Source organism: Mesorhizobium sp. 113-3-3, from assembly GCF_016756495.1.
Lineage (GTDB): Bacteria > Pseudomonadota > Alphaproteobacteria > Rhizobiales > Rhizobiaceae > Mesorhizobium.
Genome location: NZ_AP023243.1, coordinates 3,265,592 through 3,320,376 on the forward strand (window position 1 = coordinate 3,265,592; position 54,785 = coordinate 3,320,376).

Sequence of the window (54,785 nt, forward strand, 5' to 3'; positions counted from 1 at the left end):
GAAGATGAAGCAGAAGGAGATCGCCGCGTCGCCGCCATTGTTGGCCGGGAAGAAGTCGCGCGGCATGTGCGCCATGAAATAGGCGATCGCCATTTCGCCGGCCAGCAGGAACGCGACGGGCCGCGTGAACAGGCCGAGAGCCAGCAGGATGCCGCCCGCGAATTCGAGGATGCCGGCCGCCGTCGTCAGCCCGGTGAGGGTATGGGGCTGGGCGCTGAAGGGGAAGTTGAACAGTTTCTGGCTGCCATGCTCGATGAATTGCAGCGCGGTCATGATGCGCAGCACGCCGAGCGCCTGCGGTCGGTATCGGGAGAGGCTTTCGAAAAGCTTCATCTGAACTCCATTTTCACCCTCCCGGTCCGGCCATAGATTGTTGCCCGGCGATGGACCATTCACTTCCCAGGGCGCGCCATCAACAATCGGTGATTGGAAATGTTCTCCAGTTTGACCTTTGATATCGTTCTCGTCAGGGTTGCATCTATATCGCTATGGTTGTATTGGTATGAGCAGTCTAAATCTGTGGGTTCCCTTGCCATGAAAAAAGTTGTCGTCAGCCTATTCGCCCTCGTTGCAGGCACCAGCTTGGCCATGGCCGAGGACGCCGGTTGCGAGGCCTTCAAATGGCCCGTGACGCGGGAGCAGGCGCTGTTTGCCGCAGCGCCGGCAACGCCGGCTGGAGCGGAGCTGGCCGTGGGTGCCGCCGCGGATCTGGCACTGGTTCCGGCCGAGAAAGCCGGTTTCACGCTGCCGCCCGAGCGCGCACCGGCGGAAGGTACGTTCGGCGCCGTCGCCAGTGTGGACGTGCCGGCCGAAGGTGCCATCCAGATCAGCCTGTCGGGCGAGGCCTGGATCGATGTCATCCAGGACGGCAAGGCCATCAAGTCGGCGGGCTACAGCGGTGTGAAAACCTGCCCCGGCATCCGCAAGAGCGTGCGCTTCAAGCTTGCGGCCGGCCCGGCCACTGTCCAGTTCAGTGGCGCGAAAAAGGCCGAGCTGAAGGTCGCGGTGCTGACGCCGGAGTAAGACGGCCAGGCAGAGGGATGCGGCCTTTCACCGGTGGTGCGATGAAAGGCCGTCGCTTCGAGCCTGCGGAGTTGCCGTCAGCGCACCGGCGCCATCAGCGCGAAATGCGCGCCTTGCGGGTCCTGGCACTGCACGATCCAGCTGCCGCCGGGAACCTCCATCGGTCCCATCAGGATCTTGCCGCCATTGTCGGTGACGCGCTTTGCCGCCGCGTCGATGCCGGTGACGTTGAAATAGAACTGCCAGACCGGGACCGGAATCTGCTGCGGCTTGTTCATGATGCCACCGCCGGATTCGGGGCCGGCGGTAAACGTCTGGTAGGTGCCCATCGGGCCCATGTCGAAATCGCCGGCATTGGCCCAGCCGAACTGGCCGGAATAGAAGTCGAACGCGGCCTTCCAGTCGCTGGTGTAAAGCTCGTGCCAGCCGATATGGCCGGGCGTACTGGCCGGCACAACGGGCTGGTCGGGGCGGTTGGGTTGCAGGAACATGAAGGTCGCGCCTTGCGGGTCGGCGACGACGGCGAAGCGGCCGACACCCGGAATGTCGCTGGGTTCACAGTGGACGCCGCCGCCCGCGGCTTTCAGGGATTTCGTCGAGGCGTCCACGTCCTTGGTATGGATATAGCCGAGCCATGCCGGCGGAGCGCCCATCTTCTTGACATCCTCGGGCATGGTCATCAGCCCGCCGACGCCGCGCTCGCCGACATTCATGACGATGTAACGCGGCATGCCGGGCGCCTTGTCGAAGGGCTGCGCCGTCCAGCCGACAACCTTGGTGTAGAAGGCCTCGGCGGCGTCGAGGTCCGAAGTCATCAGCTCGTACCAGAAGAAGGGCATTGGGGATTTCGGCATGGTCGGTCTCCTCACCGTTCAGCATCGATCGTTGTCCGATCCACCGCAGGACGATCCTGGAGGCGGACATCCGACAACCGCCCGCACAATAATGCCTTGTCCATGACATGCGTTCCCCGGTTGCGTATTCCACGTTTTTCGATTTCTGTACGGCAAGGGGGTTGTTCATGCGCCAGATGTCGCTGCCACGCCAGATGTCGCTCACGCCTGAGCTTGTCGCACTGTGCCACAGGGAAGAAGCCGATCCCGGCCCTGACCCGAGCTGGACCGAGCTGACTGACGGGGATTTCCGGACGCTTGCAATACGGCTTTCCGCGGAAGCGGACGAGGGGCCGCTTTGGGTGTTCGCCTACGGCTCGCTGATCTGGAAACCGGAATTCGAATCGGTCGAGCAACGGCTCGCCACGGCCTTCGGCTGGCACCGCTCCTTCTGCCTCGACATGGTGCGCTGGCGCGGCAGCGCCGCACAGCCGGGGCTGATGATGGCGCTCGAACGAGGCGGACGCTGCAACGGGGTGATCTACCGCTTGCCGGAGGGCGAAAAGCCGGCCCAGATCGAAAGGCTGCTGCGGCGCGAGATCAGCGACCATGAGAGCGTCAGTTCGGTCCGCTGGCTGCCGGTGCATACGGCGCAGGGCGGGCTGCGGGCGCTGGGTTTCTGGGTTGGCGTCAAGGGGCGGGGAACGTCGCTCGGCCAACCACTGGACAGAGTGGCCGGCATATTGGCCCGGGCCTGCGGCCATATAGGCTCGGGCGCGGAATATCTCTACAACACGGTCAGCCACCTCGAAGCGTTCGGCATCCATGACCGCAATCTGTGGCGGCTGCAGGAACTGGTGGCGGACGAGGTCCGGGCGCTCCATGGCCGGCCGGCCGGCGAGGACCATCGATCTCGGCAAGAGCAGCCCTCCATAGCATAACATGAGTAAAAAAATCATGTTTTTATCGAGCCTTTTCAGCGACTTGCGCTGAAAATTGACCAATTGATAAAAAAATAAAACGTGCTAGCCTTCCCCAAAACGAAAACATGGGGAACTGACAATGCCAGAAGGCCAGTTCAAGGAAGGTATCGTCGGCGGGCGGCTTGCCGCCGAGCAGTACGCGGATAATTTCTCCGACCTGCATCCGCCGCTCGATCACCATGAGGCGCTGGTCGAATCCGACCGCTGCTATTTCTGCTACGACGCGCCATGCATGAACGCGTGCCCGACCTCGATCGACATTCCGCTGTTCATCCGCCAGATCTCGACCGGCAATCCGATCGGCTCGGCCAAGACCATCTTCGACCAGAACATCCTTGGCGGCATGTGCGCCCGCGTATGCCCGACCGAGACGCTGTGCGAGGAGGTCTGCGTGCGCGAGGTGGCGGAAGGCAAGCCGGTACAGATCGGCCGCCTGCAGCGCTACGCCACCGATGTCGCCATGGCAGAGAACAAGCAGTTCTATGCGCGCCCGGAAGCGACCGGAAAGACGGTCGCCGTGGTCGGCGCCGGCCCGGCCGGCCTTGCCGCCGCGCACCGGCTCGCCCGCCATGGCCATGACGTCACCATACTGGAGGCGCGGCCGAAGGCCGGCGGCCTCAACGAATACGGCATCGCCGCTTACAAGAGCGTCGACAATTTCGCCCAGGCCGAGGTCGACTACGTCACGGCGATCGGCGGCATCGACATCCAGAACGGCAAGGCGCTCGGCCGCGACTACCAGCTCTCCGACCTGATCCGCAACTATGACGCGGTGTTCCTCGGCATGGGGCTTGGCGGCGTCAATGCGCTGCGCGCCGATGGCGAGGATGCCGCCGGCGTCACCAATGCGGTGGAGTTCATCGCCGAATTGCGCCAGGCCAGCGATCTTGCCGGCCTGCCGGTCGGCCGCCGCGTCGTCGTCATCGGCGGCGGCATGACGGCGATCGACGCCGCCGTGCAGTCGAAGCTGCTCGGCGCCGAGGAGGTGACGGTCTGCTACCGGCGTGGCCAGGAGCACATGAACGCCTCCGGGTTCGAACAGGATCTGGCCGCCGCCAACGGCGTCACCATCCGCCATTGGCTGCAGCCGAAGCGGGTGATCGCCGAGGCCGGCAAAGTGTCGGGCATCGAACTCGAATATACGGCGTTGAAGGGCGACAAGCTTGCCGGCACCGGCGAGACCCTGACACTCGTCGCCGACCAGGTGTTCAAGGCCATCGGCCAGAGTTTTGTCCCGGCCGCGCTCAATGGCAGCGGCGCCGCGATCGAACTCGAAGCCGGCCGTATCAAGGTCGATGCGGAAGGGCGCACCTCGCTGGCGAAAGTCTGGGCCGGCGGCGACTGCATCTTTGGCGGCGACGACCTGACGGTTTCGGCGGTCGCGCAGGGGCGCGATGCCGCGGAGAGCATACACAGGAGTCTGACGCAGGGATAAGGATCATGGCGACGGTGGAACCGGGCATCGCCCGTCACTACGACATAGCAGGTCTTGAGCAGCGCATCCTTGCCGCGCTTGCCGACACTGGCGTGGACATTGCTCATTTGCGTGCCGGTGATCTCGAAGCGGTCGACGAATTCCACATTGGCGGCATCGCCGCCACAAAAGAACTGCTTGGCCAGATGGGTTTGAAACCTGGAGCCAGGCTTCTGGACATTGGTTCCGGCGTGGGCGGTCCGGCCCGCTTTGCCGCCAACGATGCCGGCGCCGATGTCACCGGCATCGATCTCACGCAAAGCTATGTCGACATCGCGACCAGCCTGTCGAAGCGCACGGGAATGGCCGACAAGACGCACTTCGTGCAGGGCAGCGCGCTGGACATGCCATTCGCCGGTGCCAGCTTCGACGCCGCCATGATCCTGCATGTCGGCATGAACCTTCCCGACAAGAAAAAACTGATGAGCGAGGCCGCGCGCGTGCTCGAGCCGGGCGGTGTTTTTGCCGTCTACGACGTCATGCGGCTCAAGGTCGGCGCGCTGACCTATCCGCTGCCATGGGCATCGGATGAGAGCATGTCCTTCGTCGCCACGCCCGACGACTATCGCTCGGCCGCCACGGCCGCGGGGTTTTCCGTAATCACTGAGCGGCAGCGCGGCGCTTTCGCCGTCGAATTCTTCGCCGCGATACGCGCCCGGATGGCCGCCGCGCAGGCCGAGGGCAAGAAGCCGCCGCCCGGCGTCGGGCTCGTCATGGGCGAAGACGCCCGCACCAAGATCGCCAATCTCACCGCCGCGCTTGAAGGCGGCATTCTCGCACCCGTCGAACTGCTTCTTCGTCTCGGCTGAAAGGGACCTGTCATGGCAGATATCAGCAACAATTTCGTCGGCATCAAATCGCCAAATCCGTTCTGGCTGGCCTCGGCGCCGCCGACCGACAAGGCCTACAATGTCATCCGCGCCTTCAAGGCAGGGTGGGGCGGCGTGGTGTGGAAGACGCTTGGCGAGGAAGGCCCGCCGGTGGTCAACGTCAACGGTCCGCGCTATGGCGCGATCTGGGGCGCCGACCGGCGCCTGCTCGGCCTCAACAATATCGAGCTGATCACCGACCGCGACCTGCAGACCAATCTGCGCGAGATGAAGCAGGTCAAGATGGATTGGCCCGATCGCGCGCTCATCGCCTCGATCATGGTGCCTTGCGAAGAGGCAAGCTGGAAAGCCATCCTGCCGCTGGTCGAGGAGACCGGCGCCGACGGCATCGAGCTCAATTTCGGCTGCCCGCACGGCATGTCGGAACGCGGCATGGGCGCCGCCGTCGGCCAGGTGCCGGAATATATCGAAATGGTGGTGCGCTGGTGCAAGCAGTATACGCGCATGCCCGTCATCACCAAGCTGACGCCCAACATCACCGACATCCGCAAGCCGGCGCGGGCAGCGCATGCCGGCGGCACCGATGCGGTATCGCTGATCAACACCATCAACTCGATCACCGGCGTCGACCTCGACAGTTTCGCGCCGATGCCGACCATCGACGGCAAGGGCTCGCATGGCGGCTATTGCGGCCCGGCGGTGAAGCCGATCGCAATGAACATGGTGGCCGAGATCGCGCGCGATCCCGAAACGCGCGGCCTGCCGATCTCGGGCATTGGCGGGATCACCACCTGGCGCGACGCCGCCGAATTCCTGGCGCTCGGCGCCGGCAATGTGCAGGTCTGCACGGCGGCGATGACCTACGGCTTCAAGATCGTGCAGGAGATGATCGCCGGTCTGGAAAACTGGATGGACGAGAAGGGTCACCGCTCGCTCGACGACATCATCGGCCGCGCCACGCCCAACGTCACCGACTGGCAGTATCTCAACCTCAACTATGTCGCCAAGGCGCGTATCGACCAGGACGCCTGCATCAAATGCGGCCGCTGCCATATCGCCTGCGAGGACACCTCGCACCAGGCGATCACCAGCATGGTCAATGGCGTCAGGCATTTCGAGGTGATCGAGGCCGAGTGCGTCGGCTGCAATCTCTGCGTCAATGTCTGCCCGGTCGACAATTGCATCACCATGGAGCCGCTGGCCGCGGGTGCCATGGACGAGCGCACCGGCAAGCCGGTGTCGCCGGTCTACGCCAACTGGACCACGCACCCGAACAACCCGATGGCCAAGGTGGCCGCGGAGTAGGGTTTCGTCACGACAAGGGCGCCGAGGGCGCGGCAGCTCCCTTCTCCCCGTCACTATACGGGGAGAAGGTGCCGGCAGGCGGATGAGGGGCAGCGCGACGTTTGAGATGATCTGCCCGCCCGCATTTCATGCGTTCCTGACGATCTGGCGCAAGCGCCCTGTGTGTTGGCACAGGGCGCTTTTGTATGGTCCTAGTCATTAGATCGCAAAGTTGGCGCTGCCCCTCATTGCCCTGCCGGGCATTTCTCCCCGTATAGTGACGGGAGAAAGACGCTGTCATCGCCGATTTCGCCAATCACCGACGTATTCTCGTTTCAAAAGCAGGGGGCTGCACTTTCTTATTGCAGATAAGAATTATCCACGATAAAAGATATCCATGAATAGGAGATTGGCACCATGAAGCTGGGCGAGGGCGTTGAGGCGGCCATCCATTGCGCGGCCACGCTGGCGAGCGTGGAGGGCAACAGCACCATGCCGGGCGCGGCCCTGGCTGAGTGTTTCGGCCTGTCGCCGAGCTATCTGCTGAAGCATCTCAACATGCTGACCGCCGAGCGCATCCTGGAATCGGTGCCGGGCCCGGCGGGCGGCTACCGGCTGGCCCGGCCGGCCGGGCGCATCACCCTACTCGACATCGTGCTGGCGGTCGAAGGGCGGGAGCCGGCGTTTCGCTGCGGCGAAATCCGCCGCAACGGTCCGGTCAAGATCGATGCCTCGGCCTATGTCAAACCCTGCGGCATCAATGCCGCGATGCTGAAAGCTGAGCGCGCCTATCGGACAGCGCTGGCCGAAGTGAAGCTGTCCGATGTTGTGGTGGACTACGCGGCCGAAGGCGATCCGAGATCCTATGCCGCGAGCTGCGCCTTCGTGGCGCGCCACCAGCGGCCGCAGAAATCCAGTTCAACCCCTCCAAAGCAATTGTGAAAGGACAGACCATGAAACAGAGGATGCAATTCTTCGCCAAGGCGCCGGAGATCATGAAGGCGGTGTCGGCGCTCAACAAGGCGGTCGACGAATGCGGGCTGGAGGTCAGCCTGCTGCACCTGATCAAGCTCAGGGCCTCGCAGATCAATGGCTGTTCCTTCTGTGTGGAGATGCATAGCCGCGAAGCGAGGCGTGACGGCGAAACCGAACAGCGGCTCTATCTCGTCGCGGCCTGGAAGGAATCGCCGCTGTTTTCCCCGCGCGAGCGCGCCGCCTTCGCCTGGACCGAAGCGGTGACGCTGATTGCCGACAATGGCGTGTCGGACGAACTCTATGCCCGCACGCTGGAGCATTTCTCGGAAGAGGAACTGGTGAAGCTGTCCGTCGCGCTCGGCATGATCAACACCTGGAACCGGCTGTGCATTCCGTTCCACGCCATTCACCCGATGCCGGCCGCCAAGGCGGCCTGATTTTCCGTCGCCAAGGGAGCGCCGTCGAGGAGGCGGCGCTCAAATTGTTTTCAAAGGGAGCGTTTATGCCTGCCGATTTGCCATCGACCTTGTTGTTTCTCGGCCGTCTGCTGCTTGGCGGCGCCTTCGTCTTCGCCGGCCTGCGTAATGTCCAGAACGCGGCCTTCCTCACCGGGCTGATGGCCGCGCGCGGCGTGCCGCAGGCACGGCTGGCGCTGTGGGCCGGCATAGTGCTCCAGATCATTGCCGGCGCCCTGGTGATGGGCGGGCTATGGGTGGCAATCGCCAGCGCGGTGCTGGTGCTGTTCCTGATCGTCGCCACGCCGATGTTCCACAATTTCTGGGATCATGAGGGCCCGGACCGTGCGGCGCGCATCAACGGCTTCGTCGGCAATGTCGCGCTGAGCGGAGGGTTCCTGACGCTCATCGCGCAGTCGCTCTGAAGGGCGAAGCTAGAGCGGCGAACCGCTCTGGCTCTCTGCTTGACGCAATTCCGGACGGGAAACCGCTCCACACTTTTCCTGGAATTGCTCTAGGCCGCGAACCGCAACCCGCCATCGCAGGTCAGCACCTGGCCGGTCATGAAGCCGTTGGAGACGAGGAAGGCAATCGCCGAGGCGACATCCTCGGCGCGGCCGATGCGACCGACCGGCGTCTTGCCGGCATATTCGGCAAAGACCGCCTGCCGCTGTTCGTCGGGCAAGAAGTCCCACCACGGCGTGTCGATGACGCCGGGCGCCACGACGTTGACGCGCAGCGGCTTCAGTTCGACCGCCAGGATCGGCGCCACGGTCAAGAGCATGCCGTTGATGGCGCCGATGCCGGCCACACCAGGCATCGAGACCTGGGCCGACACCGCCGATATGAAGGTCACCGATCCCGATTTGCTTAGCGTCGGCAAGGCGGCCTGCAGGCAGGACAGTTGCGGCCGCACCTTCTCCTCGACGCCGCTGCCGAGATCGGCAAGGTCGAGCGTCTCGAACGGGCCGAGGCCCTTGCCGCCGCTTGCCGCCAGAACGAGGTGGTCGAACGGACCGAGGCGCTCGAAGAATTGACGCACCTCGTCCGGCTTCGACGCATCGAATGCAGCCTTGTCGGCGGCGCCGCCAAGGCTTTTCCAGGCGCTGTTGAGCCTGTCCTGGTTGCGCCCGGTGATCGTCACCTTCATGCCTGGGCCAAGCAGTTTTCGCGCGGCTGCCAGGCCGATGCCGGACGAGCCGCCGATGATGACTGTGTGTTCGGTTTTGCTGTTCATGAATGCTGTTCCTTGGATTTCGGGGAGGCTGGGCCGATGAGGTCGAGGCTCAGGCTTCGCAATTGCCGTCTTGCCTTGGCGTCGTAAGCCTGGGCATCGGCGCGGGATTCACGCAGCCCGTCGAAATAGAGGCCACTTCGGCCTTCGAGCGCGGGTGAGGCGGCGAGATTGACGATGGCTTCGGCGCCGGTTTCGACAGAGCTCCATGGCGTCACACCGGCCTGCCGGACCATTGTGGTGTTCATGTAGCTCGCCGGATGCAGCGCGTTGACGGTGACGCCGGTGCCTTTCAGTTCCTCCGCCAGATCGACGGTGAACAGGATCTGCGCCAGCTTGCTCTGGCAGTAGGCGCGCACGCCGCTATAGCCATTCGTCAGCATGACGTCGCCGAAGTCGATTGCCTGCTGGCCGGCTGACGCGACGTTGACGATGCGCGCCGGGGCGCTGGCCTTCAGCAGCGGCAGAAGCTCCGAGGTCAGCAGGAAGCCGGCGAGATAGTTGACGGCGAAACGCAGTTCGTAACCATCGGCGCTGATCTGTCGTTTGGCGCCAGCTGTGCCGATGCCGGCATTGTTGATGAGGATGTCGAGCCGGTCCGTTCGGGGACGCACAGCCTCGGCGAGGCGGCGAACCTCCGCCAGCGAGGCGAGGTCGGCGGTGAGGAACTCGGCTCTGCCGCCGGCCGTTTCGATCTCGGCAACGATGGCTTTTCCGCGCGCCGCATCGCGGCCGTGCACCAGCACGCGGGCGCCGGCGGCACCCAGTCGCTGCGCCACGACGCGGCCGACGCCGTCGGTCGAGCCGGTGATGAGGATTGTCTTGTCTTTCAGGTCCATGTCGGGAGCCTCCTGTCTGTTGCTCCAGACGCAAGATGGGACGTCGGACGGATCTCAAACAGTTCAAACTTTATCCTGGTATCGGTACTGCTATAATAGACTTCATGGACGCTCCCTCTCATTCCGCCGAGGACAGCCGCCGACGCGAGCTCGGCGCCTTCCTGCGCTCGCGACGCGAAAGGCTGACGCCTTCGGCGACCGGCATCTCGACCGGTCTCAGGCGCCGCACGCCGGGCCTGCGCCGCGAAGAGGTGGCGATGATCGCCGGTGTCGGCACCACCTGGTACACCTGGCTGGAGCAGGGCAGGGACGTGCGGCCTTCGGTGGAGGTGCTGACCGCGCTCAGCCAGGCGCTGCGCCTGGACGCCGTCGAGAAGCGGCATCTGTTCATACTTGCCGGACGCCAGCAGCCGGAGCGCCGCGTCGCCGCGCCGGAAAAAGCCGATGGTCCCTTGCTGCACATGTTGCAAAGCCTTGTCCTGCAACCCGCCTACGTCGTTGGCCGGCGCTGGGACGTACTCGCCTGGAATGACGCGGCCGTCGCGGTGTTCGGCGACTACGGCCTGCTGGAGGGCGACGCCCGCAACATCGTCCACATGGTGTTCACCAGCCCGCATCACCGCCGTTTGCTGGTCGACTGGGAAGAGCTTGCCCGCGTGGTGCTCGCTTCGTTTCGCGCGGAGAGCGCCAAATATGTCGGTGATCCCGATTTCGACCGGCTGATCGCGCTGATGATGCGCTCAAGCCCCGAGTTCCGTGACTGGTGGCCTTTGCGGGACGTGGCGCGAAGGCTGACCGGGCTGAAGCACGTCCGGCACCCGATTGCGGGTCCGATGACATTCGAGCATATGAGCCTGTCGATCGACGATGGGTCTGACATGAGGCTGGTCGTCTACACGCCGATGGCCGAGCAGAACTCGATCGCCAAGCTGCAGAAACTGCTCGACGACCTTCCGGCCGAGCGGCGCAGCGCCTGAGCCTTCGCGACAGTCAGCCCTTCGGCTTCAGCCCATCCAGGAACAACTGCTCCAAAAACCTCGCCGCGTCCTCGAAGCGGCCGTCGCCGCCGCGGTTCGGCCCGAGCACGGCGCGGACCTGCACGTCGAAATCGGCATAATGCTGCGTCGTTGCCCAGATCGAGAAGATCAGGTGCCAGGGGTCGGTCTTGGCGATCTTGCCGGCGCGCATCCAGCCCTTGATGACGGCGGCCTTCTCGTCGACCAGCGTTTTCAGCTCACCGGCCAGCAGTGGCATGATGCGCGGCGCGCCTTGCAGGATTTCGTTGGCGAACAGCCGGCTCTCGCGCGGGAAATCGCGCGCCATTTCGAGCTTGCGCCTGATGTAGCTCCTGAGTTCGGTCATCGGATCGCCGATGTCGTCGAGTTCGCGCAGCGGCGCCAGCCATGTGTCGAGCAGGCGCTGCATCAACGTCTCGTGAATGTCTTCCTTGCGGCGGAAGTAATAGAGCAGGTTCGGCTTCGACATGCCGGCGGCTTCGGCGATCTGGTCGATGGTCGAGCCACGGAAGCCATGGGTGGAGAACACTTCGAGTGCCGCCTCCAGTATAAGTTCGCGCTTTTCCTGCTGGATGCGGGTGCGGCGAGGGGCTTCCGTGCCGGTGTTCACCGTTGCGAACCCTCATGTTGCCAAATCTCGCGTTCAGAGGCATCTGGACCAATTCTCTGGACCAGTTTTTCCCCGGGCTGTGGAACGCACTTCAGGAGCCGCATTTCCGCTAGTAATCCCTTGACCGCCGACAGGGCGGTGCTAACGTTTGTCCAATCGGTCAAAAATTTGCGTAGCATGAAAACGGCGCAAAGACCAAGCGTTGGACGCACCGAAACAGATTACAAGGGGAAGTCTTGGTCATGTCCAACCGGCTGAAAGTCACGCCGAACGATCTCAGCGCCTTCTGGATGCCGTTCACGGCAAACCGGCAGTTCAAGCAGGCGCCACGCATGTTCGTGTCCGCCAAGGACATGCATTACACCACCAGCGATGGCCGCAAGGTGCTGGACGGCACCGCCGGCCTGTGGTGCGTCAATGCCGGCCACTGCCGTCCGAAGATCACCGAAGCGATCCAGCACCAGGCCGCCGAACTCGACTACGCCCCTGCCTTCCAGATGGGCCATCCCATCGTGTTCGAGTTGGCGAACCGCCTGGTCGACATCGCGCCCAAGGGGATGGACCATGTCTTCTTCACCAATTCCGGTTCGGAATCGGTCGAGACCGCGCTGAAAATGGCGATCGCCTATCACCGCATGAAAGGCGAGGGCGCGCGCACCCGCCTGATCGGCCGCGAGCGCGGCTATCATGGCGTCAATTTCGGCGGCATCTCGGTCGGCGGCATCGTCTCCAACCGCAAGATGTTTGGCACGCTGCTGGGCGGCGTCGACCACATGCCGCACACGCATCTGCCGGAAAAGAACGCTTTCTCGAAAGGCGTGCCGGAATATGGCGCGGAACTCGCCAACGAACTGGAGCGCATCGTTGCCCTGCATGATGCCTCGACCATCGCTGCGGTCATCGTCGAGCCGGTCGCCGGCTCCACCGGCGTCATCCTGCCGCCCAAGGGCTATCTGCAGAAGCTGCGCGAAATCTGCACCAAGCACGGCATCCTGTTGATCTTCGACGAGGTCATCACCGGCTTTGGCCGTCTCGGCGCGCCGTTCGCGGCCGATTATTTCGGCGTCACGCCCGACATCATGACCACCGCCAAGGGCGTCTCCAACGGCGTCATCCCGATGGGCGCTGTGTTCGTGAAGAAGGAAATCCACGACGCCTTCATGACCGGCCCCGAGCACATGATCGAGTTCTTCCACGGCTACACCTATTCGGGCAACCCGATTGCCTGCGCCGCTGCCCTGGGCACGCTCGACACCTACAAGGAAGAGGGCCTGCTCACCCGTGGCGAGGAACTGGCGCCCTATTGGGAGGACGCGCTGCACTCGCTGAAGGGCGAGCCGCATGTCATCGACATCAGGAACATCGGCCTGATTGGCGCGATCGAATTGGCGCCGATCCCCGGCAGCCCGACCAAGCGCGCGTTCTCGGCCTTCGTCAAGGCGTTCGAGCGCGGCGCGCTGATCCGCACCACCGGCGACATCATCGCGCTGTCGCCGCCGCTGATCGTCACCAAGGGCCAGATCAACGAACTGATCGACCATGTGCGTGAAGTGCTGCGGTCGATAGACTAAACTCGCTTTTATCTGGGCGGGTGGCGATGGGAACCGCCACCCGCCCAGATCATGAAATGGAAGGACTTTGAATGGCCGCACCCGGCGAGAATCTGCGAATCAATTCAGACCGTTTGTGGGATTCGCTGATGGAAATGGCGAAGATCGGCCCCGGCATTGCCGGCGGCAACAATCGCCAGACCGTGACCGACGAGGACGGCGAGGGACGGCATCTGTTCAAGCGCTGGTGCGATGATGCCGGGCTCGAAATGGGCGTCGACGAGATGGGCACCATGTTTGCCCGCCGTGAAGGCACCGATCCCAGCCTGCCGCCGGTCTATGTCGGCAGCCATCTCGATACGCAGCCGACCGGCGGCAAATATGATGGCGTGCTTGGCGTTCTCGGCGGGCTGGAGGTGGTGCGTTCGCTCAACGATCTCGGCATCAAGACCAAACATCCCATCGTCGTCACCAACTGGACCAATGAAGAAGGCGCGCGCTTTGCGCCGGCGATGATGGCGTCGGGCGTGTTCGCCGGCGTGCTCGACCAGGCCGACGTCTATGAGCACACGGACAAGAACGGCAAGAAATTCGGCGAGGAACTGGAGCGCATCGGCTGGAAGGGCACCGAGAAGGTCGGCGATCGCAAGATCCACGCTTTCTTCGAACTGCATATCGAGCAGGGGCCGATCCTCGAGGACGAAGACATCGACATCGGCGTGGTCACCCATGGCCAGGGCTTGAAATGGCTGCAGGTGACGCTGACCGGCAAGGAAGCGCATACCGGCTCGACGCCGATGCCCAAGCGCCGCAATGCCGGGCTCGGCATGGCCCGGGTGATCGAACTGGTGCACGAGATCGCCATGGACTACCAGCCCGACGCCGTCGGGGCGGTCGGCCATATGGAAGCCTATCCCAATTCGCGCAACATCATTGCCGGGCGAACCGTCTTCACCGTCGACATCCGGTCGCCGGAGAAGGAAGTGCTCGACGCCATGGATGCGCGTGTCCGCGAAGGCATCGACACGATCTGCGATGCGCTCGACATCAAATACAAGATCGAGCAGGTCGGCCATTTCGATCCGGTGACCTTCGACAAGGGCTGCGTCAAGGCGATTCGCGATGCCGCCGAACGGCTTGGCTACTCTCACCGCAACATCGTCTCCGGCGCCGGCCATGACGCCTGCTGGATCAACCGCGTGGCGCCGACGGCCATGGTGATGTGCCCCTGCGTTGATGGCCTCAGCCACAACGAAGCGGAAGAGATCACCAAGGAATGGGCCTCGGCCGGTGCCGACGTGCTGTTCCACGCGGTTGTGGAGACGGCCGTCATCGTGGAGTGAACTTAGACATCTAGATTCCAAACGCCGCTCACAAAGAAGCGCGAAGAGAACAAGGGAACAAGAAAATGACCAAAGTCATCAAGAACGGCACCGTCGTCACCGCCGACCGCTCGTGGAAGGCGGACGTGCTGTTCAGCCACGGCAAGATCGTCGCCATCGGCTCGGACCTGCACGGCGATCACGAGTATGATGCCACCGGCTGCTATGTCATGCCCGGTGGCATAGACCCGCACACCCATCTCGAAATGCCGTTCATGGGCACCTATTCGGCCGACGATTTCGAATCCGGTACGCGGGCGGCCCTCGCCGGCGGCACGACGATGGTGGTCGATTTCTGCTTGCCGTCGCCGCAGCAATCGCTGCTCGAAGCCCTGCAGATGTGGGACAACAAGACGTCCAAGGCTGCCTGCGACTATTCCTTCCACATGGCCATCACCTGGTGGGGCAAGCAGGTGTTCGACGAGATGGCGACCGTCGTCGACAAGGGCATCACCTCGTTCAAACACTTCATGGCCTACAAGGGCGCGCTGATGGTGGATGACGACGAGATGTACGCGTCGTTCCAGCGCTGCGCCGACCTTGGCGCGCTGCCGCTGGTGCACGCCGAGAATGGCGATGTGGTTGCAGCACTCTCGCAAAAGCTGCTCGCCGCGGGCAACAATGGTCCCGAGGGCCATGCCTATTCGCGGCCGCCGGAAGTGGAAGGCGAGGCCACCAACCGCGCCATCATGATCGCCGACATGGCGGGCGTGCCACTCTATGTCGTGCATGTCTCCTGCGAGCAGAGCCACGAGGCCATCCGCCGGGCGCGGCAGAAGGGCATGCGGGTGTTCGGCGAGCCGCTGATCCAGCACCTGACGCTGGATGAGACCGAGTATTTCAACAAGGACTGGGACCACGCGGCGCGCCGCGTGATGAGCCCGCCCTTCCGCAACAAGCTGCACCAGGATTCGCTATGGGCCGGCCTGCAGGCGGGATCGTTGCAAGTGGTGGCGACCGACCATTGCGCCTTCACCACCAAGCAGAAGCGCAACGGCATCGGCGATTTCACCAAGATCCCAAACGGCACGGGCGGCCTCGAGGACCGCTTGCCAATGCTGTGGACCACGGGCGTCAACACCGGTCGGTTGACGATGAACGAGTTCGTCGCGGTGACCTCGACCAACATCGCAAAAATCCTCAACATGTATCCGAAGAAGGGCGCCATCGTCGAAGGTGCGGATGCCGACATCGTCGTCTGGGATCCGAAGCGCAAGAAGACGATTTCTTCGAAGAAGCAGCAGTCGGTCATCGACTACAATGTCTTCGAGGGCGTCGAGGTGACCGGACTGCCGCGCTTCGTCTTCTCGCGCGGTGAACTGTCGATCGAGGAGGCCGAAGTGAAGACCAAGCCCGGCCACGGCCAGTTCGTCGGGCGCGAGCCGAACGCCGCTGTCAACCGGGCGCTGTCGACGTGGAAAGAGATCACGGCGCCGCGCAAGGTGGAACGCTCAGGCATCCCGGCGACGGGGGTTTGAGCTTGGCGCGTTCCACCGCGCTCATCCTGTTGGTCTTGGCGGCGTTTGTCACTGGCCCGGCAATCGCGGCCGGCGTGCTGGCCGGCTCCTGGGGCAATGATGTCGGCTGTGCCGGCGTGAAGGCCGGTTATCAGGACAGCGATGCCTATATCCTGCTGACCGCCGAAGGCATCGAGACCTATGGCAGTGGCTGCCGGTTCGAACAGCAATTGACATCGGAGCCGGGCACGCAATCGCTGCGTTCGACCTGTTCGGCCGAGGGCGAAGCGGGAACGACGATCGAAACAATTCTGGTCACCAACAAGGGTGCGGATGGCTTCTTCGTCACCATTCCCGGCCTTGAGGAAATGGGGCCGCTGCAATCATGTTCGTGATGTCTTGAGCATTGGGATCTGGGGGATGAGCATGCGCGGTTTTGGTCTGCCTGTTGCGATGGTCGTCGTTTTGGCCGCCGGTCAGGCCTTCGCGGCAGGCATCGACCTGTCGAAGCCCTATGGCGACAAATATGGCTGCATCAACCGCAACGGCCAGGAAGTCGCCGCCGATCAGATGCTGCTCTTGACCGACAAGGAATTGATCACCGCGGCCAGCGCCTGCACCTTCACGAAGACGCAAGCGCAGGCTGACGGATCGCTGGTGGTGACGGCGACATGCGAGGCGGAAGGCGAAGACGGACAGGCGCCGACCAATTTCACCATCAAGCGCAGTGCCAAGAACGCCAAGAAGCTGACGATCGCCGATGCGGACGGCAATGTGATGGGGGAAGTCTCGCGGTGCAAATGACGGCGATCCCGTCGACCTCAGGCGACCAGCGCATCCAGTTCCGGCAGCAGGACGACGCTTTCCTGTTCGTTGGGATCGGTGCGGGCAATGACGGCCGAGGACGGGGCATTGCTCAGATTGGCCGGCAGATGCGGCACGCCGGCCGGGATATAGAAGAGGTCGCCGGCCTTGACGACGATATGGTGCTCGAGCCGGTCGCCATACCAGGTATGGACCTCGCCGGAGAGCACGTAGATCGCCGTTTCGTGGTTCTCGTGCAGATGCGCCTTGGCGCGGGCGCCGGGCGGCATGGTGAGAACATGCATGCAGATACCGGAGGAGCCGACCGACTCGGTGGCGATGCCGGCGAAATAGGTTAAACCCTGCTTGCCTTCATAAGTGCTTTCAGGGCGGATAAGATGACAAGTGGGTTTGGGCGACATCGGGGAACTCCGGGCGTCGATTTGAGTGGGACAGGCTTGGTGGGACTGGGCCAAATGGGACAGGGTAAGTGGAAAACAACATCGCGATAAAAGCAATCGGAATCCGGCCGGCGCCCCTGTGGCGAGAACGGGCAGGCAACGGCCGATGACAGGGATTTCGCCAGCCGTCGTTGCGGCAAGCAAACTTGGCCTTACCTTCCAGACCAATGACGGGCCGGTCCAGGCGCTGTCCAATGTCGACCTGACCATCGGCAAAGGTGAGTTCGTGTCCTTCATCGGGCCGTCGGGCTGCGGCAAGACCACGCTGCTGCGCGTTATCGCCGATTTGGAGAAGCCGACCTCGGGGACGATCTCGGTCAACGGCATGACCGCGGAGCAGGCGCGCGAGAAACGCGCCTATGGCTATGTCTTCCAGGCCGCCGCGCTGTTTCCGTGGCGCACCATCGAACGCAATGTCGCCCTGCCGCTGGAGATCATGGGCCTGTCCAGGGCGGAGCAGGCGGAGCGTATCAAGCGCACGCTCGACCTCGTCAATCTGTCAGGCTTCGAGAAGAAATATCCCTGGCAGCTCTCCGGTGGCATGCAGCAGCGCGCCTCGATCGCCCGCGCGCTGGCCTTCGACGCCGACCTGCTCTTGATGGACGAGCCGTTCGGCGCGCTGGACGAGATCGTGCGCGATCACCTCAACGAGCAATTGCTGCAGCTCTGGGCACGCACCAACAAGACCATCTGCTTCGTCACCCACTCCATCCCGGAAGCGGTGTATCTGTCGACGCGCATCGTCGTCATGTCTCCACGGCCTGGCCGGGTCAGCGACATCATCGAATCGACGCTGCCCAAGGAGCGGCCGCTGGATATCCGCGAAACGCCGGAGTTTTTGGCGATCGCGGCGCGCGTGCGGGATGGGTTGAGGGCAGGGCACAGTTATGATGATTGAGGCGGCCCGCTAGATGGACTCCTTCCGCGACAAGCTCGTTCCCGTAACCTCCATCCTCGCCGGCGTGGTCGTCCTCTGGTACGTCTTCGCCGTCATCCTCAACGCGCCGTTCCAGCGCGATCTCGACACCCGTGCCAACGAAACGCCCGGCGCCGTCGAATTCATCGGCAAGACGCTTGCGCAGCCGAAGCCGACGCTGCCGGCGCCGCACCAGGTGGCGGTGAACTTCTTCGAGAACACGTTCCTGCGGCCCATCAATTCGAACCGCAGCCTCGTCTACAATGCCTGGATAACGCTGTCGTCGACGCTGCTCGGCTTTGCCTTCGGTACCGCGCTCGGCATCATCATCGCCGTCGGCATCGTCCATGTGGCGACGCTCGACCGCAGCCTGATGCCGTGGATCATCGCCTCGCAGACCATCCCCATCCTGGCGGTGGCGCCGATGATCATCGTGGTGCTCGCGGCTATCGGCGTCACCGGCCTGATCCCGAAAGCGATGATCTCGACCTATCTGTCGTTCTTCCCGGTCACCGTCGGCATGGTGAAGGGGCTGCGCTCGCCCGAGATCATGCATCTCGATCTGATGCACACCTATAATGCCAGCCCCTCGCAGACCTTCTGGAAGCTGCGCGTGCCGGCCTCGGTGCCGTTCCTGTTCACCTCCATGAAGGTGGCGGTGGCGGCGAGCCTCGTCGGCGCCATCGTCGGCGAACTGCCGACGGGCGCGGTCGCCGGCATCGGCGCCAAGCTGCTTGCCGGCGCCTACTACAGCCAGTCCATCGACATCTGGTCGGCGCTGGTCGCCGGTTCGATCGTGGCGGCACTGCTGGTCATGGTGGTTGGTATTGCCGGCCGCATCGTCGACCGCGCCATGGGCGGGAGGCCGGCATGAACTGGCTGAAACCTTCCTGGCAAGCCGTGCTGGCGATCGTGCTGTGCCTGATCGCGGTGGCGCTCGGCGCCATGTCGAAGCCGGAAGCAGCAGCTCTTGCGGACCCGGCGGCCAGCATCAACTACCCTTATCTCGGAACCAAGGGCTTGATGCTCTGCCTGGCGATCGTGGCGGCGCTGGTCTCGATGACCAGGATTCCATCGCTTGCGGAAGCCGTCGTGCTGTTCGTCGGCGCCCATCTCGTTGCCTGGCTGCTGATCTCGGGCATTGCCGGGTTCGAAGGCACGGCATTGGCGCCGTACTTCCTGCTGCTCACGGCCGCCTGGCTGCTCGGCTGGCGCTGCGTGGCGGTGCTGTCGGGGCTTCGCCCAATGGCGGGTTCGGCCCGGAACGCGCTGCGCCTGATCATCCCGGCCATCTTCGGCGCCTGGATCCTGATCATCTGGGAAGCGGTGACGCGGGGCGCCGGCATTCCCTTCATCCTGTTGCCGCCGCCCAGCGCCATCGGCGTGCGCATCGTCAGTTCGCTGCCTATACTTGGCGCCGATGTGCGGCAGACCATCTTCAAGGCGGTGCTGTTCGGCTATGTCGTGGGCAGCGGCGCCGGCTTCATCGTTGCCATCCTCGCCGACCGCGTGCCGTTCCTGCGGCGCGGGCTCTTGCCGATCGGCAACATGGTCTCGGCGCTGCCGATCATCGGCGTGGCACCCATCATGGTGATGTGGTTCGGCTTCGACTGGCAGTCCAAGGCGGCGGTCGTCATCATCATGACGTTCTTCCCGATGCTGGTGAACACGGTCGCAGGCCTTGCCGCATCAGGCCATATGGAGCGCGACCTGATGCGCACCTATGCGTCTGGCTACTGGCCGACGCTGATCAAGCTCAGGCTGCCGGCTGCAGCCCCCTTCATCTTCAACGCGCTGAAGATCAACTCGACGCTGGCGCTGATCGGCGCCATCGTCGCCGAGTTCTTCGGCACGCCCGTTGTCGGCATGGGCTTCCGCATCTCGACCGAGGTCGGGCGGATGAACATCGACATGGTCTGGGCCGAAATCGCAGTTGCAGCACTTGCGGGTTCGGTCTTTTATGGCGTGGTCGCTCTTGTCGAAAGAGCCGTCACGTTTTGGCATCCCTCTGTCCGTGGTGGATAGGGGCGGTGGGTTTAAGGGCACTAACTCCAGAGGGTAAAAGAATGAAAAAGCTGATTATTCCCGTTCTGGCCGGCGCAATGTCGCTGGCCGCGTTCCAGGCAATGGCCGCCGACAAGGTGACGTTGCAGCTGAAATGGGTCACCCAGGCGCAGTTTGCCGGCTACTATGTCGCCAAGGCCAAGGGTTTCTATGAGGCCGAAGGCCTCGACGTCGACATCAAGCCGGGCGGCCCGGACATTGCGCCCGAGCAGGTGATCGCCGGCGGCGGCGCCGATGTCATCGTCGACTGGATGGGTGGAGCGCTGGCCGCACGCGAAAAGGGCGTGCCGCTTGTCAACATCGCCCAGCCGTTCAAGAAGGCCGGCATGGAGCTGGTCTGCCCGAAGGACGGCCCGATCAAGACCGAAGCCGACTTCAAAGGCCATACGCTCGGCGTCTGGTTCTTCGGCAACGAATATCCGTTCTATGCCTGGATGAACAAGCTTGGCCTGAAGACCGAAGGTGGTCCGGACGGCGTCACAGTGCTGAAGCAGAGCTTCGACGTGCAGCCGCTGATCCAGAAGCAGGCGGATTGCATCTCGGTCATGACCTACAATGAGTACTGGCAGCTGATCGACGCCGGCTACAAGCCGGAACAGCTCACCGTGTTCAACTACTCGGCGATGGGCAACGACCTGCTCGAGGACGGGCTCTATGCGTCGGAAGACAAGCTCAAGGATCCGGCCTTCGAGGACAAGATGGTGCGTTTCGTGCGCGCGTCGATGAAGGGCTGGAAATACGCCGTCGAGAACAATGACGAAGCCGCGGGCATCGTCATGGACGGCGGCGGCCAGGACGAGAACCACCAGAAGCGGATGATGAGCGAAGTCGCCAAGCTGATCGACAATGCCGACGGCAAGCTCGATCCGGCGACCTATGAGCGCACTGCCAAGGCGCTGCTCGACCAGAAGATCATCACCAAGGAGCCGAAGGGCGCCTACACCACCGCCATCACCGACAAGGCGATCAAGTAAACCTGTTGGGGCGTGGTCCCGAAGGATCATGCTCTGACGTAAATTGGAACGGCGCCCTCAGAGGCGCCGTTCCTTTATGGTGTTCATGACGAAGCTGGTTTCGATCGAGGCGACGCATTTCAGCCGCGCGATCTTTTCCTTGATGAAGCGCTCATATTGTTCGAGGCTGCCGGTCACCACCTTCAGCACATAGTCGCGCGAACCGGTGACGAGGTGGCACTCCAGCACCTCTTCCCAGCCGCGGATCGCCTCCTCGAACATGACGATCTCGTCCTCGTTCTGGCGGCTGAGCCGGATGGTGGCGATGGCGACCATGCTCCAGCCGAAGGCGGCGGGGTCGACCAGCGTGGTGTAGCCCCTGATGACGCCCGTCTCCTCCAGCCGCCGCACGCGCCTCAGGCAAGGCGACGGCGACAGGCCGATGCGCTCGGCAAGCTCATTGTTGGTGATGCGGGCATCGGCCTGCAGTTCCCTGAGAATCCTGAGGTCGAAATCATCGGCTATCTTCTGCTGCAATTTTTATTCCCTTGGGCAGTTTCTTGCTGCCAAGCAGCCATGCTGGGTCGAAAATAGCAAGGACTGGCTGATCGGGATCGCATAAATTGCGGCGCGACATCCCTCGAACGCAGGAAAAGCCATGACCGCGCCACGCCCGTCGAAAACCCATATCGGCAACCACAAGCTCCATCCGGAGACGCTGATGCTGAGCTATGGTTTCGATCCGCAGCTTTCGGAAGGCGCGGTCAAGCCGCCGGTGTTCCTGACATCGACCTTCGTGTTCAAATCGGCGGAAGAGGGGCGCGACTTCTTCGACTACACGTCCGGGCGCAAGGAGCCGCCGAGCGGCACGGCGTCGGGCCTGGTCTATTCGCGTTTCAACCACCCCAACAGCGAGATCGTCGAGGATCGGCTGGCAATCTATGAAGGCACGGATGCCTGCATCCTGTTTTCTTCGGGCATGTCGGCGATCGCCACGACCTTGCTCGCCTATGCCCGTCCGGGCGATGTCATCCTACATTCGCAGCCGCTCTATGGCGGCACCGAGACGCTGTTGACGCGCACGCTGTCCGGCTTCGGTATCGGTGCTGTCGGCTTCGCAGACGGTGTCGATGAGGCGGCGGTGCGGGCGACGGCCGATGCCGCGGTGGCGAAGGGGCGCGTTTCGGTCATCCTGATCGAGACGCCGTCGAACCCGACCAACAGCCTGGTCGATATTGCGTTGATGCGGACGATCGCCGACGAGATCGGCGCCAGCCAAGGTTCGACGCCGATCATCGTCTGCGACAACACGCTGCTCGGCCCGGTGTTCCAGCGGCCGATCGAACACGGCGCCGATGTCTCCGTCTATTCGCTGACCAAATATGTTGGCGGCCATTCCGACCTGATCGCTGGTGCGGCGATGGGCGCCAAGGCGGTCACCAAGCCGATCAAGGCGCTGCGCGGCGCGATCGGTACGCAGCTCGACCCGCATTCCTGCTGGATGCTCGGCCGTTCGCTGGAGACGCTGTCGATCCGCATGGAGCGGGCCAACGACAATGCGCGCCTGGTCGCCGAATTCCTGCGTGACCATGCCAAGGTCGAGAAGGTGCATTATCTGCCGTTCCTGGGCGAGGACACGCCGGCGGGCCGCGCCTATTCGAGGCAATGCAGCGGCGCCGGCTCGACCTTCTCCTTCGACATCAAGGGCGGGGAGAAGGCGGCTTTCGCCTTTCTCAACGCGTTGCAGATCTTCAAGCTGGCGGTGAGCCTCGGCGGCACGGAGTCGCTCGCCAGCCACCCGGCCGCCATGACCCATTCCGGCATTCCCTTCGACGTGCGCCAGCGCATCGGCGTGCTGGAGACCACGGTCAGGCTGTCAATCGGTGTCGAGCATCCCGACGATCTGATCGCCGACCTGACGCAGGCGCTGGCGGCGGTCTGACGGCTCTCTTCTCAAAGCTGGAAGGGGCGGGCGATCGCCCCTTTTTTGTTTTCCCGGTCACAAAACCGTGTTCAGGGAAACATTGCGCCGCCCAGCCGTTGCAGTTGAGGCATGCGCGCTCCGGGGGAGCAGCGACGCATGCCACAGCCAATCGGAGGTTCTTCATGCGCACATATTCTTTCCTGCCGGTGCTTTCGGCGCTGGCCGTTTCGACCGCCTTTCTGCTCGCTTCGCCAGCAATGGCCGAGGTGGTGAAGTACAAGGCGACGCTCGATGGCGGCCAGCAGAGCCCGCCCGTCACCACCAAGGGCAAAGGCACCGCCACGCTCACCTTCGACACCACCAAGAAGAAACTCAGCTGGGACGTCAAATATTCCGGCCTCAGCGGGCCGGCGACGGCAGCGCATATTCACGGCCCGGCGGCGATGGGCGCGAATGCCGCTCCCGTGATCCCGTTCAAAGGCAAGCTCAAGAGCCCGATCAAGGGCTCGGCTACGCTGACGGACGCGCAGGCCGCCGACCTGGCAGCCGGCAACTACTATGTCAACCTCCACACCGCCGCCAACAAGGACGGCGAGATCCGCGGTCAGATCGAGGCCGCGAAGTAGCGCAAACCGCCTGAAAAAGGGGCGGCCGCCCGCCCCTTTTTCTTGAATTATGCCTTGTCGCGGATTTGCGTCATCGTGCGGGTTGGCGTGATCGCTTCGGGATCGAGCCTGATTTCGACGATCGCCGGCTTGCCGCTGGCTCGTGCTCGCTCGAAGGCGGGCCCGAAGTCGGCCGTCTTCTCCACGGTCTCGCCATGGCCGCCATAGGCGCGGGCCAGCGACGCGAAATCGGGGTTCCTGAGATCGGTGGCGACGACGCGGCCGGGATATTCGCGTTCCTGGTGCATGCGGATGGTGCCGTAAATGCCGTTGTTGACGACAATCACGATGATCGGCAGGTCGTACTGCACGGCGGTGGCGAATTCCTGGCCGTTCATCAGGAAACATCCGTCGCCGGCAAAGGCGATCACGGTGCGATCCGGATAAAGCGCCTTGGCGGCGACCGCCGCCGGTGTGCCGTAGCCCATCGAGCCGGAGGTCGGCGCCGCTTGGGTCGCAAAACGGCGGAAGCGGTGGAAACGATGCACCCAGGTGGCGTAGTTGCCGGCGCCGTTGGCGAAGATGGCGTCGTGCGGCAGTTCCTCTTCCAGGTAGTTCATGATCGGACCCATCTGCACGTCGCCCGGGCCTGTCTGCGGCGGCGTCGACCACTCGAGATAGGCGCTATGCGCTTTCGCTGTCTCAGTCGCCCATGTTGGCGTGTCGGTTGGCTTGCGCTTGACAAAGGCCTCGACGAAGGCGGCGGGCGAGGCGTTGATCGCCAGCGTCGGCCGGTAGACCCGGCCGAGCTCGCCGGCGTCGGCGTGGACATGCACCAGCGCCTGGTCGGGATAAGGGCTTTTCAGCAGCGTATAGTCGGAAGAGGGCATCTCGCCCAAGCGCCCGCCGATCAAGAGCACGACGTCGGCCGCCTTGATTTGCGCAGCCAGCCTGGGGTTGATGCCGATGCCGACGTCGCCGGCGTAGTTCGCGTGAAGATGGTCGAACAGCATCTGGCGGCGGAAAGAGCAGCCGACGGGAAGCGACCATGCCTCCGATATGGCGCGCATCCGTGCAACCGCTTCCTCATTCCAGCGTGTGCCGCCGAGGATGACGAAGGGTCGCTTGGCGCCGGCAAGCAGCATTTCCAGCGCATCGAGTTCGGCCCCGCCGGGATAGGTCTCGACCGGCGTGTGGGGAAGGGCTTCCGGCGCCTCGACTTCACTGGTCAGCATGTCTTCGGGCAGCGAGATGACAACCGGTCCAGGGCGGCCTGACGTCGCGACCGCGAAGGCGCGGGTGACGAATTCGGGGATGCGGGAGGCGTCGTCGATCTCGACCACCCATTTGGCGATGTCGCCGAAGAACCTCTTATAGTCAACCTCCTGGAACGCCTCGCGCTCCTTGGCGTGGCTGGCGACCTGGCCGATGAACAGGATGAGCGGCACCGAATCCTGCATGGCGATGTGGATGCCCGCGGATGCGTTGGTGGCGCCGGGGCCGCGGGTGACGAAGCAGATGCCGGGCTGGCCGGTCAGCCGCCCCTGGCAGTCGGCCATCATCGCGGCGCCGCCTTCCTGGCGGCAGACGATGGTGCGGATCGATGAATCGTGCAGCGCGTCTAGCACCGCCAGGTAGGATTCGCCCGGCACGCAGAAGATGCGGTCGGTGCCGTTGGCTTCCAGCGCGTCGACGATCAGTTGTCCACCGGTCTTCATTTCCCGGACCTCTCCAGTTCGGCAAGGATTTCTTGCGTGTGTTCGCCAAGGCGCGGCGAGGGGCGCTCGTAGACCAGGGGCGTGCCCGACATCACCATCGGCGCGCGCACCGAAGGCAGAAGATTGCCATGGCCGTCGTCGAGGTCGAGCCGCATGCCGCGCGCGATGGTCTGCGGGTCGGCGAACATCTGGCCGATCGTGTTGATCGGGCTCGCCGGCACGCTTGCCGCTTCCAGCTTGGCCAGCAGCGGGTCGCGATCGACCGTACTCAGCGCCTCGACAATGCGTTCGCGCAGCTTCACCCGGTTGGCGACCCGGGCCGGATTGGTGGCGAAATCGGGATCGGTCGACAGCGCATCCAATCCGACGGCAGCGCAGAATTTGGCGAACTGACCGTCATTGCCGACCGCCAGGATGATGTGGCCGTCGCGTACCGGCACCACCTCGTAGGGCGCGATGTTCATATGCGCGTTGCCCATTTGCACAGGCGACTTGCCGGAGACGAGATAGTTGAGGTTCTGGTTGCCGAGCGCCGAGATCTGGGTGTCGAACAGCGCCATGTCGATATGCTGGCCTTCGCCGGTCTGGTCGGCGTGCCGCAACGCGGCCTGGATGGCGATGACGGAATAGAGGCCGGTGAAGATGTCGGAGATGGCGACGCCGGCCTTTTGCGGCTCGCGCCCGACCTCGCCGGTGATCGACATCATGCCGGCCATGGCCTGGATGATGAAGTCATAGCCGGCGCGCGGCGCGTATGGCCCATCCTGGCCGAAGCCGGTGATCGAGCAATAGACGAGGCGCGGGTTGATCTTGTGCAGGCTGTCATAGTCGAGCCCGTATTTCTTCAGGCCGCCGAGCTTGAAATTCTCGATCAGCACATCCGATGTGGCGACCAGACGGCGGATGGTTTCCGCACCTTCGGGCGTCGAGAAGTCGATGGCGATGGAGCGCTTGCCGCGATTGCAGGAATGGTAGTAGGCGGCCGACAAGTTCTCGCCGTCATGGCTCATGACGAAGGGCGGACCCCATTTGCGGGTGTCGTCGCCGCCATCGGGGCTTTCGACCTTGATGACGTCGGCGCCGAGATCGGCAAGCAATTGCCCGGCCCATGGCCCGGCAAGGATGCGGGCGAGTTCGACGACGCGGACGCCTTTCAGGGGTGGTTCGGCCATAAGTCACCGTGGTTGCCGCAATCACCGTGATTGCCGCGAAAGCAGAGCCTCTATCAAGCCCGGCACCGGCTGTCACGGCCCTTGCGATGGGCCAACAGGCCGGTTCCAAAGGGATTCGGGGCGCTATTTCAGCACGCCATCGGCCCAGGCGGCGAAATCGTTCATGATGATGTCGCGGTTCACCTCGTTCAGGCTTTCGTGGCGGGTGTCGGCGTAAACCTTTGAAACGAGATTCGAAAAGCCCATCGCGCGCATCCGATTGGCGAGGTGGGTGATGCCCTTGCCATAGTCCGAGGCGGGATCTTTCTCGCCACCGACGATGGCGACGGGAAGGTCGCGCCGGACGCCGGCGAAGGCGGCATCCTTGCCGCCGTTGAGCGCCATCGAGACCACGTCGCGCCACATCGAGACGGAAGCATCCCAGCCGCACAGCGGATCGGCGATGTATTTCGCCACCTCCGCCTCGTCGCGCGACAGCCAGTCGAACAGCGTGCGGTGATTGGGCACCGCCTTGCCCCAGGCCTGGAAGGTGAGTTTCGGCAGCAGGCGGGACGGGACGTCGGAGCCCAGGCGCATCCGCTCCCAGGCGAGGATGCCGAGCGCCACTTGCCCATGCAGGCCTTGTGAAAAATTGCCGTTCCAGATCGCGGCGGCATGGACACGTGGTGAGTGTTCCAAAAGGTAGTTCAGCGCCACCGACGCGCCCATCGAATGACCGAAGAGGATAACCGGCAGGCCTGGGCATTCGCTGGCGATGAGATCGTGGATGGCATCGACATCGGCGATCACCTTGGCCCGGCCATCCCAGTCGGCGAATTTACCGAGCGGCGCGTCGGGCGCCCTGGTCGCGCCGTGACCGCGATGGTCATGGACATAGACGTGGAAGCCGCGCGCGGCGAGGAAATCGGCAAAGCGGGCATAGCGCGCCGCGTGCTCGGCCAGGCCGTGGTTGATCTGGACGACGGCGCGTGGCCGGCCTTCGGCCTGCCTGATGAGGAGATTGAGATCGGCGCCTGTGGGTGAGCGGACCATGCGTTGCTGATTGAAAGGCATGGCCGCCCTCTCTCCCTCATTTTGTCGTTGTTGGTTTTGTTTGCGCTGACGCCGGTTTTGCGTCAATCCACAGCAACTGTTTTTGCGCGACGATCTTTCTTGCCACGGACCAGCAAAATATCGCAATTCTGACATGGAGACAGCTTCAGTCTGTCGCCAACTTGTTCAGCCGGGGATTTCTCATGCGCATTGGTGTCGTTTTCGGATTGGCCATGCTGGCGGCATCGCTGGCCAATGCTGCGCATGCCGACGTCAAGATGAACGGCACCTTCGTTGCCGACGCCGCCTGTCCGGCGACACAGGCCATCAAGAACGGCAAGAACCCCGGCAATGTCTCGACCGATGCCGGACAGAGCTACCAGCTGCTTGCCGGCAACAAGGACGCGCCGACGCATTATCTGATCCTGGTGCCGGGCGCCGATCCGGAGCGCCGCTGGGTGAAGGTCACTTGCGGCCATCTGTCGGGCAGCAATGCCGCGACGGCGCCGGCCGCACCTGGCGGACAAGGCAAGCCCGCCGCGTCGGGAAAACCCGAATATGTCTTCGCCCTGAGCTGGCAGCCGGCTTTCTGCGAGACCAAGTCCAGCAAGACCGAATGCAAGGCGCAGAACCCTGGCGAGTTCGATGCCACCAACTTCACCTTGCATGGGCTGTGGCCGCAGCCGAACGGCAATTTCTATTGCCAGGTGGCGGCCAGCGACAAGGCCAATGACAATCCTGCCCACTGGAAGGATCTGCCGCCGGTCAATCTCGATGCCGGTACGCGCAAGGAGCTCGATCAGGTGATGCCGGGCACGGCCTCCCAGCTCGAACGGCATGAATGGATCAAGCACGGCACCTGCTACGGCAAGAGCCAACAGGAGTACTTTTCCGACGCGCTCGGCCTGATGCGGCAGGTCAACGCCTCGCCGGTGCGCGAACTCTTCGCCAAGACCATTGGCGGCAAGCTGACGGCGGACCAGATCCGTGGCGCCTTCGACACCGCCTTTGGCGCCGGGGCAGGGGATCGCGTGCGGGTGTCCTGCGTCATCGACCCCTCAAACGGCCGGCGGCTGATCGGCGAACTGACGCTCGGCCTTGCCGGCCCGATCGGCCCGAACGCTTCGCTCAAGGACCTGCTACTGGCCTCGGTGCCGACCAACAAGGCTGGTTGCCCGATAGGCACCGTCGACGCGATCGGGTTCCAGTAAGGACCCGCGGCTTTCGACACGCCGTCGACGGCTGTCGCCGGCCCGTGAAGTGATGCTATGCTGTCTCGGCATCATTGAACGGGGGCGGCAATGAATGGCATGACAAGCAGTGCGCTGGCGCGGCTGGCCTTCTGGGCCAAGGGCATGGTTTCGATCAATAATGCCCGGATGGAGTGGCCGGGCTTTTCCTATACCGATAGCGAATGGGCGCGCATGCGCACGCTGTCGCAGCCGATCGGCCCCGGCACCTACCAGCTGTTCACGATCGTCAATGCGGCGATCTTCATCGCTATCGCGGCGCTCGGCATGTTCGGCGTCTTCCTGCCGCTGGCGACGCTGCTGTTCCCGATACCGGCGGAAACCAGCGCGCTGAAGTTCTCGCTGCTGCTCGCCGCCTGCGCCTTCCTCATCATCGGGCTCGGCCTGCCGATCTCGATGCGTCTCTCGGCCATGCTGGTGGGCGGCAAGACGCTGCGCGCGGCGCTGGTCCCCGCATCGGGCGACGAGGCCTTGGCCACAAAAGTCTCCTGGCAGATCAACCGCATCATGCTGATTATGTGCGGCCTGCTGGTGCCGGGAATTCTTTTGTTCATTGCCTACGACATCCAGGCCGGGCCAATCATCACCGCGTTGAAATGGCTGGCAATCGCGCTGATGGCGGTCTCGACGCTGACCGGAATTGCGCGACAGAGAAAATCCTAGATCAGAACTGCGCCGATTTCGTCCAGGCGACGGCGGCGTCCGGCTCATGGCCTCCCGGTTCGCCGACGACGCGGTCGCGCCCGGTCGACTTCGCCTTGTAGAGGCGCTGGTCGGCAAGCGCGAACAGATCGGCAAGGCAGCGCGTCGTTTCGCCGACGGTTGAAACACCGGCGCTGACGGTCAACTCGAGACGGCCGGTGACGGCCGATGCCTTGACCGCGTAGCGGATGCTCTCGCCAAACAGCCTGGCGACGGGATGCGGGCGTGAACTCAGGATGGCGAATTCCTCGCCGCCGATGCGGAACACCTGGTCTTCGGCGCTCGCCACTTCGCGGAGCAGGGCGGCCACCGCTTTCAGCACCTTGTCGCCCTCGGCATGGCCGAAGCGGTCGTTGATGGACTTGAAATGATCGACATCGATGATCAGCAGGCTGAGAGGTCTCGCCGTGCGCAGGCTGACCTCGACGGCGGCTTCACCGTCGGCGTCGAAGCGGCCGCGATGCAGCAGGCCGGTCAGGCCGTCGCGACCGACATGCTCGACCAGCGCTTCATAGCGCTCGCGATAGGTCAGCGTTTCGAAAATGTCGGTCAGGCCACGCGGCAGCGCAATGTCGCGGGCCTCGAACCATTTGAGGTAGGCCACGAGCATGCCGCTGAAGGCCAGCGCCGCCGCCATCTTGGCGAACCAGCCGCCGAAGAAGACGGCGATCGGCGCGCCGGCGACGAAATGCAGCGCGGTGAAGAAGCCCGCCTGGTCGAAGGTCAGCACACAGGCGACGCAGATCAGGATGCGCGCGAACTGCGCCTTGCGCAGGGTACGCCCGAGTCTTTCGTAGAGCAGGATGATCAGGATGGCGTCGATGAACAAAAGCGTCGTGCCCCACACCATCAGCCAGCCCATCTCGTCGATGAAGCCGATGTCTGGCACCTTGCCGTCGGGGAGCGGCGCGATGGCATGCAGGCGCAACAGCAGCACCAGCCCGATCATCAGCGCATTGCCGAGCAGCAGGCCGTAGATGGGCTGGCGCACGGTGGCGGCGTCCTCCTTGATGTAGAGCAGGAGCAGCATCACCAGCTTGCCCGAAAACAGCACAGCCGAGCCCGGTGAGACCAGGCCGAACGGCAGCGCGACATAAAAGACGCTGGCGAGATAGGTTTCCAGGAAATGCATGACGCCGAGCGCGCAGACGAAGACGCCGAGACCAATGCGCTTCCTGAAGCGGAAAAGCGTCACCATGACGCTGAAGTAGACGACCGCCTCGGCAAGGAGCAGGAAACTGTTCAGCAATGCCGTCGATCCGCTTTCTCTACAGGAATCGTGGCCAGCCAGCGATTCCACCCCGATCCTGTTTTGACGCGGAAGGGTTAACCGGAGATTTCAACGCGCCTCGTGACCGTTGGAAAACTCGTCGGTCGGCGCACACTTGTCCGTGTGTTCGGCTTGATCCGGCAAAAGCGATTGCCGTTCGCCGCCGCATCGCCTACATAGCGGCCAACCTCCATTCAAATCGGCAAATCCAGTCAGTTTTTCAGGGAAAGCGCGCGTGGCACGCCAATTCATCTATCACATGTCCGGCCTGTCGAAGGCCTACGGCACCAAGAAGGTGCTCGATAATGTCCATCTGTCCTTCTATCCGGACGCCAAGATCGGCATTCTCGGGCCTAACGGCTCGGGTAAGTCGACGATCCTGCGCATCATGGCCGGGCTCGACAAGGAGTTTCAGGGCGAGGCATGGCTGGCCGAGGGCGCGACCGTTGGCTACCTGGCGCAGGAGCCGCATCTCGACCCCAAAAAGACCGTGATGGAAAACGTCATGGAAGGCGTCGCACGGAAGACGGCCATCATCGAGCGCTACAACGAACTGATGATGAACTATTCCGACGAGACGGCGGACGAGTCCGGCAAGCTGCAGGACGAAATGGACAGGCTCAACCTTTGGGATCTCGAGCAGCAAGTCGAGATGGCGATGGACGCACTACAGTGTCCGCCAGGCGATTCCGAAGTGACCAACCTGTCGGGCGGCGAGCGCCGCCGTGTCGCGCTTTGCCAGCTTCTGCTGCGTCAGCCCGACCTTCTGTTGCTCGACGAACCGACCAACCATCTCGATGCCGAGACCACGGCATGGCTGGAAAAGCACCTGCGCGACTATCCGGGCTCGGTGCTCATCATCACCCACGACCGCTACTTCCTCGACAATGTCACCGGCTGGATCCTCGAACTCGACCGTGGCCGCGGCATTCCCTATGAGGGCAACTACACCAGATATCTCGACGCCAAGGCCAAGCGCCTGATCCAGGAAGGCCGCGAGGATGACGCCCGCCAGAAATCAATCTGGCGCGAGCGCGAATGGATCCAGTCCTCGCCGAAGGCTCGCCAGACCAAGTCGAAGGCGCGTATCAAGGCCTATGAGGAACTGGTCGAGCAGTCGCAGAACCGCAAGCCGACCGACACGCAGATCGTCATCCCTTCGAGCGAGCGCCTCGGCAACGTCGTCATCGAGGTCGAAGGCCTCAACAAGGGTTTTGGCGACGAACTTCTGATCGAGAACCTGTCGTTCCGGCTGCCGCCGGGCGGCATCGTCGGCGTCATCGGCCCGAACGGCGCCGGCAAGACGACGCTGTTCAAGACCTTCACCGGCCAGGAAAAGCCGGATGCGGGCACCGTGCGCATCGGCGAGACGGTCAAGCTCGGCTATGTCGACCAGAGCCGCGATGCGCTGGATGGCAGCAAGACCGTGTGGGAAGAAATCTCCGGCGGCGCCGAAATCATCAAGCTCGGCAAGCACGAGATCAACAGCCGCGCCTATTGCTCGTCCTTCAACTTCCGTGGCGGCGATCAGCAGCAGAAGGTCGGCAACCTCTCCGGCGGCCAGCGCAACCGCGTGCATCTGGCCAAGATGCTGAAGAACGGCGGCAATGTTCTGCTGCTCGACGAACCGACCAACGATCTCGACACCGAAACGCTGGGAGCGCTGGAAGACGCGCTCGAAGCCTATGCCGGCTGCGCCGTCATCATCAGCCACGATCGCATGTTCCTCGACCGCATGGCGACCCATATGCTGGCCTTCGAAGGCAACGCGCATGTCGAATGGTTCGAAGGCAATTTCGAGGAATATGAGAAGGACAAGCTGCGGCGCCTGGGCGCCGAAGCGGCGGCCCCGCACCGCATGACGCACAAGCGGCTGACGCGGTAGGGGATCGTTCGGGCGGTGAATTCTCAAAGCCACATGAGGAGCTCAAATGGCCGACTGGTCCGCCGCCCAATATCTGAAATTCGAGGATGAGCGCACGCGGCCGGCGCGTGACCTTGTCGCGCAAGTGCCGGTCGATTTTCCGCGCCGGGTCGTCGACATAGGCTGCGGGCCGGGCAATTCGACCGAGCTTCTGGTCGAACGCTGGCCGGATGCTGCCGTGAGCGGCTTCGACACCTCTCCCGACATGATCGAGAAGGCGAGGGCGCGCCTGCCCAATGTCAGCTTCGACCTCGCCGATGCATCGACCTGGCAGCCGGCCGAACCGGTCAATGTGATCTTCGCCAATGCAGTGTTCCAGTGGCTGCCCACGCATCCGGCGGTGTTCCAGCGGCTGATGGGCTTTCTGGCGCCCGGAGGCGCGCTCGCCGTGCAGATGCCGGACAATCTGCTTGAGCCCTCGCATCAGATGATGCGGGAAACCGCTGCCGAAATGCCGTTCGCCGAGAAGCTGAAGGGTGCGGCGCGCGGACCGTTGCCGCCGGTGTCGTTCTACTATGACCTGTTGTCACCGCTCTCCGATAGGCTGGATATCTGGCATACGGCCTACAACCATCCGCTGGCCGACGCCGAGGCGATCGTCGAGTGGGTGAAGTCGACCGGGCTGAAGCCTTTCCTCGATCCGCTTGACGCGGACGAGCGCAAGATCTTCCTCGACAGCTACACCGCAAAGATCGCCAAGGCCTATCCGAAGGCCGCCAACGGCAAGGTGCTGCTGCGTTTCCCGCGCATTTTCATCGTCGCCAAGCGGGCAGGCTAGGAAAGAATTACCCACTTTATGTGCGGCCCTTTGCAGCGGCTTGACCCCGTTTCGCCGTCATGCCCAATTCATCGCGTGGGGCCTTGATGGCCGCGTGGCAGGGGGGAAACAATGCGTTTGGAAAGGTTGCTCTATGGCGGCGGCGTGTGCGCGGCGGCACTTCTGGCGTTCTCGGTTTCGGCGGAAGCCAAACGGGCGCGCTGCTTCACCACGGATGACGGCTATTTCCCGTGCAGCTACCGCGCGATCGATGATGCAGGCAGCTTCCGCATCTCGGCGCCGGGTTACCCGACCTATGTGCTGGAGATCGACGGGCCGGGCTTTGCCTATGGCTATGTCAATCTCGGCCGCCGCAACGTGCCGCTGCCGGGACAGTTCGTGCGCAGCCGCGACGACGGCGCCTGCTGGAACAATCCGCAGACAAACACCAAAGTGTGCGCCTGGTGAAATCCTGGTTCGACCCGGCCTGAACATTTGGTTTAAGCCGGCGTAAACCGGCCTGGTGAGAAAAGTGTTGCGCCGAAGCGTTTCGGCGCCCACATGAAGCCGCAACGCCTGCGGATGGGACGGACTGAAACATGCATCGCGTCATCATCAGCGGCATCGGCGCTGAAATTCCTGAAGCTGTCATCACGAATGAAGAACTGGTCGAGAGCTTCAACAGCTGGGTCGACACGGAGAATGCGCGCCGCCAGGGCACCGGCGAGGCGCTGCTGCAGAAATCCGACAGCGACTTCATCGTCCATGCCTCGGGGGTGAAATCCCGTCATGTCATCGAGCGCGAAGGCATTCTCGACCCGACCCGCATGACACCGCGCATTCCGGCGCGGCCCGACGATGCGCTGTCGCTGGAGGCCGAGTTCGGCATCGCCTCGGCCAGGAAGGCGCTCGACCATGCCGGGCTTGAACCGTCCCAGATCGACCTGATCATCTGCTCGGCCTCGCACCATCAGCGCCCCTATCCGGCGATCGCCATCGAAATGCAGGAGGTGCTCGGCACGACCGGCGCCGGCTTCGACATGGGACTTGGCTGTTCGTCCGCGGCGGCGGCGCTGCACATGGCGGTCAATCTGGTGCGCTCTGGCGCGCATAAGCGCATCCTGGTGACCACGCCCGAAATCATCACCGGCCATCTCAATTTCCGCGACCGGCAGACGCATTTCATCTTCGGCGACGCCTCGGTGTCGATGGTGGTGGAGGGACTTGCCCAGGGCGACAAGCGGCCGGGGCGTTTCGAGGTGCTGGACACGCGGCTGTGGACGCAGATGTCGAACAACATCCGCACCAATCTCGGCTACCACACCCGCACCGCCCAGGACGATCCCTACATGATCAACCTGGAAGGCAACCTGATCAAACAGGTCGGCAACAAGGTGTTCAAGGAAGTCACCGTCGCCGGCCAGAAATTCATCGTCGAGTTCCTGGCCGAGCATGGGCTGACGCCGCAGGCGATCCGGCGCTTCTGGCTGCACCAGGCCAATGCGCGCATGAATGCGATGATCCTGAAACTGTCGTTCGGCCACGATGTCGATCACGACCGTGCGCCGATGGTGCTGGAGCGGCTGGGCAACACGGCGGGCGCCGGCGCCATCGTTGCGCTGTCGGAGAACCATGCCGACATGAAACCCGGCGATTTCGGCTTGATCTGCGCCTTTGGCGCGGGCTATTCGATAGGCGGCGCGCTCATCCGAATGCTCTAGGCATATCGCGGTGACGCCGGCCTGAAGGGACCTTCGTCTCGTCCCGGCCGCTTCGCGCCGTCCTTCACTCCCGTCCAGCCTGACCTGACCCTCAACACAGCCTGTGTTGGGGCTCAGCTTGAATTGACGCGATCCGTTTCGGAAAGGAGAGTTCCAATGGTCGATGCCCGATGCAGTTGCGGTGCCCTCACGCTGACGCTGACAGGACCGTCAAAACTGGTTGTCGCCTGCCACTGTCTCGATTGCCAGCGCCGAACCGGCGCGCCCTTCGGCGTCGGCGCCTTTTATCCGGCCGACACTGTCGCCATCTCAGGAACCTCGAGAGAATTCACCCGCGAAGCGGCAAGCGGCGGCAAGGTGCGCAACCACTTCTGTCCCGCCTGCGGCTCGACGGTCTATTGGAAAGCCGACAGGCTGCCGTCATTGATTGGTGTCGCCGTCGGCGCCCTGGTTGACCCGAAATACCCGCCGCCCGCCCGGTCGATCTTCGAGCAATCGAAACATGATTGGGTAGAAATCGACGGCGCCGTCGACCATTTTCGGCAAGGCAGCGCGACCGGCAAATCAAGCTGAACTGGCGTTCCAACGCACCTTGGCGTGTCAGGCCGGCATAAAGGGAACCAGCATCGGCACCCGCCGCGCGTAGTCGTCATAGGCGGGACCAAGTTCGCCGCGCAGGAAGCGCTCCTCGAGCCTTGCCTTCATGACGATGCCGATGGTGAGCAGTGCGACACCTGCGATGCCCCAGACGGTGCCCTTCGTCGCCACGGTGGCGAGGAGCGCCAGCAGCAATCCTGTATAGATCGGGTGACGGACCAGCCCATAGGGGCCGGTATCGATCACACGGTGGTCGGCTTTGGCGGTGATCGAGGCCGACCACAGCCTGCCCAAATGGATGCGCGCCCACCACGAGAAGATGAGGCCGATGGCGATCAGGGCAATGCAAGCCCAAGCCTCGGCCAGGGTCGGAGTCCACAATCTCAACATGCCTTCATAGCCGTGCGCCGGAACGAACAGCAGGACTGTGCCTGCCAGCCAGAAGATACGATAACGGACCTCCGTGCCTAGGGTGGCGCGTTTTTGAGCCGGATCAGCCCACGTGGCGGCCGCAATCCAGGTGACCACCCAGACGAGCCAAAGCAGCGCGATCACCGTCGCCGGTCGCATGAGAACCTCCACAGTGTCTCGCCACCATGAAAGCGATCCGACGCGGCGGCAATGCGGCGCGGCGGGCGTTCCGGTAAGAAGGTCGTGATCGAATGTTTGCCTGGCAAGGGCTTCGAACGGTTGCTGGCAGCTGCCGCGATGGCATGTCGTACGATCTAGCCGCGGCGTTGCGCTGGCCTTCGGGGCAACATCAATGCAAGGATTGAAGCTCCATCGGAGAGGGGTGAGGGATGAAAGCTTGTCGCGCAAGGATTATCGGCACCAGGTCTTTGGTGTTGGCCGCCGCCTGTTCGTTAGCGCTGCCGTTCATTGGGACGACGACTGCTCAGGCCAAATCCGGCGATAGATGGCAAAGCGTTGATGCTGCCGTCCGCGAAGCAAGACGGATGGACAAGGCCGGCATGCGGCCAACGTCGATAGATTGCAAACTCGGCCGAGGACTGCTCATTGTCGTCAAGCTTGAGTATGTGAAGTCAAGGCTTCCCAAGCCGTTTTGGCAGTTTGAGGCTGGCGACGCCGCGCGGATTGCCGAGGCAGAAAAATTCGCTCGCTCTGTCGATATGCCCAGAACGCAAATCAAGACCTTCCGAAATCCGAGTACAGGCGAAAAGTTCTATTGCGCGATCTGGTCTCGCGAGAAATAGCCGAGAAAAGGCAGCGCGATGCTTCATTCAACGGGGCTGCTGAACATCCACTGCACGCCATAGGCGTCGACCAGCATGCCGAAACTGGTTCCCCAACATTGCCGCGCCAGGGGAACCGTGATGCGGCCGCCGGCGGCCATACGGGAGAAAAGGTCCCGCATGGCCGCGAGGTCATCAAACTCCAGCATCATGGCGGAACCTTTCATCGGCTCCGCATCGTCATTGTCGGAGGCATGGAACAGCACGCCCGGACCTTCGAAGCGCGCATGCAGGATTTTTCCGCGCATGGTTTCCGTGCGCACCGGCATGCCGTTGTCGCCCCAGCGCAACAGGATCGTTCCCCGGCCAAGACCGCACTGTTCGTAGAACGCCAGTGCCGGCTCGCAATTGGTGGTGAAGAACAGCGAGGGGGAGAGCCACTTTTCCCTGTCGGATCAGTGCGCGGCTGCGGTGGCGGCGGCGATGAGAGCGTCGCCGGTAAATTGCCTGTCGCCGATACCCCAGCCGCCGTCGGGCGCGTTGACGATGTTGATCCAGGTGTCTTCGGGCTTGTGGCCGGGCACGCAGAGTTCGGCGACAATGCCGGCGGCCGTGGCGATGAAGGCGTTGCGGGCCTCGATTGAGCCAAGGCCGATATTGGGCAATTTCAACTCAACCATCACGACGGGCCTGTTGGCGCCGCCGGCATAGATGTGGCGGGACGGCAGGATGTGGACCGTGCCGCCGACAATGGCGGTGAAGAACGAATTGCCGGTGGCGCCGGAGGCTTCGATGAGGGCGGCGCTGAGGCGGGGCAGGATTTCGCGCTCTCCGGCCTCTGTCAGGACGCCTTCCGGCGCGGTCACGGTGATGGGCATTCGGTCTCTCCTTGTCCTCGGGCTGCACGGCCTTGCCGGAGCTTCCGGCTTGCCATGTTTCGTATCAATTGTTACGTTATGCTCGCCGATCTAGTCAACAGGTTTCGTATCGATCACTATGGATAATTTGGAAAAGGCCAGGGGTGGTCGCCCCCGCGCGTTCGATCCCGACCGCGCGCTGGATGCGGCGATGCATCTGTTCTGGGAGCATGGCTATGAGGCGACATCGCTGGCCATGCTGCGCGAGGCGATGGGGCTGACGCCGCCGCAGATCTACAACGCCTTCACCGACAAGGAGACTTTGTTCCGCAAGGCGCTGACCCGCTACCACCAGACGGAGATCGGCTTTGCGCTGGACGCGCTGAGCGCGCCGGTGCCGACGCGCGAGGCGATCCGGCGGTTGCTGCTGGGCGCGGCGGAGGCCTATTCCAGGCCCGGCAAGCCGGGCGGATGCCTTTTCGTCAGCGGTGCGCTGGCGGCCTCGCCGCAGGCGCAAGCCGTGGCCGATGAACTCAAGGCCTATCGCAAGGCGAGCGAGGCGGCGATCGCGGAGCGTCTGGCCAAAGGCCAGGCGGCGGGCGACCTGCCGGAAGACCTCTCCGTCGAGAGCTTCGCCAAATATATCGCCGGTGTCATGAACGGCATGTCGATCCAGGCGCGGGACGGCGCGTCGGTCGAAGAGTTGCGCATTATGGCCCAAACCGCTCTTGCGGCCTTGCCGCCCGAAGGGCAAAAACGGGGAGCGTGATTCAAGGACGGTACGCCATGCTGGATCTCTTCCCTGAAGCCGAGAAGCCGGTCGAAATCATCCCGGCGAAAAAGCTCTCCGCTCGCGCTGCGGCGCTCTATGTCGCTCCATCGGATCATTTCCAGACAAGACCCGTGGAGGAACTGCGGCTCGGCTTCGACGGCATTTTGGGCGATTTCCACGCCGGATCGACACGGCGCTCGGGCGGGCGCGAACCCTGGTATCCGCGCGGCACCGAAATACGCAATGAGCGGCAGCTGTCGATCGTGGCTGCCGACGAACTGGCCATCGTCGCCGAGCGGATGGGCCTTCCCCAAATCAAGCCGGAATGGATCGGCGCCAATCTGGTGATCGAAGGCGTGCCGCATCTGTCGATGCTGCCGGCCGGCACGCTGCTGTTCTTCAGGGATGGCGTGACCCTCAAGGTCGACGCCCAGAACGGACCGTGCCGGATCGCCGGGCGATCGATCGCCGAAAATGCGGGGATGGCCGACATCGAAGCCGGCGCACTGCTCTTTCCGAAAGTGGCCAAACGGCTGCGCGGCGTCGTCGCCTGGGTCGAGAAGCCGGGGAGGATCAGGGCCGGCGAAGAGATTTCGGCGCGGGTGCCGGAACAGTGGATTTATCAGGCATAGCCGCGCGTTCTCATCGTGGCCAAAGGGCTACGCCGCCGATGAACGGCGTAGCAGAAGCGCCGGGCCTCAGCCCTTTCGGTTCTTCCTGGCGCCTTGCGCCATGACCGACACGTGGTCCCATTTGTCCCAGGTGGCGAGGCGGTTGGCGTATTCCTGGCGGATCATCGGCAGGCCGCCATCGCCGAAGAATACACGCAGCGGCGGCTCGGCGGCGTCGACGATGACCAGCATCGCCGGCCCGGTGGCCTCGGGATCGCCGGCGACCGAATTGGCGCGGCGCTCGGCCATCTTGGCGCGGGCGGGCGCGTAGGCCTCGATCGGCTTGGAGACCTTGGCCGAGGCGCCGGACCAGTCGGTGGAGAAGCCGCCCGGCTCGACCAGCGTGACATGGATGCCGAATTCCGCGACCTCGATGCTGAGCGACTGGCTGAAGGCTTCCAGCGCCCATTTCGAGGCGTGGTAGAGACCGAGCGAGGCAAAGGCGTTGACGCCGCCGATCGACGAGATCTGGATGATGTGGCCGGATCGCTGTGCCCGCATGATCGGCAGCACGGCCTGGGTGACCCAGAGGGCGCCGAACACATTGGTTTCGATCTGGTCGCGGGCTTCCTCCTCGCTGACTTCCTCGATGGCGCCGAAATGGCCGTAGCCGGCATTGTTGATGACGACGTCAAGCTGGCCAAAGCGTTTGTGGGCTTCGGCAACGGCGGCATCGACGGCCTTCTTGTCGGTGACGTCGAGCTTTATCGCGGCGATGTTGTCGCCATACTTCTCGACCAGATCGGCGAGCGTGCCGGCGTCACGGGCGGTCGCGGCAACGCGGTCGCCGCGCGCCAATGCGGCCTCGGCCCAGACGCGGCCGAAACCCTTCGACGATCCGGTGATGAACCAAACCTTTGATGTCATGATGTGGAATCCTTGCCCCTGCGGGCGTGATTTCGGGTGAAAGCGGAGGCTTCTCCGCTTTCGGGCATATACGGCCTGTCCCGTGATTTTCCAGAGGCGAGGGGGAATCTTTTTGAACGGCCCCCTTTGATCAGGGATACTTCACCTGAGACGACCAGGCCGGATCGTCGTGTTTTTGCCAATAGAGCGCCATCAGCCGGCTGGTGACAGGCCCGACCTTGCCGCCGGCGATCGCCACGCCGTCGATCTCGGTCACCGGCATGATGCCGCCGGCGGTCGAGGTGATGAAGACTTCGTCGGCCGCCTTGAGCGCGGCGACGCTGACATCGGCTGCGGCGGCGACAAGACCTTCCTCGGCGCAGAGATCGAAGACGGTGCGGCGGGTGATGCCGGGCAGCACGCCGATGGCCGGCGTCGACAGGCTGCCGTCCTTGACGCAAAAGACGTTGAAGCCCGGGCCTTCGGCGACATTGCCGTTGAAGTCGAGGAGGAGCGCGGTCTCGGCACCTTGGTCATAGGCATCGTAGAGGCCGCGCACCAGGTCGAGCCAATGGTAATTCTTGATCGCCGGATCGATCGAGGCCGGCGGGATGCGCACCTTGTCGCTGATGGCTACGCGCAGGCCGCGTCGCAGCTGCTCGGCATTGGCGACCGAGCCGAACGGCACGGCGAAGGCCATGAAGCGGTTGATCGCCTGGCGCGGGTCGCGGCTGAAGGTCGGCGAGGCGCCGCGCGTGCACAGCATTTCGACATAGGCGGCGGGATGGCCCGAAAGGGCGACGCAATTGTGCAGGATCTCGGCCACGCCGTCCCTGTCGAAGGGGATGGTCATGCGCAGCCTTTCCAGCCCGCCGAAGAAGCGGTCGAGATGCAGATCGAGGCGGAAGAAGCGGCCGTCCCAGACATGCACCGTGTCGTAGGTGGCGTCTGAATGCAGGAAGCCCCAGTCCAGTACCGAGACCTTGGCTTGCGACATCGGCAGGTACTGGCCGTCGAGGAAGGCGATGCCCTCGGGATAGGCATGCGGGTCGATATGGCGATCGCTCACCGCCGGCAGCGGCTTTGAAGCCTGTGTTGCCGTCGTCTGGTCCATCGGGGCCTCCTCGCGCAGAGCTGATCGTTAGCCTACCGGCCCCTGACGGAAGGCATAGAGCCAGCCATCAGGCGCTGTTCGTCCTCCATGACGGTCTGGCCGATACACTGGATTGGAATTGCCTTATGATCCGATGACTTGGAATGGGGAGGGGACATGGGCAGGCTTGGGACCATCATCGCAGCCACGGTGATTTTCGCCGCCGCGGGCGAGGCCGGCGCGCAATGCGTGAAACAAGGTGACGAACTCTGCCAGAACGGCCAGACCTATCGCTGCGAGAAGACCGGCAGCGAACTGACGCCGATCTTCCAGAATGTCCCTTGCGCGGTAAACGTGCCGGCGCCGACGCTGACCGGCATTTGGGTCGGCAGCGGCCACCAGAGCCCGGCGGGTGACGCTGGCGCCGACTGGTCGATCACCATGACGATCAGGGATGACGGCGCGTCGATCGATTATCCGTCGCTTGGCTGCGGCGGATCGCTGTCGCAGACGTCGCGGGACGAGACGTCCGCGGAATTCCACGAGAGCATCACCTATGGCCAGGACAAGTGCATCGATGGCGGCGACATTACCGTCCGCTTCTTCAAGGGAAACCTGTCCTGGACCTGGGTCGGGCAGGCCGACGGCCAGCCCTACAATGCGATCGCCGTGCTGACGCGGCAATAGCCGCCCTTACTCCTCTTCGTCGTCGGCGTCGAGCAGCCGTGTGGCGCGCCAGCGGGTGAGCACGATGTTGGTCTGCTCGATGACGAAGAAGCGGGCGGAGTCGCGGTCGTAGCCCTCGGCCAGCAGCTTTTCGTAGTCGGTATGCATGTGGCGGATGTGGGCAATGGTTGCCAGCCACACGGCAATGCCCGGCGGCAAGGTCTTCATATGCACCGCGCCGGCATCGGCACGGATCTTCTCCATGTCGGCGTAGGGCGCCAGCGGCAGAAGGGTGGTCAGCGCCTTGGCGATGGCGCGGCGGCGGCCGGTTGGTGCTGTCATCGTTCATCGCGTCCTTCGACGGTCGCCTCCGGCATGGCGTCTGTCGAGGCGAAGTAGGGCTTGATGTCGATGACGGGGGTGCCGTCGAGCACGTCGATGGCGTCGAGATCGATGCGTCCGGTGGCGATGTCCAACCCAACGAGCCTTGCCACATGCAGGCCGACCGGGTTCGGCCGGGCAGGGGAGCGCAGGCCGAATACGCCTTTGGCTGCAGCCGCATGGCGGGGTTTTTGCACAATCAGATTCCGCGGCGCGTGATGCAGCCAGGACAGGACGATGACATGGCTGGCGCGCTCCAGGCCCTGCAAGCCACGGCGGTACGGCGCGTCGATGGTCAGCACCGCCGGCTGCCCGGTCTCGCGGGCCGTGCGCATGTTCTTCGGGCAGGTCTCCCGTGTCGTCCAGGGCGAGGCGATGCGGCCGATGAAGACGACACCGCCATCCGCCGGCATCGTTGCCGGATCCTGTTCCAACCTCTGCTCGCCTTCGCGTGCCTCGAACATTTCGCGCGGCCCGGTCATTCCGCCCATCTCAGTGCTGGTGCCTGTCATTGTCGGAAGACCGCACCACATTTTTGGGCGGTGCGCACCGAAAAATCACGCATGCGGCATTTTCTTGTCCGGAAGCGACATAGCGCTTGCAAGGTTTTGAAAATCGACATAAACATATGTTTATATCTTTTTCAAAGTGAATGCGCTGAAAAGAGAATACGCTGATGCATGTCTCTCTCGACACCATGGTGGATACGCTGAAGGCGGCGGCCGAATCCAGCCGTCTGCGCATATTGGCACTGTTGTCGCGTGGCGACCTCACCGTTTCCGATCTTACCGAAATTCTCGGCCAGTCGCAGCCGCGCGTTTCCAGGCATTTGAAGCTGCTTCTCGAGGCCGGGCTGATCGACCGCTACCAGGAAGGGTCATGGGCGTTCTTCCGCCTGTCGGATGCCGATTCGGCGCGTGACTTCGTGATGGGACTGGTTTCCGGCATTCGCGGCGCCGACCCGCAGGTCGAGCGCGACCTCGAGCGGCTGGCCTCGGTCAAGCGCAAGCGGCAGGACCGGGCGGCGGAGTATTTCTCGGTGAATGCCGCAAGCTGGGATCATATCCGCTCGCTGCATGTGCCGGACCGCGCGGTCGAGGCGGCGATGCTGAAGCTGGTCGGCAAGCGGCCGTTCCAGTCGATGCTGGATCTCGGCACCGGCACCGGCCGGCTGCTCGAAATCTTCTCGCCGCTCTACCGGCGCGGCGTCGGCATCGACATGTCGCGCGAGATGCTGACCGTGGCGCGCGCCAATCTCGACAAGGCCGGGGTTTCGAACGCGCAGGTGCGGCAGGGCGATATCTTCTCACCGCCGGTCGAGCGCGATGCCTTCGATCTCGTCACCATCCATCAGGTGCTGCACTATCTCGACGATCCGGCCCGCGCCATCCACGAGGCGGCGCGGCTTTTGCGTCCGTCGGGGCGGCTGGTCATCGTCGACTTCGCGCCGCACACGCTGGAATTCCTGCGCGAAGAGCACGCACATATGCGGCTCGGCTTTTCCGACCGGCAGATCGGCGAATGGTTTGCCGAGGCCGGCCTCGATCTCGAGGATGCCCAGGAATTCGAACCGCGCGGCGGCAATGAGGCGAGGCTCACCGTCAAGCTCTGGCTTGGCCGCGACCGGCGCCTGCTGATCGCCGACCCTGCCAATGACAGCCAACAGACCAAAGTGAATTCGATAGGGGAAATCGCCTGATGAACCAGTTCCGCTTTTCCCGCCGCCCCGACATTGGCGACAAGGTCAAAGTTTCCTTCGAATTCTTCCCGCCCAAGAATGACGAGATGGAGGCGAGGTTGTGGGACACGGTCACGCGGCTGGAGCCGCTGAAGCCGAAATTCGTCTCGGTGACCTATGGCGCCGGCGGCTCGACGCGTGAACGCACGGCGCGCACCATCGGCCGCATCCTGAACGAGACCAGCCTGACGCCGGCCGCGCACATGACCTGCGTCGATGCTGCCCGCCATCAGGTCGACGCGGTGATCCAGGAATTCGTTGATATGGGGGTCAAGCGCTTCGTCGCCCTGCGCGGCGATCCGGCCGCGGGCGTGGGCACCGCCTACCGTCCGCATCCGGACGGCTACGCCAATGGCGCTGAACTGGTCGGAGCTCTCAAGGATGCCGGCGATTTCGACATCTCGGTTTCGGCCTATCCGGAAAAGCATCCGGAAAGCCCTGACTTCGCCACCGATATCGACATGCTCAAGCGCAAGGTCGACAATGGCGCGACGCGGGCGATCACCCAGTTCTTCTTCGACAATGACCTCTACGAGCGCTATGTCGAGCGCGCGCGCCGGGCCGGCATCTACATCCCGATCGTTCCGGGCATCCTGCCGGTGCACAATTTCACCCAGGTCGCCAATTTTTCGGCGCGCTGCGGCGCGCTGGTGCCGGCATGGCTGGCCGAGCGCTTCGACGGCCTGCAGAATGACCCGCAGACGCATGCGCTGGTGGCATCGGCCGTCGCCGCCGAACAGGTTCTCGACCTGGTCGAGCGCGGGGTGGGTGATTTCCACTTCTACACGATGAACCGCGCCGACCTCGTTTTCGCCATTTGCCACATGATCGGCATCCGCTCGCACGAAGCGGAGGTGGCAGGCTCGGCCGCTGCGTGAGACCGGGCTGAACAGCAAAAGGCCGGGTAAAAACCCGGCCTTTCGAATTGCTTAGACTATCTGGTGCTGGTCTTCCCCGTTTTGGCGGGTTCAGGGAAGGACGCCCATAATGAGGGCGCCGATGAAAGCAAACGCAGCACAAATCATCAATGCGTTGATCGGCCTCGTAAGTCCCATGACATAGCCTCCTCTTAAAGAGCTATGCCTCAGAGTCTAGGTTCATTTGTGCCACAGGCAAGCGGAAAATGTGCTGCATTGCGACGTGATTGTGAAATTTGCGACCTGGTTTTCGCCGTTAGCCGTTGAAACTTCTCGGCAAAAACCCGCTTCAGGCCTGTGAATAAATTATGGCGGAGGCGTGTCGATGCTGTGTCATGGCAGCGCTACCGCGGCGGAAGTCGACTTCGACTTTCGCGACAATGCGGTTCGATCTACCGTCTTCCAAGGACACGTCCGTCGATTGTGAGAAGACCGAGGCCGATCAGCACGACACCGCCGATCTCGAACAGTTCCAGGCGCTCGCCCAGGAAAAGAAAACCGAGCAGCATGGCGCTGGCCGGCACGATCAGCGTGACCAGCGAGGCGTTGGTGGCGCCGGCCGAGGCGACAAGGTTGAAATAGAGGATGTAGGCGAAGGCGGTGGACAGCAGCGCCAGCGCCAGCACCGCCGCCCAGACCGGCGGCGAGGCCGAAAACAGGCCGGCGGGGCCGTGCGCCAAAAGCACGACCGGGATCATGATGATGGTCGAAGCGGTCAGCTGTCCGGTGGCGATGACCGGCGAGGGCACGCCCTTGAAGCGGCGGGCGACCATCAGCGCGACGCCATAGGACAAAGACGCGCCGATCAGCGCGAATTTCGCCCAGGCCGGCCCGCCGAGGCCGGCAAGCAGGCCTGGCCCGATCATGACAGCGGTGCCGGCGACGCCGAGCCCGATGCCGGCCAGCTTGTTCCAGGACAGCTTTTCATCCGATGTCAGCGCGTTCGCGAGGATCAGTGTCCAGAACGGCGTCGTCGCGTTCAGCACCGAGGCGACGCCGGCGCCCAGCTCGGTCTGGCCGGCGAAGATCAGCGAGAAGGGGACGACGTTGTTGGTGAAGGCCAGCAGGAAGAACAGGCCGGCATGGGGAAAGGCAAGGCGGAAGGACGGACCGCGCAAGCCAAGATAAATCTGCAGCGCGATTGCCGCGATGGCGACGCGAAACAGCACCAGCACCAGCGGGTGAAGTTCCGCAACCGCGATGCGGGCGAAGAAGAACGAACCGCCCCAGATGGCGCCAAGCAGCAGCAACTGCCCCCAGTCGGTGAGCGTCATCGGTCCGCGTGGCGCGGATGTCGAGGCTATTGCCATGTGAATCGTCCTCCCCCGATGGCCGACATGCCGGCCCGAATGCCGGCCGATCAGGAAGATGGCATAGCCGGTCTGATGGCAAGGGCCACCCGAAACCTGATTGCTGGCAAACGACGCCGCCAAAACTAGCGCCGGTGCGTCGGAGGCACGAGACACAGAATTGTTTTCATTAGCCGCTAGCTTGGATTAATTGTGCGCAGCCGAGATCGAGGATTCGTCAATGCAGCGATTCGAGAATGCCCGCGAGGCGGCACTGGCGCTTCGTCCTGACGATCCGGTCTATTGCTTCCGCCCGCAGGTGCTGAAGGCCGATGCCAGGCAGTTCATGGGCATGTTCCCAGGCAAGACCGCCTATGCGGTCAAGACCAATGGCGAGCAGATCGTGCTGAAGACCTTGGTCGAGGCCGGTGTCACCGCCTTCGACGTTGCTTCGCCTGGCGAATTCGCCGCCGTGCGCGCGGTCTCCCCCGATGCCGAGATGCTCTACATGCACCCGGTCAAGGCGCAGTCGGATATCAAGCTGGCGCTGGAGAAATACGGCATCCGCGTCATCTCGCTCGACCATGAGGACGAAATCACCAAGCTGACGCGGGTGGTGCGGGCACTCGACATCGACCCGGGTTCGATCAGCGTGTTCGTGCGCATCCAGACGAAAGGGTCGGCGGCCTATGAACTGTCGAAGAAGTTCGGCGCCGGGCCGGCCTATGCGGTCGAACTCGCCGAGCGGCTGAACCGCACCGGCTACAAGGTCGGCCTGTGTTTCCATGTCGGCAGCCAGATCGAGGATCCCGACACCTATGAGCGGGCGCTGGCCTCGGCCGACTGGGTGCGCAACCGGCTGACCTTCGATATTGCCGGGCTCGACGTCGGCGGCGGCTTTCCGGCCGAATACGGGCATGATCCCAACCGCAAGCAGATCGAGATGCCGTCGCTCGGTCAGATCATGTCACGGCTTTCCGGCGATCTGAAGGAATACCAGTTCGACCAGATGCCGCTGGTGGCCGAGCCGGGCAGGGTGATCGTCGCGCGCTGCCTGTCGCTGATTGTGCGCGTGCTCCTGCGCAAGGGCAAGCGGCTCTACATCAATGACGGCATCTGGGCGTCGCTGTCGGATTCTTGGACCGGCAAGATCACGCTGCCGGCGCGCTTCATTCCCGATCCGGCGATCAGGACCCGCAATGGCGTCGAAAAGAACATCGTGCCGTTCAAGGTCTGCGGCGCGACCTGCGATTCCGTCGACATCCTGTCCAGGCCGTTCTGGCTGCCGGAAACCGTCGATACCGGCGACTGGATCGAGATCGGCCATATCGGCGCCTATTCGCTGTCGCTCAGGACCCGCTTCAACGGCTTCTATCCCGACACATTCGTCGAGGTGACCACGCCGTTCGACGAGGGCGACGCGCCGCAGGGCTTTGCCAGCCTGGAGACCATGGCGGATTAACGAAGTAGGGGAATAGGCGAATAGGGGAATAGGGGAATACGGCAGTAAGGCAGTAGGGGAAACAAGGGAATTAAGGCGTTTACAATATCTGCTTTCGGACCAGTCTTTTCCTACTGCCCTACTGCCCTACTGCCCTACTGCCCTACTGCCCTACTGCCCTACAATTTCCCCAGCAGCTCCGGCGTCGGCCAGCCGTCCACCGGCAACCCAAGCCGCATCTGCTCCTTGCGGATGGCTTCCCGGGTGTTGGTGCCCAGAATGCCGTCGACCGTGCCGACGTCGTAGCCGCGGGCTTCGAGCTTGGTTTGCAGCGCCTTCATCTGCTCGTTGTTGAGGCCTTGTTCCGGGTTGCGCGGATCAAGCGGCGGCGCGCCCGCCAGCCGCGCAGCGAGGTTCGCCGCGGTCAGCGCGTAGGTGAAGGACTGGTTCCATTCGAGATAGACGTCGAAATTGTCGTAGGTCAGGAAGGCCGGGCCCTTGCGGCCCATGGGCAGCGCCAGGCCGGCCTTCAGGCCCTTGTCGACGAGCGGCGAGCCGTCGGGATTGGTGACGCCCCATTGCGCCCATTGCGTCAGCGGCAATTTGTTGGTGCGCCCGGTCTGGTCCCAGGGCATCTCGTCGGGCACACGCACTTCCTGGATCCAGGGTTCGTCGCGCTTCCAGCCGCGCGACAGCACCTTGTTGGCCGTGGTCATGATCACGTCCGGCACGCTGCTTCGCAGGTCGATCTTGCCGTCGCCGTCGCCATCGACGCCGCGCGCCAGATAGTCCGAAGGCAGGATCTGCGTCTGGCCGATCTCGCCGGCCCAGGCGCCCTTGACGTCGGCCGGCAGCACGCCGCGATCGATCAACTCCAGAAGCGGCACCAATTGCTGGCGGAACAACTGCGGGCGCCGGCAATCATGCGAAAGCGTCACCAGCGCGCTCAGCGTGTGGAAATCGCCCTGCACGGCGCCGAAATCGGTTTCCAGCGCCCAGAAGGCGGTGATGACCGGCGCCTGCACGCCGAACTGCTGGTCGGCGCGGGCGAAGATATCGGCGTATTTCTTCATGTTCGCCGCACCTTGCTTCAGCCGGTAGGCCGAGATCATGCGGTTGGAGAATTCGATGAAGGTCTGGGTGAAGACGCCCTGGGCACGGTCGCGCGCCAGCGCCCGCTCGTCGAAGGTGGCATCCTTCAGGGCGTCGAGACCGACGGTGCCGACACCGGCCGCCTTGGCTTCCGCCGCCACGCCCTGTTTCCAGGTTTCGAAGTCGCCGCCGCATTGCTGCGCCATCGCCGGCAAGGCCGTGGCGCACAGGAATAGCGCCGCGAGGGCTTGGGAACGCAGTCGCATCAGCTTCCTTTCGAAACGAAGAGGGCATTGTCGTGCTTGGCCGAAAAAGCCCAACGCCCTGAATTGCCGGCGGTTGCACTCTTTACCGCTGGCTGTGTCGAAAAGCAGGCGGCAGGCCCGGTGTCAACGGTTCTTCTGCCGCAGCCCCTTATTCCTCAAGACCGCTGCTGCGCGATCACATAGCGGAACCGGTTTCTCACACGGAGCGATCCGTCGCCATCGAGGAAAGGGGTGAGCGCGTCACATAGCGCATCCTGCACCGCGATGACGCCGGCATGGCGCTCGGCGCGGGTGACGGGCGCGGCCGCGCCGATCGCGCGCCTGGCTGTCTCCAAGTCGGGATAGACAAACACACAGTCGGTTTCCTTGGTGCCGATCGGCGTCAGGCCGACCTTGCGCATCCAGCTTTCCATAACGCCTTCCTGATGGAAGGCTGGAGCCGTGGCGGCGCTGGCAGGCGCGGGCGGAAGCAGCGCCATCACCTTGGGGACGATCCTCGAGATTATGTCGCAGTCCGCGGGTGGTCCCCAGACAAACATCACAACCGCGCCGCCCGGTCGGCAGACCCGGCTGCTTTCGGTCAAGGCGCCGAGCAGGTCGCCAGCGAACTGGAACGCATTGAAGCTCGTGACCAGGTCAAACTGACGGTCGGGGAATGGGAGGGCCTCCATCTCGCCGACCTCAATCCGCGCCTTCGGCAGTCGACGGCGCGCTACCGCTACAAGCGCCTCGGACGCATCGAGCCCGACTGGCTCGGCCCCCAGCTCAAGCGCCGCCAGGAGGGCTTCGCCGCCGCCACAACCCACGTCCAGCATGCGCGTATGGCTTCCTGCGCGGGACTGGCGCAACACCTCGTCATAGAGAGGGCGCCAATAAGGCTCCTGCACGAGAGCCCAGTCTTCAGCCTTCGCGCCCCAAAGCGGGCCCTGGATGGTTGCGGTTCCCATGTCGAGTTCGCCCTTGGTGTATATCGCTCCTCTGTGAGGCGATAAGGATGCGCCCGGCGTGTGAAGCCTACAAGGGAGGTTGGGATGCGGACGCCAAGTACTGGTAACAATTCCGGTGACCGTCCGAGCGTCTGCTAGCGCGAAGAGCTGCTTCGCTCTTCCAGGAGGCGTGCGCACAGCCTTGGGCGGGTACCAATCGTCAGCTTCTATCCACCAGCCTCTTGTTGCCGCCGACGCCGCTGTTGGCGGTTGTGCCGGGGCGATGATGATCTAGGGTGGTGCCGCCGTTGAACCCGGTTCAACGGCAGTTGTGCTGGTGAGATGATTATCTCGGTTGGTGCTGCCGTTGAACCCGGTTCAACGGGTATTCTGCCGCAGCCACTTATTCCATGCGGCTTCCGAGCCGTTGAAGACGTTGATGTCTGATTTGCCGGTCAAGCCGGGAACGATGCCGGTTCCGGTGTATTGCCAGAAGGTGAAGGGATGGCTGCCGTATTTTTCGCGGGGGTGGCCGGCGACGGAGCGCAGCCAGTAGGGATAGCCGCGGAAGGTCGACAGCTCGTTGTCGTCGAAGAAGTCGACCGAGGTGTAAATGATCGGCTTCTTGCCGTAGTGGCGCTCGACGATCTGGAGGAAGGTGGTCATCTCGGCGCGCACCGTGGCGGCGTCGGGGCGCAGCCTGCAGGTCGGCGATTTCGGGTTCCATTCCATGTCGAGAACCGGCGGCATGGCCGAGCGGTCGACGGGAACGTTCTGGATGAACCAGCGCGCCTGCTGGGCGGCCGGGGTGCAGAAATAGAAGAAATGATAGGCCGCACGGGGGACACCGGCGGCCTTCGTGCGCGCCCAGTGCTCGTTGAAATACTCGTCGAAACGGTCACCGCCTTCGGTCGCCTTGATGAAGGCGAAGGAAATGCCGCTCGCCTTGGCCGTCGGCCAGTCGACCGAGGTCTGGTACTTGGAAACGTCGGTGCCGTGAACGGCATAGTTCCACGGCGCGCCGCTGTCCCATTCATGCGGCTTGGAATCCTCGAAGCGCGGCGCTCGCACGGCGACCGTCGGGCTGCTGGATGAAGACGGCGACAGATCGTCCACGGTCGAGCAGGCGCCAAGCAGCGTCAGCATGAAAAGGGCCGCAAGACGGCGCATCACAACTTCCAAGCCGGAATCAGCCGGTCGCTGATGGGTCTGTGAACCGATGGCCGACGATTGGTCGAGCCCCTCCAGGCGATCGCCCCACAGCATCGCCCAGTATATCCTTTTTGTGCATGTCGTTGTGCCAAAACCGCTGCGCAGTTTTGGGCGACATGCATACATGTGATCGCCGATCATGGTTGATAATCCGTTGACGGCGCTCGACAGGCGCCACGATTTTGCGGAAGCAATGGCGGCAATTCGATGACATAAGAGGCGGGCGAAAGCCCGGGAGGCAATAGATGCGCATCGTCGTCAAGATCGTCAAATGGCTGTTTGGCCTGATCGTGCTTGCGGTCGCCGCGCTGTTTGCCTGGCTCTACATCGCGCCGCCCGAATTGATCCGCGTCGGTTCGGGCTATTCGGCCAAGATCGTCTGCTCCAACGTCTTCATCGCCGGGCGCAACGCCAATGAGGTGCTTGCCGTCGACGTGCAGGCGCCAGGACACCCACTGCTGCGGCTGATGCGGGTCTCGGTCGACAAGAACCGGGGGACGGTTTCGGCGGGCCTGCTGGGCTTCCTCGGCAAGAGCGAGGCGGTTTCCCGTGACGGGCTGGGCTGCGCCTCGGTTCCTGACGGCGATGTCGGCAAGGCGCGGCGCACGGCGATCCATGTCGAACCCGCGGCGACCAAGCAGGATGAGCTGTGGCCCGAGGGCGAGCGGGTCGAGGCATCGCAGGATCCGGTGATTGCCAAGCTGCTCGACGATGCGGCGCTGACCGGCACCGGCATGCGTGCGGTGGTCGTGGTCAAAAACGGCCGTGTCGTCGCCGAACGCTATGGCGACGGCTTTTCCGCCAAGACGCCGCTGCTCGGCTGGTCGATGACCAAGACGGTGAACGCCGCCATCATCGGCACGCTGGTCAAGGACGGCAAGATGGCAATCGACAATAAGGGCCTGTTCGCGCCGTGGAAGGCGGACGGCCGCGCGGCGATCAGCCTTGCCGACATGATGGCGATGTCGAGCGGGCTGGAGTTCAACGAGGATTATGGCGACGTCGCCGACGTCACGCGCATGCTCTATCTCGAATCCGACATGGCGGGGTTTGCCGAATCAAGGCCGCTGACGGGCGAGGTCGGCAAGGTGTTTTCCTATTCGAGCGGCACGGCGGTGATGCTGTCGCGGCTGTGGCAGGACGCGATCGGTGACAAGGCCAAGGCCCTGACATGGCCGCGCACGGCGCTGTTCGAGCCGCTCGGCATGCACAGCGCCGTGCTCGAAACCGACGAGCAGGGCACGTTCGTCGGCTCGTCCTATCTCTACGCCACGGCGCATGACTGGGCTCGCTTCGGCCAGTTCCTGCTGCAAGGCGGGGTGTGGAACGGCAACCAGGTGCTGCCCGCCGGCTTCGTCGACTGGATGCGCGAGCCGGCGCCCGCTTCGAAAGTCTATGGCAAGGGCCAGCTGTGGATCGAGGCGCCTGGCGACGAGGAAAATCCAGGCGCCGGCGTCGCTGCCGGCCTGCCCAAGGACACCTACTGGATGGAAGGGCATGACGGGCAGACCGTCGCCATCATTCCGTCAGAGCAGTTGGTGGTGGTGCGGCTCGGGCTGACGCCGGCCAAGCTCGGCTATCGCCCGCAGACGATGGTGGGCGCGCTGGTGAAGGCGCTGCATTAGCTCCCTTACCTCCCCTTGATGGGGAGGGTCGGCGCGTAGCGCCGGGGTGGGGTGCCTCAGCGCTTCACCCCCACCCGCGCCTTTGGCGCGACCTCCCCCATCGAGGGGGAGGCGAGGTTGCGCGGTCCAATCACGCCAAGCCAGGCATAGCCGCGATAAAGCGTGCGGAAACGGAAGGTTGCACCGGTTCGCCGAGATTCCGATTCCAGGACTTCGCGCAGCGATTCACGCGGCGAGACGTGGAATTTTCTGAGCCAGCCGCGCAGCAACGTCCGGAACCAGTTGGGCAGGCCTTCCTGCTGGCCGAAATCGATGACATGCAGCGAGCCGTTGGGGGCGAGCGCCGCCATTGCCGCCGATACCGTCTTTTCCCAGCCGGGGATCATCGACAGCGAATAGGAGACGAAGACGCGGTCGAACCGTTCGATGCCGTAAAGCGCTCCGGCATCGAAATCGGTGGCGTCGCCTCTTGCCAGCGTGACGCGGCTGGACAGGGCTTCGCGGTCGATCGCCTTGCCCGCCGTCTCCAGCATTTCGGCCGAGATATCCAGGCCGAAGAAGCGGGCATCGGGGTAGCGGCGGGCGGCCAGGATGATGTTGCGGCCGGTGCCGCAGCCAAGTTCCAGCACGGTGCCGCCTGGTGGTACCTCAAGCCCCTCGATCAGCCGGTCACGGCCGAGCAGATAATATTTGCGGGTCAGGTCGTAGATGTGGCGCTGCCAGCGGTAGACACCGTCCATCAGTTCGGCATGGTTGGCCTTGAATTCGGGGCTGGCCGGCAGTTCCGTCGTGCTCATGCGGCGCGCTTCACATAGAGGTGGAAGCCGCCATAGATCGCCGAGCGGTCGCGGGCCGAGAATTCGCGCGAGGCCTCGTCCTGATAATCCCACTGGTCGAGCAGCGAGGTCGAAACGCGGCCCGGCAGCAGGCTGGGTTCGGCCGCGGTGCGGAAGATGACGCGGGCGCCGGTCGAGGCGGTGCGGCTGATTTCCGACCAAAGTGCGTTGAGCTGGTCATCGGTCATCCAGTCCTGCGCATCGAGCAGGATGAAGCGGTCGACGGTGCCCGCATCCTTGCCCGCCAGGAACTCGATCAGATTGGCGTGGTGGATGGCGACCCGGTCGATGTTGCCGCGGATGGTGTCGTAGTTCTGCTTTTCCAGATAGGCGGGCAGGGCGGCCTCGCCGGGCTCGGGATAGCGGCGAGCAAAGGCCTGCCAGGCGAAGTAATTGTTTTCCAGGGGAAAATCGCAGGCGAGTTTTTCCAGCCGGGCCTTCAGCACGCTGGCCATGGTGCCGTCGCCTGATGTGATCAGCGAATCGTACTGCGCCGGCGGAATGCCGAGACCGAAGAGCGAAGCCTTACGCGAGGTCGCCCATTTCAACAGCTTCCTGTCGAAGACCGGCGCCAGCTCCTCGTTGAAGAAGCGGCGCTGTTCGCCAATGTTTTTGGCTTCCATCATGCGGGCCGGGTTGACGCCGAAAAATTTCGCCGTGCGGTGGCCCATGGCGATAAACAGGCCGAGCAGGCCGGTCTGGTAGAAATTGCGGTCGAAGACGGCGATGCGCCGGCGGCCGCGCCAGTTGCGGCGCTCCCAGTACTGACGGCTGACCGGATCGAGATGCGGCGCGATGAACCGATCGTAGGCTTGCGAATTGTGGCTGGTGTCGGCGGCGCCGAAGAACCGGAACAGGTCGCCCTGCGAGGGCAGGCGGCGCACCGCCTCAAGCTTCATGCGGTTCAGCGCGACATGGGCGGTGTTGAGGTCGACGGCGTCGACCCTTGCCGGCGAACGGGTGAGGTAGGCCAGGATGTTGCAGCCGCCGGAAGCGATGGTGACGACGCGATGGTTTTGGCCGAGCTGCATGGCCTCCATGTCGACATCGGGGTCTTCCCAGATCTGCGGGTAGACGAGACCAGAAAACAGGCAGGCGAACAGCCGCTCGGAAATGCCGGCTTTGGAAAGCGCGCGGTTCTGGTAGACG

The 54,785-nt window shown here is 63.6% G+C and carries 59 protein-coding genes (2 of these 59 running past the window's edge); 35 read left to right on the top strand and 24 right to left on the bottom strand.

What is annotated here, in order from left to right:
* Window positions 1-333, bottom strand: partial view of a DoxX family protein gene (locus JG746_RS15905; protein WP_202358989.1) — the 5' portion only. 60 nt of this gene lie to the left of the window's left edge; only the first 333 of its 393 coding nucleotides appear in the window; it begins with the start codon at window positions 331-333; its stop codon lies beyond the left edge, outside the window.
* Window positions 334-432: 99 nt separating this feature from the next.
* On the opposite strand from JG746_RS15905, the gene JG746_RS15910 reads away from it, so the two are divergent.
* Window positions 433-1,023 (top strand): hypothetical protein, encoded by a 591-nt coding sequence (locus tag JG746_RS15910; RefSeq protein WP_244730834.1) that lies wholly within the window; start codon window positions 433-435, stop codon window positions 1,021-1,023.
* Window positions 1,024-1,100: 77 nt separating this feature from the next.
* On the opposite strand, the gene JG746_RS15915 is transcribed toward JG746_RS15910, so the two are convergent.
* Window positions 1,101-1,877 (bottom strand): VOC family protein, encoded by a 777-nt coding sequence (locus tag JG746_RS15915; RefSeq protein ID WP_202358990.1) that lies wholly within the window; start codon window positions 1,875-1,877, stop codon window positions 1,101-1,103.
* Window positions 1,878-2,044: 167 nt separating this feature from the next.
* Here JG746_RS15915 and JG746_RS15920 point away from each other — a divergent pair, with 167 nt between their 5' ends.
* The 7 genes from JG746_RS15920 (at window position 2,045) to JG746_RS15950 (ending at window position 8,282) form a co-directional block, all read left to right on the top strand.
* On the top strand, window positions 2,045-2,797 hold the full coding sequence (locus tag JG746_RS15920) for a gamma-glutamylcyclotransferase (protein WP_244730835.1): 753 nt from the start codon (window positions 2,045-2,047) through the stop codon (window positions 2,795-2,797).
* 121 nt (window positions 2,798-2,918) lie between these two features.
* Window positions 2,919-4,274: an NAD(P)-dependent oxidoreductase gene (locus JG746_RS15925; RefSeq protein ID WP_202358991.1), complete on the top strand. Its 1,356-nt coding sequence runs from the start codon at window positions 2,919-2,921 to the stop codon at window positions 4,272-4,274.
* A gap of 5 nt (window positions 4,275-4,279) precedes the next feature.
* A complete protein-coding gene (locus JG746_RS15930) occupies window positions 4,280-5,122 on the top strand; it encodes a class I SAM-dependent methyltransferase (RefSeq protein WP_202358992.1) in 843 nt (280 codons plus the stop codon).
* Window positions 5,123-5,134: 12 nt separating this feature from the next.
* The gene (preA, locus tag JG746_RS15935; RefSeq protein WP_202358993.1) at window positions 5,135-6,448 is read left to right on the top strand and encodes an NAD-dependent dihydropyrimidine dehydrogenase subunit PreA; all 1,314 of its coding nucleotides are present in this window, start codon (window positions 5,135-5,137) and stop codon (window positions 6,446-6,448) included.
* Window positions 6,449-6,844: 396 nt separating this feature from the next.
* The gene (locus tag JG746_RS15940; protein ID WP_202358994.1) at window positions 6,845-7,369 is read left to right on the top strand and encodes an RrF2 family transcriptional regulator; all 525 of its coding nucleotides are present in this window, start codon (window positions 6,845-6,847) and stop codon (window positions 7,367-7,369) included.
* An 11-nt stretch (window positions 7,370-7,380) separates the two neighbouring features.
* Window positions 7,381-7,839 (top strand): carboxymuconolactone decarboxylase family protein, encoded by a 459-nt coding sequence (locus JG746_RS15945; protein ID WP_202358995.1) that lies wholly within the window; start codon window positions 7,381-7,383, stop codon window positions 7,837-7,839.
* 65 nt (window positions 7,840-7,904) lie between these two features.
* The gene (locus JG746_RS15950; RefSeq protein WP_202358996.1) at window positions 7,905-8,282 is read left to right on the top strand and encodes a DoxX family protein; all 378 of its coding nucleotides are present in this window, start codon (window positions 7,905-7,907) and stop codon (window positions 8,280-8,282) included.
* Between the two features lie 89 nt (window positions 8,283-8,371).
* On the opposite strand, the gene JG746_RS15955 is transcribed toward JG746_RS15950, so the two are convergent.
* Together JG746_RS15955 and JG746_RS15960 are read right to left on the bottom strand one after the other, a co-directional pair.
* Window positions 8,372-9,094, bottom strand: coding sequence for an SDR family oxidoreductase (locus tag JG746_RS15955; protein WP_202358997.1), 723 nt, complete (start codon window positions 9,092-9,094; stop codon window positions 8,372-8,374).
* The gene (locus JG746_RS15960) at window positions 9,091-9,930 is read right to left on the bottom strand and encodes an SDR family oxidoreductase (RefSeq protein ID WP_202358998.1); all 840 of its coding nucleotides are present in this window, start codon (window positions 9,928-9,930) and stop codon (window positions 9,091-9,093) included. Before JG746_RS15960 ends, JG746_RS15955 begins: the two co-directional genes overlap by 4 nt.
* A 104-nt stretch (window positions 9,931-10,034) precedes the next feature.
* Between JG746_RS15960 and JG746_RS15965 the strand changes: the two genes are divergently transcribed.
* Window positions 10,035-10,907 (top strand): helix-turn-helix transcriptional regulator, encoded by an 873-nt coding sequence (locus JG746_RS15965; protein ID WP_202358999.1) that lies wholly within the window; start codon window positions 10,035-10,037, stop codon window positions 10,905-10,907.
* A 13-nt stretch (window positions 10,908-10,920) separates the two neighbouring features.
* Here the strand turns inward: JG746_RS15965 and JG746_RS15970 are convergent, their stop codons facing one another.
* Window positions 10,921-11,556 carry a TetR family transcriptional regulator C-terminal domain-containing protein gene (locus tag JG746_RS15970; RefSeq protein ID WP_202359000.1) on the bottom strand — a complete coding sequence of 212 codons (636 nt, stop codon included), beginning with the start codon at window positions 11,554-11,556 and terminating at the stop codon, window positions 10,921-10,923.
* Window positions 11,557-11,798: 242 nt separating this feature from the next.
* On the opposite strand from JG746_RS15970, the gene JG746_RS15975 reads away from it, so the two are divergent.
* The 5 genes from JG746_RS15975 (at window position 11,799) to JG746_RS15995 (ending at window position 16,749) form a co-directional block, all read left to right on the top strand.
* Complete coding sequence (locus JG746_RS15975) at window positions 11,799-13,127, top strand: aspartate aminotransferase family protein (protein WP_202359001.1); 1,329 nt, start codon at window positions 11,799-11,801, stop codon at window positions 13,125-13,127.
* A gap of 71 nt (window positions 13,128-13,198) precedes the next feature.
* Complete coding sequence (locus JG746_RS15980) at window positions 13,199-14,449, top strand: Zn-dependent hydrolase (RefSeq protein WP_202359002.1); 1,251 nt, start codon at window positions 13,199-13,201, stop codon at window positions 14,447-14,449.
* Between the two features lie 65 nt (window positions 14,450-14,514).
* Window positions 14,515-15,966: a dihydropyrimidinase gene (hydA, locus tag JG746_RS15985; protein WP_202359003.1), complete on the top strand. Its 1,452-nt coding sequence runs from the start codon at window positions 14,515-14,517 to the stop codon at window positions 15,964-15,966.
* A 2-nt stretch (window positions 15,967-15,968) separates the two neighbouring features.
* The gene (locus JG746_RS15990) at window positions 15,969-16,340 is read left to right on the top strand and encodes a hypothetical protein (RefSeq protein ID WP_202359004.1); all 372 of its coding nucleotides are present in this window, start codon (window positions 15,969-15,971) and stop codon (window positions 16,338-16,340) included.
* Between the two features lie 31 nt (window positions 16,341-16,371).
* Window positions 16,372-16,749, top strand: coding sequence for a hypothetical protein (locus tag JG746_RS15995; RefSeq protein ID WP_202359005.1), 378 nt, complete (start codon window positions 16,372-16,374; stop codon window positions 16,747-16,749).
* Between the two features lie 17 nt (window positions 16,750-16,766).
* Here JG746_RS15995 and JG746_RS16000 read toward each other — a convergent pair whose 3' ends face one another.
* Window positions 16,767-17,171 (bottom strand): cupin domain-containing protein, encoded by a 405-nt coding sequence (locus tag JG746_RS16000; RefSeq protein ID WP_015317160.1) that lies wholly within the window; start codon window positions 17,169-17,171, stop codon window positions 16,767-16,769.
* Window positions 17,172-17,316: 145 nt separating this feature from the next.
* Between JG746_RS16000 and JG746_RS16005 the strand changes: the two genes are divergently transcribed.
* The 4 genes from JG746_RS16005 to JG746_RS16020 are packed head-to-tail and all read left to right on the top strand — an operon-like array spanning window position 17,317 to window position 21,164.
* The gene (locus JG746_RS16005; RefSeq protein WP_056571950.1) at window positions 17,317-18,108 is read left to right on the top strand and encodes an ABC transporter ATP-binding protein; all 792 of its coding nucleotides are present in this window, start codon (window positions 17,317-17,319) and stop codon (window positions 18,106-18,108) included.
* Window positions 18,109-18,121: 13 nt separating this feature from the next.
* The gene (locus JG746_RS16010) at window positions 18,122-19,000 is read left to right on the top strand and encodes an ABC transporter permease (RefSeq protein WP_202359006.1); all 879 of its coding nucleotides are present in this window, start codon (window positions 18,122-18,124) and stop codon (window positions 18,998-19,000) included.
* Window positions 18,997-20,151: an ABC transporter permease gene (locus JG746_RS16015; protein WP_202359007.1), complete on the top strand. Its 1,155-nt coding sequence runs from the start codon at window positions 18,997-18,999 to the stop codon at window positions 20,149-20,151. Before JG746_RS16010 ends, JG746_RS16015 begins: the two co-directional genes overlap by 4 nt.
* Before the next feature lie 41 nt (window positions 20,152-20,192).
* The gene (locus tag JG746_RS16020; RefSeq protein ID WP_202359008.1) at window positions 20,193-21,164 is read left to right on the top strand and encodes an ABC transporter substrate-binding protein; all 972 of its coding nucleotides are present in this window, start codon (window positions 20,193-20,195) and stop codon (window positions 21,162-21,164) included.
* A gap of 57 nt (window positions 21,165-21,221) precedes the next feature.
* Here the strand turns inward: JG746_RS16020 and JG746_RS16025 are convergent, their stop codons facing one another.
* Complete coding sequence (locus tag JG746_RS16025; RefSeq protein ID WP_202359009.1) at window positions 21,222-21,680, bottom strand: Lrp/AsnC family transcriptional regulator; 459 nt, start codon at window positions 21,678-21,680, stop codon at window positions 21,222-21,224.
* Window positions 21,681-21,801: 121 nt separating this feature from the next.
* Here JG746_RS16025 and JG746_RS16030 point away from each other — a divergent pair, with 121 nt between their 5' ends.
* Together JG746_RS16030 and JG746_RS16035 are read left to right on the top strand one after the other, a co-directional pair.
* Window positions 21,802-23,085 carry a cystathionine gamma-synthase family protein gene (locus JG746_RS16030; RefSeq protein WP_202359010.1) on the top strand — a complete coding sequence of 428 codons (1,284 nt, stop codon included), beginning with the start codon at window positions 21,802-21,804 and terminating at the stop codon, window positions 23,083-23,085.
* 164 nt (window positions 23,086-23,249) lie between these two features.
* The gene (locus JG746_RS16035) at window positions 23,250-23,693 is read left to right on the top strand and encodes a CHRD domain-containing protein (RefSeq protein WP_202359011.1); all 444 of its coding nucleotides are present in this window, start codon (window positions 23,250-23,252) and stop codon (window positions 23,691-23,693) included.
* Window positions 23,694-23,740: 47 nt separating this feature from the next.
* Here JG746_RS16035 and JG746_RS16040 read toward each other — a convergent pair whose 3' ends face one another.
* From JG746_RS16040 to JG746_RS16050, 3 genes are all read right to left on the bottom strand, one after another.
* On the bottom strand, window positions 23,741-25,390 hold the full coding sequence (locus JG746_RS16040; protein WP_202359012.1) for a thiamine pyrophosphate-binding protein: 1,650 nt from the start codon (window positions 25,388-25,390) through the stop codon (window positions 23,741-23,743).
* Window positions 25,387-26,562 (bottom strand): CaiB/BaiF CoA transferase family protein, encoded by a 1,176-nt coding sequence (locus JG746_RS16045; protein ID WP_202359013.1) that lies wholly within the window; start codon window positions 26,560-26,562, stop codon window positions 25,387-25,389. The genes JG746_RS16040 and JG746_RS16045 overlap by 4 nt, the downstream gene beginning before the upstream one ends.
* A gap of 123 nt (window positions 26,563-26,685) precedes the next feature.
* Window positions 26,686-27,615 carry an alpha/beta fold hydrolase gene (locus tag JG746_RS16050; protein ID WP_202359014.1) on the bottom strand — a complete coding sequence of 310 codons (930 nt, stop codon included), beginning with the start codon at window positions 27,613-27,615 and terminating at the stop codon, window positions 26,686-26,688.
* 182 nt (window positions 27,616-27,797) lie between these two features.
* Between JG746_RS16050 and JG746_RS16055 the strand changes: the two genes are divergently transcribed.
* Together JG746_RS16055 and JG746_RS16060 are read left to right on the top strand one after the other, a co-directional pair.
* Window positions 27,798-28,805, top strand: a complete 1,008-nt coding sequence (locus JG746_RS16055) for a ribonuclease T2 (protein WP_202359015.1) — start codon at window positions 27,798-27,800, stop codon at window positions 28,803-28,805.
* Window positions 28,806-28,895: 90 nt separating this feature from the next.
* Window positions 28,896-29,507 (top strand): hypothetical protein, encoded by a 612-nt coding sequence (locus JG746_RS16060; RefSeq protein WP_202359016.1) that lies wholly within the window; start codon window positions 28,896-28,898, stop codon window positions 29,505-29,507.
* 1 nt (window position 29,508) lies between these two features.
* On the opposite strand, the gene JG746_RS16065 is transcribed toward JG746_RS16060, so the two are convergent.
* Window positions 29,509-30,795 (bottom strand): GGDEF domain-containing protein, encoded by a 1,287-nt coding sequence (locus JG746_RS16065; protein WP_202359017.1) that lies wholly within the window; start codon window positions 30,793-30,795, stop codon window positions 29,509-29,511.
* A 256-nt stretch (window positions 30,796-31,051) separates the two neighbouring features.
* Here JG746_RS16065 and ettA point away from each other — a divergent pair, with 256 nt between their 5' ends.
* The 5 genes from ettA (at window position 31,052) to JG746_RS16090 (ending at window position 35,791) form a co-directional block, all read left to right on the top strand.
* Window positions 31,052-32,701: an energy-dependent translational throttle protein EttA gene (gene ettA, locus JG746_RS16070; protein ID WP_202359018.1), complete on the top strand. Its 1,650-nt coding sequence runs from the start codon at window positions 31,052-31,054 to the stop codon at window positions 32,699-32,701.
* Window positions 32,702-32,747: 46 nt separating this feature from the next.
* Complete coding sequence (gene tam / locus JG746_RS16075) at window positions 32,748-33,518, top strand: trans-aconitate 2-methyltransferase (RefSeq protein WP_202359019.1); 771 nt, start codon at window positions 32,748-32,750, stop codon at window positions 33,516-33,518.
* A gap of 111 nt (window positions 33,519-33,629) precedes the next feature.
* Window positions 33,630-33,965, top strand: coding sequence for a hypothetical protein (locus JG746_RS16080; protein WP_202359020.1), 336 nt, complete (start codon window positions 33,630-33,632; stop codon window positions 33,963-33,965).
* Window positions 33,966-34,096: 131 nt separating this feature from the next.
* Window positions 34,097-35,218, top strand: coding sequence for a beta-ketoacyl-ACP synthase III (locus JG746_RS16085; RefSeq protein WP_202359021.1), 1,122 nt, complete (start codon window positions 34,097-34,099; stop codon window positions 35,216-35,218).
* Window positions 35,219-35,374: 156 nt separating this feature from the next.
* Complete coding sequence (locus JG746_RS16090) at window positions 35,375-35,791, top strand: GFA family protein (RefSeq protein ID WP_202359022.1); 417 nt, start codon at window positions 35,375-35,377, stop codon at window positions 35,789-35,791.
* 27 nt (window positions 35,792-35,818) lie between these two features.
* Here JG746_RS16090 and JG746_RS16095 read toward each other — a convergent pair whose 3' ends face one another.
* Window positions 35,819-36,385 carry a methyltransferase family protein gene (locus JG746_RS16095; RefSeq protein WP_202359023.1) on the bottom strand — a complete coding sequence of 189 codons (567 nt, stop codon included), beginning with the start codon at window positions 36,383-36,385 and terminating at the stop codon, window positions 35,819-35,821.
* Between the two features lie 230 nt (window positions 36,386-36,615).
* On the opposite strand from JG746_RS16095, the gene JG746_RS16100 reads away from it, so the two are divergent.
* Window positions 36,616-37,029, top strand: coding sequence for a hypothetical protein (locus JG746_RS16100; RefSeq protein ID WP_202359024.1), 414 nt, complete (start codon window positions 36,616-36,618; stop codon window positions 37,027-37,029).
* A gap of 23 nt (window positions 37,030-37,052) precedes the next feature.
* Here JG746_RS16100 and JG746_RS16105 read toward each other — a convergent pair whose 3' ends face one another.
* Both JG746_RS16105 and JG746_RS16110 read right to left on the bottom strand, forming a co-directional pair.
* Entirely contained in the window at window positions 37,053-37,433 is a 381-nt protein-coding gene (locus tag JG746_RS16105) for a VOC family protein (protein WP_202359384.1), read from the bottom strand.
* 30 nt (window positions 37,434-37,463) lie between these two features.
* Entirely contained in the window at window positions 37,464-37,886 is a 423-nt protein-coding gene (locus tag JG746_RS16110; RefSeq protein ID WP_202359025.1) for a hypothetical protein, read from the bottom strand.
* 118 nt (window positions 37,887-38,004) lie between these two features.
* On the opposite strand from JG746_RS16110, the gene JG746_RS16115 reads away from it, so the two are divergent.
* Window positions 38,005-38,634: a TetR/AcrR family transcriptional regulator gene (locus tag JG746_RS16115; protein ID WP_202359026.1), complete on the top strand. Its 630-nt coding sequence runs from the start codon at window positions 38,005-38,007 to the stop codon at window positions 38,632-38,634.
* Between the two features lie 17 nt (window positions 38,635-38,651).
* Complete coding sequence (locus JG746_RS16120) at window positions 38,652-39,269, top strand: MOSC domain-containing protein (RefSeq protein WP_202359027.1); 618 nt, start codon at window positions 38,652-38,654, stop codon at window positions 39,267-39,269.
* Between the two features lie 66 nt (window positions 39,270-39,335).
* On the opposite strand, the gene JG746_RS16125 is transcribed toward JG746_RS16120, so the two are convergent.
* Complete coding sequence (locus JG746_RS16125) at window positions 39,336-40,175, bottom strand: SDR family oxidoreductase (protein ID WP_202359028.1); 840 nt, start codon at window positions 40,173-40,175, stop codon at window positions 39,336-39,338.
* Between the two features lie 130 nt (window positions 40,176-40,305).
* The gene (locus JG746_RS16130; protein ID WP_202359029.1) at window positions 40,306-41,268 is read right to left on the bottom strand and encodes a D-amino acid aminotransferase; all 963 of its coding nucleotides are present in this window, start codon (window positions 41,266-41,268) and stop codon (window positions 40,306-40,308) included.
* A gap of 156 nt (window positions 41,269-41,424) precedes the next feature.
* Here JG746_RS16130 and JG746_RS16135 point away from each other — a divergent pair, with 156 nt between their 5' ends.
* The gene (locus tag JG746_RS16135; RefSeq protein WP_202359030.1) at window positions 41,425-41,934 is read left to right on the top strand and encodes a hypothetical protein; all 510 of its coding nucleotides are present in this window, start codon (window positions 41,425-41,427) and stop codon (window positions 41,932-41,934) included.
* 6 nt (window positions 41,935-41,940) lie between these two features.
* On the opposite strand, the gene JG746_RS16140 is transcribed toward JG746_RS16135, so the two are convergent.
* Complete coding sequence (locus JG746_RS16140; RefSeq protein WP_202359031.1) at window positions 41,941-42,255, bottom strand: DUF2293 domain-containing protein; 315 nt, start codon at window positions 42,253-42,255, stop codon at window positions 41,941-41,943.
* Window positions 42,252-42,776, bottom strand: coding sequence for a tRNA (N6-threonylcarbamoyladenosine(37)-N6)-methyltransferase TrmO (tsaA, locus tag JG746_RS16145; RefSeq protein WP_446721210.1), 525 nt, complete (start codon window positions 42,774-42,776; stop codon window positions 42,252-42,254). The genes JG746_RS16140 and tsaA overlap by 4 nt, the downstream gene beginning before the upstream one ends.
* A 194-nt stretch (window positions 42,777-42,970) precedes the next feature.
* Between tsaA and JG746_RS16150 the strand changes: the two genes are divergently transcribed.
* Both JG746_RS16150 and metF read left to right on the top strand, forming a co-directional pair.
* Entirely contained in the window at window positions 42,971-43,993 is a 1,023-nt protein-coding gene (locus tag JG746_RS16150; RefSeq protein WP_202359032.1) for an ArsR/SmtB family transcription factor, read from the top strand.
* Window positions 43,993-44,910: a methylenetetrahydrofolate reductase [NAD(P)H] gene (metF, locus tag JG746_RS16155; RefSeq protein WP_183460855.1), complete on the top strand. Its 918-nt coding sequence runs from the start codon at window positions 43,993-43,995 to the stop codon at window positions 44,908-44,910. The genes JG746_RS16150 and metF overlap by 1 nt, the downstream gene beginning before the upstream one ends.
* Before the next feature lie 431 nt (window positions 44,911-45,341).
* Here the strand turns inward: metF and JG746_RS16160 are convergent, their stop codons facing one another.
* Complete coding sequence (locus JG746_RS16160) at window positions 45,342-46,259, bottom strand: DMT family transporter (protein ID WP_202359033.1); 918 nt, start codon at window positions 46,257-46,259, stop codon at window positions 45,342-45,344.
* A gap of 220 nt (window positions 46,260-46,479) precedes the next feature.
* Between JG746_RS16160 and JG746_RS16165 the strand changes: the two genes are divergently transcribed.
* Window positions 46,480-47,700, top strand: a complete 1,221-nt coding sequence (locus JG746_RS16165; RefSeq protein WP_202359034.1) for an alanine racemase — start codon at window positions 46,480-46,482, stop codon at window positions 47,698-47,700.
* Between the two features lie 158 nt (window positions 47,701-47,858).
* Here JG746_RS16165 and JG746_RS16170 read toward each other — a convergent pair whose 3' ends face one another.
* The 3 genes from JG746_RS16170 to JG746_RS16180 all read right to left on the bottom strand — a co-directional run bounded on the left by JG746_RS16170 (window position 47,859) and on the right by JG746_RS16180 (window position 51,133).
* Entirely contained in the window at window positions 47,859-49,037 is a 1,179-nt protein-coding gene (locus JG746_RS16170) for a lytic murein transglycosylase (protein WP_202359035.1), read from the bottom strand.
* A 155-nt stretch (window positions 49,038-49,192) separates the two neighbouring features.
* Window positions 49,193-49,984, bottom strand: coding sequence for a class I SAM-dependent methyltransferase (locus JG746_RS16175; RefSeq protein WP_202359036.1), 792 nt, complete (start codon window positions 49,982-49,984; stop codon window positions 49,193-49,195).
* Between the two features lie 357 nt (window positions 49,985-50,341).
* Window positions 50,342-51,133, bottom strand: coding sequence for a glycoside hydrolase family 25 protein (locus tag JG746_RS16180; protein WP_202359037.1), 792 nt, complete (start codon window positions 51,131-51,133; stop codon window positions 50,342-50,344).
* Between the two features lie 287 nt (window positions 51,134-51,420).
* On the opposite strand from JG746_RS16180, the gene JG746_RS16185 reads away from it, so the two are divergent.
* Window positions 51,421-52,800, top strand: coding sequence for a serine hydrolase domain-containing protein (locus JG746_RS16185; RefSeq protein ID WP_202359038.1), 1,380 nt, complete (start codon window positions 51,421-51,423; stop codon window positions 52,798-52,800).
* Window positions 52,801-52,856: 56 nt separating this feature from the next.
* Here the strand turns inward: JG746_RS16185 and JG746_RS16190 are convergent, their stop codons facing one another.
* The gene (locus JG746_RS16190) at window positions 52,857-53,597 is read right to left on the bottom strand and encodes a class I SAM-dependent methyltransferase (protein WP_202359039.1); all 741 of its coding nucleotides are present in this window, start codon (window positions 53,595-53,597) and stop codon (window positions 52,857-52,859) included.
* Window positions 53,594-54,785 carry the 3' portion of a DUF3419 family protein gene (locus JG746_RS16195; protein ID WP_202359040.1) on the bottom strand. The gene runs 107 nt beyond the window's last position, so the window shows 1,192 of its 1,299 coding nt (coding positions 108-1,299); its start codon lies beyond the right edge, outside the window; its stop codon occupies window positions 53,594-53,596. The genes JG746_RS16190 and JG746_RS16195 overlap by 4 nt, the downstream gene beginning before the upstream one ends.

Bases quoted from the DNA above. Each gene is read 5' to 3' on its own strand.
- JG746_RS15910 (WP_244730834.1), top strand. From the start codon at position 433: ATGTTCTCCAGTTTGACCTTTGATATCGTTCTCGTCAGGGTTGCATCT.
- JG746_RS15915 (WP_202358990.1), bottom strand. From the start codon at position 1,877: ATGCCGAAATCCCCAATGCCCTTCTTCTGGTACGAGCTGATGACTTCG.
- JG746_RS15920 (WP_244730835.1), top strand. From the start codon at position 2,045: ATGCGCCAGATGTCGCTGCCACGCCAGATGTCGCTCACGCCTGAGCTT.
- JG746_RS15925 (WP_202358991.1), top strand. From the start codon at position 2,919: ATGCCAGAAGGCCAGTTCAAGGAAGGTATCGTCGGCGGGCGGCTTGCC.
- JG746_RS15930 (WP_202358992.1), top strand. From the start codon at position 4,280: ATGGCGACGGTGGAACCGGGCATCGCCCGTCACTACGACATAGCAGGT.
- preA (WP_202358993.1), top strand. From the start codon at position 5,135: ATGGCAGATATCAGCAACAATTTCGTCGGCATCAAATCGCCAAATCCG.
- JG746_RS15940 (WP_202358994.1), top strand. From the start codon at position 6,845: ATGAAGCTGGGCGAGGGCGTTGAGGCGGCCATCCATTGCGCGGCCACG.
- JG746_RS15945 (WP_202358995.1), top strand. From the start codon at position 7,381: ATGAAACAGAGGATGCAATTCTTCGCCAAGGCGCCGGAGATCATGAAG.
- JG746_RS15950 (WP_202358996.1), top strand. From the start codon at position 7,905: ATGCCTGCCGATTTGCCATCGACCTTGTTGTTTCTCGGCCGTCTGCTG.
- JG746_RS15955 (WP_202358997.1), bottom strand. From the start codon at position 9,094: ATGAACAGCAAAACCGAACACACAGTCATCATCGGCGGCTCGTCCGGC.
- JG746_RS15960 (WP_202358998.1), bottom strand. From the start codon at position 9,930: ATGGACCTGAAAGACAAGACAATCCTCATCACCGGCTCGACCGACGGC.
- JG746_RS15965 (WP_202358999.1), top strand. From the start codon at position 10,035: ATGGACGCTCCCTCTCATTCCGCCGAGGACAGCCGCCGACGCGAGCTC.
- JG746_RS15975 (WP_202359001.1), top strand. From the start codon at position 11,799: ATGTCCAACCGGCTGAAAGTCACGCCGAACGATCTCAGCGCCTTCTGG.
- JG746_RS15980 (WP_202359002.1), top strand. From the start codon at position 13,199: ATGGCCGCACCCGGCGAGAATCTGCGAATCAATTCAGACCGTTTGTGG.
- hydA (WP_202359003.1), top strand. From the start codon at position 14,515: ATGACCAAAGTCATCAAGAACGGCACCGTCGTCACCGCCGACCGCTCG.
- JG746_RS15995 (WP_202359005.1), top strand. From the start codon at position 16,372: ATGCGCGGTTTTGGTCTGCCTGTTGCGATGGTCGTCGTTTTGGCCGCC.
- JG746_RS16000 (WP_015317160.1), bottom strand. From the start codon at position 17,171: ATGTCGCCCAAACCCACTTGTCATCTTATCCGCCCTGAAAGCACTTAT.
- JG746_RS16005 (WP_056571950.1), top strand. From the start codon at position 17,317: ATGACAGGGATTTCGCCAGCCGTCGTTGCGGCAAGCAAACTTGGCCTT.
- JG746_RS16010 (WP_202359006.1), top strand. From the start codon at position 18,122: ATGGACTCCTTCCGCGACAAGCTCGTTCCCGTAACCTCCATCCTCGCC.
- JG746_RS16015 (WP_202359007.1), top strand. From the start codon at position 18,997: ATGAACTGGCTGAAACCTTCCTGGCAAGCCGTGCTGGCGATCGTGCTG.
- JG746_RS16020 (WP_202359008.1), top strand. From the start codon at position 20,193: ATGAAAAAGCTGATTATTCCCGTTCTGGCCGGCGCAATGTCGCTGGCC.
- JG746_RS16030 (WP_202359010.1), top strand. From the start codon at position 21,802: ATGACCGCGCCACGCCCGTCGAAAACCCATATCGGCAACCACAAGCTC.
- JG746_RS16035 (WP_202359011.1), top strand. From the start codon at position 23,250: ATGCGCACATATTCTTTCCTGCCGGTGCTTTCGGCGCTGGCCGTTTCG.
- JG746_RS16040 (WP_202359012.1), bottom strand. From the start codon at position 25,390: ATGAAGACCGGTGGACAACTGATCGTCGACGCGCTGGAAGCCAACGGC.
- JG746_RS16045 (WP_202359013.1), bottom strand. From the start codon at position 26,562: ATGGCCGAACCACCCCTGAAAGGCGTCCGCGTCGTCGAACTCGCCCGC.
- JG746_RS16050 (WP_202359014.1), bottom strand. From the start codon at position 27,615: ATGCCTTTCAATCAGCAACGCATGGTCCGCTCACCCACAGGCGCCGAT.
- JG746_RS16055 (WP_202359015.1), top strand. From the start codon at position 27,798: ATGCGCATTGGTGTCGTTTTCGGATTGGCCATGCTGGCGGCATCGCTG.
- JG746_RS16060 (WP_202359016.1), top strand. From the start codon at position 28,896: ATGAATGGCATGACAAGCAGTGCGCTGGCGCGGCTGGCCTTCTGGGCC.
- tam (WP_202359019.1), top strand. From the start codon at position 32,748: ATGGCCGACTGGTCCGCCGCCCAATATCTGAAATTCGAGGATGAGCGC.
- JG746_RS16080 (WP_202359020.1), top strand. From the start codon at position 33,630: ATGCGTTTGGAAAGGTTGCTCTATGGCGGCGGCGTGTGCGCGGCGGCA.
- JG746_RS16085 (WP_202359021.1), top strand. From the start codon at position 34,097: ATGCATCGCGTCATCATCAGCGGCATCGGCGCTGAAATTCCTGAAGCT.
- JG746_RS16090 (WP_202359022.1), top strand. From the start codon at position 35,375: ATGGTCGATGCCCGATGCAGTTGCGGTGCCCTCACGCTGACGCTGACA.
- JG746_RS16095 (WP_202359023.1), bottom strand. From the start codon at position 36,385: ATGCGACCGGCGACGGTGATCGCGCTGCTTTGGCTCGTCTGGGTGGTC.
- JG746_RS16100 (WP_202359024.1), top strand. From the start codon at position 36,616: ATGAAAGCTTGTCGCGCAAGGATTATCGGCACCAGGTCTTTGGTGTTG.
- JG746_RS16110 (WP_202359025.1), bottom strand. From the start codon at position 37,886: ATGCCCATCACCGTGACCGCGCCGGAAGGCGTCCTGACAGAGGCCGGA.
- JG746_RS16115 (WP_202359026.1), top strand. From the start codon at position 38,005: ATGGATAATTTGGAAAAGGCCAGGGGTGGTCGCCCCCGCGCGTTCGAT.
- JG746_RS16120 (WP_202359027.1), top strand. From the start codon at position 38,652: ATGCTGGATCTCTTCCCTGAAGCCGAGAAGCCGGTCGAAATCATCCCG.
- JG746_RS16125 (WP_202359028.1), bottom strand. From the start codon at position 40,175: ATGACATCAAAGGTTTGGTTCATCACCGGATCGTCGAAGGGTTTCGGC.
- JG746_RS16130 (WP_202359029.1), bottom strand. From the start codon at position 41,268: ATGGACCAGACGACGGCAACACAGGCTTCAAAGCCGCTGCCGGCGGTG.
- JG746_RS16135 (WP_202359030.1), top strand. From the start codon at position 41,425: ATGGGCAGGCTTGGGACCATCATCGCAGCCACGGTGATTTTCGCCGCC.
- JG746_RS16140 (WP_202359031.1), bottom strand. From the start codon at position 42,255: ATGACAGCACCAACCGGCCGCCGCCGCGCCATCGCCAAGGCGCTGACC.
- tsaA (WP_446721210.1), bottom strand. From the start codon at position 42,776: ATGACCGGGCCGCGCGAAATGTTCGAGGCACGCGAAGGCGAGCAGAGG.
- JG746_RS16150 (WP_202359032.1), top strand. From the start codon at position 42,971: ATGCATGTCTCTCTCGACACCATGGTGGATACGCTGAAGGCGGCGGCC.
- metF (WP_183460855.1), top strand. From the start codon at position 43,993: ATGAACCAGTTCCGCTTTTCCCGCCGCCCCGACATTGGCGACAAGGTC.
- JG746_RS16160 (WP_202359033.1), bottom strand. From the start codon at position 46,259: ATGGCAATAGCCTCGACATCCGCGCCACGCGGACCGATGACGCTCACC.
- JG746_RS16165 (WP_202359034.1), top strand. From the start codon at position 46,480: ATGCAGCGATTCGAGAATGCCCGCGAGGCGGCACTGGCGCTTCGTCCT.
- JG746_RS16170 (WP_202359035.1), bottom strand. From the start codon at position 49,037: ATGCGACTGCGTTCCCAAGCCCTCGCGGCGCTATTCCTGTGCGCCACG.
- JG746_RS16175 (WP_202359036.1), bottom strand. From the start codon at position 49,984: ATGGGAACCGCAACCATCCAGGGCCCGCTTTGGGGCGCGAAGGCTGAA.
- JG746_RS16180 (WP_202359037.1), bottom strand. From the start codon at position 51,133: ATGCGCCGTCTTGCGGCCCTTTTCATGCTGACGCTGCTTGGCGCCTGC.
- JG746_RS16185 (WP_202359038.1), top strand. From the start codon at position 51,421: ATGCGCATCGTCGTCAAGATCGTCAAATGGCTGTTTGGCCTGATCGTG.
- JG746_RS16190 (WP_202359039.1), bottom strand. From the start codon at position 53,597: ATGAGCACGACGGAACTGCCGGCCAGCCCCGAATTCAAGGCCAACCAT.